The sequence below is a fragment of the Sulfitobacter sediminivivens genome (assembly GCF_042611115.2).
In the GTDB taxonomy this organism is placed as follows: domain Bacteria; phylum Pseudomonadota; class Alphaproteobacteria; order Rhodobacterales; family Rhodobacteraceae; genus Sulfitobacter; species Sulfitobacter sediminivivens.
The window spans coordinates 1-56978 of sequence record NZ_JBHGAR020000001.1 but is presented as its reverse complement, the minus strand read 5'-3'; the positions used below and the strand labels follow the sequence as shown (position 1 = coordinate 56978).

Here is a 56978-nt window from a genome sequence, read left to right as displayed (position 1 = left end):
GCATGTTCCGGGCGCGTAAGCTGCATTCAGTTGTCCTTGGTGTATCTTCGTTTTCTGGTGAAATAGGCGCTGTGCCTCTGGGGTCAATTGGGCAGTTTTGTCTCATCCGTGTGCAAGGCATCTGCAAGCCGCTGTTTGGCGGACCCGGGGCGCAATGGTTTGGGCTGGCTGTCGTCGGGCCCCCAACCGGTCAGGAATATCAGATCGAAGGTTGCAACGATGCGCCCGTCGCCTGTTCCGAAATGGCTGTGGTAAAGATCTGCTGCATGTTCCAGTACTGTTCTCGCCGTTGGGCGGCGCAATCGGGCGTGCAAGGCATTGGTTTCGCCCATTGACTGTAAATCACGCATCAGATGCCACATGTCATCATATTCGACACGTAAAGGCATGGTGTCAGCGACCGGCAACGCAAACCCCGCCCGTTGCAGCAGCGCCCCAAGGTCGCGAAGCTCAGCCATAGGTGCCACGCGAGGGGACATCCCCCCGGTTATCGCGGCCTCTGCCTGGCCCAGACACGCGCGCAATTCATGTAAGGTCTGGCCCCCGAAACACACAGACAGAAACAGCCCATCGGCTTGCAGGGCGCGCCTGCATTGGATCAGTTGCCCCACCGGATCATTGGACCAATGCAACGCCATCGCGTGGACCACCAGATCATGCGCGCCTTGATCGAGGGTCAGCACCTCATCCGCAGGCCCGGCCAGTGCAGCTGGCAATTGCGGTGCCCAAAAATTGGGAAAACCAGTCACAATGGCAGGTGCCTTAAACGATTTGTTAATCAATTCCAGCCGATCCTGAATTTCATCTGCGGCAGATTGGTGCAGGAACATGCCTGCCGAGGTCGCGCGTGCGCGGTTGCGGGCAAGTTTTGCAAGATCGGTCATGATGGGCTGTGCAGTCATTAAGGATCAATATGACGTTGTTGCAGGGATTTCAAACTGCGTTGAACTTTGTCTATCCGGCGCGGTGTCTGACCTGTGGTGCGATGGTGGACAGCGATTTTGGCCTATGTGGGCCATGCTGGCGCGATACGGCATTTGTCGGCGGGGCCGCCTGTGACCGTTGCGGTGTGCCCTTGCCGGGTGTTGATGTCAGTGGCTCACTACAATGTGATGGCTGCCTTGCGGTCCCCCGGCCATGGGTTCAGGGGCGTGCGGCCTTGGTGTATCGCGATACGGGCCGTAAACTGGTGCTTGCCCTGAAACACGGTGACCGACAGGAAATCGCCCGCCCTGCATCATTATGGATGGCCAATGTGGTGCAAAGCATCGCACCTGAAAATGCGCTGATTGCGCCAGTTCCGCTGCATTGGCTCAGACTGATGAAGCGGCGTTACAACCAATCCGCATTGCTTGCCAAAGCTTTATCAACGCGGCTGGAGAAAGAATGGTGCCCGGATCTTCTGCAAAGGGTTCAGCGCACCAGCTCCTTGGATGGGTTGGGTGGCCAGGAACGGTTCCAAATGTTGGAAAACTCGATCCGTGTTCACCCAAAACGGCGACACAGATTGGCTGGCCGTTCGATCCTATTGGTGGATGATGTAATGACCTCTGGTGCGACGTTGACCGCCGCCACACAGGCATGCCTTGACGCGGGTTCTGGGACAGTGCGCGTGGTAACACTGGCGCGCGTCGCAAAAGATACCTAAATCTGGTGCCAACATCGCGTTCAAAGAGGCCCAGCCATGAAACCTGTCGAAATCTATACCTCGCCGCTGTGCGGCTATTGCCACGCTGCCAAACGATTGCTGACCCAAAAAGGCGTCAGTTTTTCTGAAGTCAACGTGTTGGCGGAACCGGGGCGGAAGGCCGAAATGATGCAACGTGCAAATGGTGGGCGTACCGTGCCACAGATTTTTATCGGTGATACGCATGTGGGCGGTTCTGACGAGCTGCATGCGCTAGAACGCGCGGGCAAGCTGGACGCTTTGTTGGCCGCATAATGAAAGCGGCGCTTTTACAGCTGAATGTTTCGGATGATCCGGTGGCAAACCTGCCAGTGACCGTCCAGTTGGTTCGGGATGCAGCGGCGCAGGGCGCGCAGTTCATCCTGACCCCCGAGGTCACAAATTGCGTCTCGACAAGCAGAGAACATCAAAAAAGCGTATTGCAGCTTGAGGCGGACGACATCACATTGGCCGCTCTGCGGCAGGTCGCGTCGGACACCGATATCTGGCTGTTGATTGGATCGCTGGCACTAAAGACCGTGGACGCTGACGGGCGGTTTGCGAACCGATCCTTCCTGATTGCGCCTGATGGGTCGATTGCCGCGCGATATGACAAGATCCATATGTTTGATGTTCAGATCAACGAAACAGAGACTTATCGCGAATCAGCAGGCTACCGTCCCGGTACGCAGGCGGTGATGGCCCAAACGCCTTTTGCAAATATCGGATTGAGCATTTGCTATGACATGCGGTTTCCGCTGCTCTATCAGGCGCTGGCAAGCGCCGGGGCGCAAATCCTGACCGCGCCAGCGGCCTTTTCGCCGGTGACCGGTGCCGCGCATTGGCATGCCCTGCTGCGGGCGCGGGCGATTGAGACGGGTTGTTTTGTCTTGGCACCTGCACAGACCGGGACCCATGCCAGCACAAACCATAAAACCCGCGATACCTATGGCCATTCCCTGGTCGTTGATCCCTGGGGAGAAGTGATTTTGGACGCCAAAACAGACACTGGCGTTTACATCTTTGATCTGAATATGGAAAAAGGGGTGGCAGCACGCCAAAAGGTGCCAAGCCTTGCCAATAGGCGCAGGTTCTCAGACCCCTGATCGGGCCCAGACATGACAGATGAAAAGAACACTCTTGCGATTCTGCTGTTCAGCGAACTGCTGGCAGCGGATCAATCTGTGCGAAGCCGGCTGACACGGGTCTTGCCGAAGGGCATGGAAATCTCGCATTTTTCGGTTCTCAATAATCTGGCGTGGCACGGCAGCGAACGGTCCCCTGCCAAACTTGCAGAGACATTCAACGTCACGCGCGGTGCGATGACCAACACGCTGAACAAACTGGAATGGGCAGGATACATTCACATCCGGCCCGATTGGGATGATGCCCGCCGCAAGATGGTCGGGATCAGCCCGGCAGGTCGATTGGCGCATGTGAATGCGATCTCTGCGATTACCCCGATGATCAACAAAGTTGTTGATGAGTTGGGCGAAGATCAGGCGCGTGCCGCCCTGCCGATTTTGCGAGAAATCCGCCGTCAGCTTGGCTGATCAGGTTTCGTGCTGGCGGTGACGTAATTCACGCTGAGGTCCCGATCTGACAACCGCCACGACCACGCGATCGGGTTAAACACAAACCCCTTGCGGTCGACCGGATCAAGGCCCGCCTGCCGCAGCAGATCAAACAATTCATCGGGCGTGATAAATTTTGCCCATTCATGCGTTCCCTTGGGCAACCAGCGCATCACATGTTCCGCGCCCACAATCGCCATCATGAAGGATTTTGGATTGCGGTTAATCGTCGAGCAAATATGCAGGCCACCCGGTTTCAGCAATTGTCGGCACGCGGTCAGATAGTCGATGGGGGACGCGACATGTTCGACGACTTCCATGTTGAGGACTGCGTCAAATTGCTCGCCTGCGGCGGCCATCGCTTCGGCCGTGGTGTGACGATAATCAATCTCCAGCCCGGATTGCCGGGCATGCACCTGCGCCACCGGGATATTACGTTCTGCCGCATCGGCACCGACGACGTCAGCACCAAGACGGGCCATCGGTTCGGACAGCAAGCCACCACCGCATCCAATATCAAGGATGCGTAGACCTTTGAATGGTTCAGGTGACTTCAGATCACGATCAAACTCACCCGCGATCTGAGTGGTGATATAGTCCAGCCTGCACGGGTTCAGCATGTGCAATGGCTTGAATTTACCGTTCAAATCCCACCACTCAGCGGCCATCGCCTCAAACTTTGCAATCTCGGCGGGGTCTACGGTTGTTTGATGCGCTTGCATTCTGCGCTCCCTATGCTCTTTAGTCCTGACAGACTATATAGGGCTTCGATGGACAAATTTCCCGATCAAAAACGCGCGGTACAGTATCTTTATCCGCCGATCGACCCTTTCAACCAACGAATGTTGGCTGTTGGGCAGGGTCATAGCATCTATGTTGAACAATGCGGTAACCCTGATGGCATCCCTGTTGTGGTGCTGCATGGCGGGCCGGGCGGCGGGTGCAGCCCGTCGATGCGACGCTATTTTGATCCGGATAAATATCGGGTGATTTTGTTTGATCAGCGGGGATGTGGGCGGTCCCGGCCGCATGCGTCTGTGACGGACAATACAACCTGGCATCTGGTTGCGGATATTGAGCTGATTCGCACAACGCTTGGGATTGACGGCTGGATTGTCTTTGGCGGGTCCTGGGGGGCCACCCTTGCCCTGATATATGCGCAAAGCCATCCGGAAGTTGTGCGTCACCTGGTGTTGCGCGGTGTCTTTTTGATGACGCAGGCCGAACTTGACTGGTTCTACGGCGGCGGTGCCGGCAAATTCTGGCCCGAGGTTTGGGCCCGGTTTGCGGCGTTGATCCCGGAAAAGGAACGCGGCGACATGATCTCGGCGTATCATCAGCGCCTGTTTTCAGGCGATCTGCCAACGGAACAGAAATACGGCAAGGCATGGGCCGCGTGGGAAAATGCGCTGGCGTCCATACATTCGTCAGGCACCGCGCACGAAGGGCCGGCAGACTATGCACGGGCTTTTGCGCGACTTGAGAACCACTATTTCACCAATGCGGGCTTTCTGGAATTTGATGGGCAGATCCTGGCCCATATGAAGCGTATCGCCCACATACCGGGTGTGATCGTACAGGGGCGTTATGACATGATCTGTCCTCCGACAAACGCATTTGCATTGTCAGAGCGCTGGGCGAAGAGCGAACTCAAAATGGTTCGCAATGCCGGGCATGCATTGTCTGAGCCGGGGATCAGCGCGGAGTTGGTGCGCGCGATGGATCGGATCGCGGCGGAATGACAAGGCGCAATTCCCTTTTGGATCGTCGCGCACTTTTTGCTTCTGGTGCTGCTGCCGCCTTGCTGGCGGCGTCGGGTGTGTCTGCGGCCGGGATACCACGCGCCGGGGGACGTCTGCGGATGGCGCTGTCAGATGCCGCGCGCGATGATACATGGGCCAATGGCGAAGGCCTTTTTATGCAAATTGCCCGACAGGGGTTGGTGTTTGACACATTGACCGAAGTTGCCGCAGACGGAACGTTGCGGGCTGAACTGGCGACCGGATGGCACACGTCTGACGCTGGGCGCACGTGGCGGTTCGATCTGCGACCAGCAGTGAGGTTTCACGATGACACGCCTCTCACTGCAAAAGATGTTGCCAGGAGTCTTGCTGCCGTCTTTGGCTTGGGGGCCACATGTATCGCTGATGGGAAATATGCGGTCACTATCGCATTGAACGCGCCAAATCCCGGGCTGCCGTTGCTTTTGGCGCAGCCGGAATTTGTCATCCGTCCAGCGCATGCACCGCAGTCTGGCATTGGGACGGGCCTTTACCGCGCCAAACATTTTGCGCCGGGTCAGCAGCTTGTAACCGAGCGGGTTTCCGCCCACTACAAAGATGGGGAGGCTGGATGGTTTGATGAGGTTGAGTTGGTGTCGATCCCATCTGAGGAAGTGCGCATTCAGGCGCTGGCGGAAATTCTGGTGGATGCGGTCAACGTGACAGATGCGGACGGGGTCACGGACTTGCCCGACATTGCGTTGCTGCCCCATCGCCGCATGCCTTCTGCTGCGGTTTCGCGCGACATAGCACATCCGGCGCAGATCAGCCCATTACGCCCGCTCGACAATCTGCGTGCAGCAGAGCGCTGGTGGTTTGGATAGGCCGCGCTTCAGACTCCGCTTGCAGTTATCGCCTATCCACCCTATATCCCTTTTTAACAGCGGCGCGTTCGGGTCCAAACCAAATGCACCACCGATCTTGAACACGGGCCGCGCGCCCGTTTTTTTGTGCCCAAGGACAACATGAACAACGACCTGATTGCCAAAGCTGCCATTGACCGCCGCATGGCCGAGATCATCACACCGGTGATTGAGGATATGGGGTTCGAATTGGTGCGCGTGCGGTTGATGTCGGGCAAGACCACGATTTTGCAGATCATGGCGGATCGGCCAGAGGCGGGCATCGAAGTGGATGAGCTTGCCCTGATCTCACAGGCAATTGGTGCGACACTGGATGTCGAGGATCCGATTATCGAAGAATATACCCTTGAGGTGTCCAGCCCCGGTATTGACCGTCCGCTGACCCGGCTCAAGGATTTCGACATGTTCGAAGGCTATGAGGCCAAGATTGAAACCGAAGAGCTGATTGACGGCCGCCGCCGTTTCAAGGGCGAGCTGGCGGGTGTTGAAGGTGACGAAGTCCTGATCAACGTCGAAGAGGGCACGATTGGGTTGAAGTTCGACTGGCTGTCGGATGCCAAATTGGTGCTGACCGATGAGTTGATCAAAGAAATGCTGCGCCAGCGCAAAGCGTCGGGCGCAATTGACGAAACCAAGTTTGATGAGATCCAGACTGAAGAGTCTGATGAGGGAGACACCTAATGGCCATTACATCTGCAAACCAGCTTGAGTTGTTGCAAACCGCCGAGGCGGTTGCGCGCGAAAAGATGATCGATCCCGGTCTGGTCATTGAGGCGATGGAAGAATCGCTCGCCCGTGCAGCGAAGTCGCGGTATGGCGCAGAAATGGACATTCGCGTGGCAATCGACCGTAAGACAGGTCGTGCGACATTCACCCGTGTCCGTACTGTTGTGGCAGACGACGAGCTTGAGAATTATCAGGCGGAATTCACGGTCGAACAGGCCAAACAATATATGGAAAACCCGGAGATTGGTCAGACCTTTGTTGAGGAAGTGCCGCCCGTTGAAATGGGCCGTATCGCCGCACAATCCGCCAAGCAGGTGATCTTGCAAAAAGTCCGCGAAGCTGAACGTGACCGTCAGTACGAAGAATTCAAAGACCGCGCCGGAACAATCATCAACGGTCTGGTCAAGCGCGAAGAATATGGCAACGTCATCGTTGATGTGGGCGCGGGCGAAGCAATTTTGCGCCGCAACGAGAAAATTGGCCGCGAATCTTATCGCCCCAATGACCGCATCCGCGTCTACATCAAAGAAGTTCGTCGCGAACAACGTGGCCCACAGATATTCTTGAGCCGTACAGCGCCAGAATTCATGGCTGAGTTGTTCAAAATGGAAGTGCCAGAGATCTACGATGGCATTATCGAGATCAAGGCCGTTGCCCGCGACCCCGGATCGCGCGCAAAGATAGCCGTGATAAGCTATGACAATTCTATCGACCCAGTGGGTGCCTGCGTTGGTATGCGCGGTAGCCGCGTTCAGGCCGTTGTGAACGAGCTTCAGGGCGAAAAGATCGACATCATTCCATGGAATGAAGATCAGCCAACCTTCCTTGTGAACGCATTGCAGCCCGCGGAAGTCAGCAAAGTTGTTCTGGATGAAGAAGCCGGCAAGATCGAAGTTGTCGTGCCGGAAGAACAGTTGTCGCTTGCCATTGGCCGTCGCGGTCAAAACGTGCGTCTGGCGTCACAGCTGACCGGTCTTGATATCGACATCATGACAGAAGAGCAGGAAAGCCAGCGCCGTCAGGCCGAATTTGAGCTGCGCACCAAGCTGTTCATGGACAACCTGGATCTGGACGAATTCTTTGCTCAGCTGCTGGTGTCCGAAGGGTTCACGAACCTTGAGGAAGTTGCTTACGTTGAAGTTGAAGAATTGCTGGTCATCGACGGTGTTGACGAAGACACCGCTGGCGAATTGCAGGCCCGTGCCCGCGATGTGCTGGAGGCTAAAAACAAAGCAGCGATGGATGCCGCCCGTGCCTTGGGTGTTGAGGACAGCCTGGTTGAATTTGAGGGTCTGACACCCCAGATGCTAGAGGCGCTGGGCAAAGACGAAGTGAAAACGCTGGAGGACTTTGCAACCTGCGCGGATTGGGAATTGGCGGGTGGCTGGACCACGGTTGATGGCGAACGTGTCAAAGACGACGGGGTCCTTGAGCCCTTTGATGTTTCTTTGGAAGACGCTCAGGCCATGATCATGACCGCGCGCATCATGCTGGGCTGGGTAGATCCTGCCGATCTGGAGCCGGATGCGACGGAAGAAGACGAAGAGTTGACTGAGGAGGCCGAGGCCTGATCGCAGGCCTCGGAAGAACCTGATGGGTCGCGGTGGCGTTCCAAAAGACCGAGAAGACGGTCCTGATCGCAAGTGCATTGCCACGGGTGACGTGCAACCAAAACATGGGTTGGTGCGTTTTGTTCTGGGTCCTGACGATCAGGTTGTACCTGACATACTTGGTAAGCTACCTGGGCGGGGCATTTACGTTGCGGCGGACCGAGCGACGATTGAGTTGGCTGTTCAGAAAAATCTGTTCTCACGGGCTGCTAAACGGCCGGTCAAAGTCCCGGAGGGTTTGGCGGACGAGGTTGAAAAGCAACTTGCGCGCCGTGTGGTCGACCTGATCTCGCTGCAGCGCAAGGCGGGAAAAGCGGTTGCCGGCTATGAGAAGGTCAAAGGCTGGCTGCAAATGGAAGAGGCCGAGGTTCTGGTGCAGGCCGTTGATGGATCTGGACGCGGCAAATCGAAACTAAGTACGCCGCATTATGGCCATTACATTGGTTGGCTGACGGCGGATGAATTGGGTTTGGCATTCGGTCGCCAAACTGTGATACATGGGGCGCTCGCCTCTGGTGGACTCACGCAACGTGTTGTAGAGGAAGCCGGAAGACTTAAAGGCGTGCGCGTAATCGAGGCTGGCAAGGGCCAGTCGAAAGGATAGACAATCGTAATGAGCGATAGTGACGGTAGAAAAACATTGGGTCTGGGCGGTTCGCGTCCAAGCAACGTAAAGCAAAGCTTTAGCCATGGCCGGACCAAGAACGTTGTGGTCGAAACCAAGCGCAAGCGCGTTGTGGTGCCAAAACCGGGTGGGCAAAAGCCATCTGGCCCTGGTGCCGGACCTGTCAGCGATCCTACTAAACGCCCGGCAGGCATTACTGATGCCGAAATGGACCGTCGCCTGAAGGCAGTTCAGGCCGCGAAGGCACGCGAGACTGAAGAAGCAGCCGCACGTGAGGCTGACGAAAAGGCGCGCGCAGAAGACCGCGAACGCCGCCGTGCCGAGATTGAGGCCAAAGAGGCCGAAGATCGCGAGCGCGAAGAGAGCCTCAAGGCGAAGGCAGACGAAGAAGAGCGCGCAAAGCGTGAAGCAGCGGCCGTGGCCCAAGCTGCTGCGGCACCATCTGAGCCCGCAGCCGCCCGGCCAGCCCCAAACAAACCTGCCCCCGGCCCCACTGCCCGCAAGACGGATCGTGACCGCGAGGAAACCGACAAACGGAATAAGCAGGGCGAAGATAACCGTCGCTCTGGCAAGCTGACGTTGAATCAGGCGCTTTCTGGTGGCGAGGGTAGTCGCCATCGTTCGATGGCACAGATGAAACGCAAGCAGGAACGTGCGCGTCAGAAAGCCATGGGTGGCAATGTTGAACGCGAAAAGATCGTGCGCAACGTGAACTTGCCCCCTGCCATTGTTGTGTCAGAGCTGGCTTCTCGCATGGCCGAGAAAACCGGTGCAGTCGTCAAGGCGTTGATGAACAACGGTATGATGGTGACGCAGAATGAAACGATTGATGCGGATACCGCCGAACTGATTATCGAGGAATTTGGACACAAAGTTGTCCGCGTTTCAGATGCCGACGTCGAAGACGTGATCAAACTGGCGGAAGATGATCCCAAAGACCTTGTGGATCGTCCACCGGTCATCACGATTATGGGCCACGTCGACCACGGCAAAACATCTTTGCTCGATGCCATTCGCAATGCCAAGGTTGTGGCGGGTGAGGCTGGCGGGATCACCCAGCATATTGGTGCCTATCAGGTCACAACCGATAGCGGCCAAGTGCTGTCGTTCCTTGATACACCGGGTCACGCGGCGTTTACGTCGATGCGGTCACGCGGTGCTCAGGTCACGGATATTGTCGTATTGGTTGTTGCTGCAGATGATGCCGTCATGCCGCAAACCATTGAGGCGATTGCACACGCAAAAGCGGCTAAGGTGCCGATGATTGTTGCAATCAACAAGATCGACAAGCCAGCAGCCAACCCTGACAAAGTGCGCACTGATCTTTTGCAGCACGAGGTCATCGTCGAAAAGATGTCCGGTGAAGTCCAGGACGTGGAGGTTTCGGCAACCACCGGGCAAGGCCTGGACGAGTTGCTTGAAGCCATCGCATTGCAGTCTGAAATCCTTGAGTTGAAGGCTAACCCAAATCGCGCCGCTGTCGGTGCCGTGATTGAGGCTCAGCTTGACGTGGGCCGCGGCCCTGTCGCGACTGTTCTGATCCAGAATGGCACGCTGCGCCAAGGCGACATTTTCGTTGTCGGCGAACAGTACGGTAAAGTTCGTGCCCTGATCAACGACCAGGGTGAGCGCGTCAAAGAGGCCGGACCATCAGTCCCTGTTGAGGTTCTTGGCCTGAACGGCACACCCGAAGCGGGTGATGTGCTGAACGTGACAGAAACCGAAGCGCAGGCGCGTGAGATTGCCACCTATCGCGAGAAAGCTGCAAAAGACAAACGCGCTGCGGCTGGTGCGGCGACGACGCTGGAACAGTTGATGGCGAACGCCAAAGCCGACGAAGACGTCAGCGAACTGCCGATTTTGGTGAAAGCCGATGTGCAGGGTTCAGCCGAAGCGATCGTTCAGGCGATGGAAAAGATCGGCAATGACGAAGTGCGCGTGCGCGTGCTGCATTCCGGTGTCGGTGCGATTACGGAAACCGATGTCGGCCTGGCTGAAGCATCAGGCGCGCCTATCATGGGCTTTAACGTTCGTGCCAATGCATCTGCGCGCAACACCGCCAACCAAAAAGGCGTCGAGATCCGATATTATTCGGTGATCTATGATCTTGTGGACGATGTGAAATCGGCGGCGTCCGGCTTGCTCAGCAACGAGATCAAAGAGAACTTTATCGGATATGCGAATATCAAAGAGGTCTTTAAGGTCACGGGTGTTGGCAAGGTCGCGGGCTGTCTCGTCACCGAAGGTATCGCACGCCGGTCGGCTGGTGTGCGCCTGTTGCGCGACAACGTTGTGATCCATGAAGGTACGCTCAAGACACTCAAGCGCTTTAAAGACGAAGTGCCGGAAGTACAGTCAGGTCAGGAATGTGGCATGGCGTTTGAGAATTACGATGATGTCCGCCCAGGCGATGTCATCGAGATTTTTGAGCGCGAGGAAGTGACCCGTACGTTGAGCTAAGTTAGGCGAGACAAGGTATTCGAAAAGGGGCTGCGGTAACGCGGCCCTTTTTTCGTTTCACGATTTGTTGAGAACCGGCATTCCGGAAAAAATAGTGTCGTCAACCTTCACCGCAATCCGTCCATCAGGCATATCTTTGACAAAAATGCCCTGAACGTAAACGCAGCTTCCGATTATTATTGTACGTAGCATCCGACTTCCCCCCCAGAAAGTTAAACCTATTCTAGACAACAATGATGTAATTACTACAAGATTGTTTCAAAAGTGCGGATAATGCGAGCGAAATGTTGCCCGAATTGCCCAAAATGGCATCATAGCCAGTCTCTGAGAATGGGGATAAGGGGTAAATCGGCTGCGGGCATGGGGTAATTCCGCATGTCGTTGACCCGCACCCATTTGAGCGCCTGCGCCTCGCGAGGGGTCGGCGTCCCTTCCCATTTGCGGCAGGCGAACAACGGCATCAGCAGATGAAACTCATCATACGAGTGGCTGGCAAACGTCAGCGGGGCCAAACAGGAGGCCCAGGTGTTGATGCCCAGCTCTTCTTCCAGTTCCCGGATTAACGCGAGTTCCGGGGTCTCGCCCTGCTCTACTTTGCCGCCGGGGAATTCCCATAGACCCGCCATCGACTTGCCTGCAGGGCGCTGCGCCAAGAGCACTCGGCCGTCGACGTCGATCAGAGCGACGGCGGATACCAGCACAACTTTCATCCCAACAGGACCTGCATCACGACCGGTAATCGGCGTTGATCTCAATGTAGCCATGGGTCAAATCGCAGGTCCAGACCGTTGCGGCACCTGTTCCCAATCCAAGGCTGACGCCAATCACGATGTTCTGACCCTTCATATGTTCCGCTGCGGCCTCTTCCGAATAATACGGGCTGCGCCAGCCGTCCTTGGCGACTTCAACATCGCCGAACCGAATTGACAGAAGATCCCGATCTGCCGCGGCACCCGATTTACCGATGGCCATCACCACCCTGCCCCAGTTCGGATCCTGACCCGCGATCGCCGTCTTGATCAACGGCGAATTGGCAATCGCCAATGCATGGGTCTTGGCATCGGCATCACTTGCTGCGCCGGTCACAGAAACCTCTACAAACTTTGTTGCTCCCTCACCGTCCTGAACAACCTGATGCGCAAGGTCGAGCATCAGATCAAAGAGCGCGGTTTTGAATACATCGCTGTTTGTGGCATCAACACCAGACGCGCCCGTGGCGGCCATGATCAAGCTGTCCGAGGTGGACGTATCACTATCAACTGTAATGCAGTTAAATGTCTTGTCGGTATGGTCCGACACCATGGCTTGCAGCGCCGATTGATCGACCAATGCGTCGGTAAAAATATAGACCAGCATCGTCGCCATATCCGGCGCGATCATCCCGGATCCCTTGGCAATACCCGCGATTTTGACGGGTTTGTCGTTGATAATGACCTCGGCAGTCGCCCCTTTGGGAAAGGTATCAGTTGTCATGATGGCCTTGGCAGCTGCCGCTATGCCACCAGCGTCAAGCTGTTTGGTCAGTTCACCCAAGACCGAGGTAATGCGATCATGGGGCAAGGGCTCACCGATCACCCCGGTTGATGAGGTAAAGACCCGCGATTGCGGGACGCCACAGGCGGCCGCTACCGCCGTTGTAATCGCCTCGACCGCAGCTACGCCACCACGCCCGGTAAAGGCATTCGCGTTGCCTGAGTTGACCAAAATCGCCGCACCCTGATCAGATGCGCCACCGATTTTCGCCTGGCAGTCCAAAACAGGTGCCGCGCGTGTTGTGGAACGAGTAAATGTCCCAGCAATTGCTGTTCCGGGGGCCAGTTGGGCCAACATCACGTCAGTTCGACCCTGATACCGTACGCCTGCAGCACAGGTGGCAAATTTCACACCGTCAATAATCGGGAGGTCTGGGAATTGAGCCGGGGCCAGTGGCGATACAGCCGTAATCTTACCCATGATCTATTCAAGCCACTCAACGTTCTTGGTGACTGCGGGATCAATCGTTGCGGCCGCGTCTTTGTTGACGTCTGCCGCGGCTGTCACCTTTTCGATCTCAGCCTGAACAAGGGTCTGCCGGACTTGCAAATCCAGTTCCTCGCGCACGGAGTCCAACGAGGGTGCCTCGGTGATCCGTTTTTCGTTCAGCTTGATTACGTGCCAGCCAAATTGTGTTTTCACCGGGTCTGAAACACTGCCCGCTTCCATACCAGCAACCGCCGTTTCAAATGCCGGAACCATCATACCGGCACCAAACCATCCCAATGATCCGCCGCTGGGGCCTGATGGACCGGTTGATTTTTCCTTTGCCAGTTCGGCAAAGTCTGCCCCACCGCTCAACTCTTCAACTATGGCTTTCGCCTCTTCTTGTGTTTCGACCAGAATATGTGACGCATTGAATTCCTCGCCCAGATCAGCATCGGCGTATTGTTCGTCATAGGCCGCTTGAATTGCTTCCTCTGTTATCGGCTGAGACATCACACTTTCGATCACTTCGGCTGCGGTGACCGACCGGGTTTCATTTTCAAGTGACAGTCTGGCACGGGCAGGCAATTCACCGCTAAAGGTGTCGGCCAGCGCCGTTTGCTGGATCAATTGGTCGAGGATGCCGGAAAACAAGACCTCATCCGGTAGCTGCTGATACTGCTCAGGCAGAGTGGCGCGCGCCACGATCATATGACCAACGGTGATATTCTTGCCGTTTACGGTGGCAACAACAGTGTCAAACGATGTCTCGTCCTGTGCTGTTGCAGGAAGGGCAAAAACGGCTGCCATTACCACAGATGCCAGAAAAGTGCGGGTTTTATGCATGGAATGTCCTATCGTTTCCCGGTGAAGGGGGCTGCTACATTGACAGTGTTTGGTGCGGCCCTTACATCGCCCTATGGGCGCCGCTCGGGTGCTTTATTCACCCGACTATCTATGGGTTGATGAAGGTCTGAGCAAGCAGATCGGCGCAAACATCACAACTTCGGCTGGAGATTACATGCTGGGTATCGGAACAATCGCCAAAAAGGTCTTTGGCACACCCAATGACCGCAAAATCAAGGCGACGCGCCCGCTGGTTGAAAAGATCAACGCGCTTGAACCAGAGTTTGAAAAGCTGAGCGATGAAGGTCTGATAGAAAAGACTGAGGAATTCCGCAAGCGTGCATTGGATGGCGAGAGCCTTGACGACCTTTTGCCTGAAGCCTTTGCCAATTGCCGCGAGGCTGCCCGCCGCACATTGGGCTTGCGTGCGTTTGATACGCAGATGCTTGCTGCGATTTTTCTGCATCAGGGCAATATCTCAGAGCAGAAGACTGGTGAGGGCAAGACCCTGACGGCGTCACTTGCCGCGTATCTGAACGCGCTGACAGGCAAAGGTGTACATATCGTCACGGTTAACGAATATCTGGTGAAGCGTGACGCAGATTGGATGGGCAAGGTATTTGGCGCACTTGGCCTGACCACGGGTGCCGCTGTGTCGAACATGCCAGAGGATGAAAAACGTGCGGCCTATGCATGTGACGTCACTTACGCCACCAACAACGAACTCGGCTTTGATTATCTGCGCGATAATATGAAATCGAACTTGGCCGACATTTTTCAAAAAGAGCATCATTATGCGATCGTCGATGAGGTGGATAGTATCCTGATCGACGAGGCGCGGACACCGCTTATCATTTCCGGTCCATCGCAGGACCGTTCAGAGATGTACCAGGTTGTCGACAAGTTGATTCCGTCCTTGGAGGACGCGCATTTCGAACTGGATGAAAAAACCCGCAACGTAACATTTACCGATGACGGGAATGAGTTTCTTGAGGCGCAGCTTCGTGCTCATGGTTTGCTCGAAGAAGATGCAACTTTATATGACCCTGAAAGCACCACAGTGGTGCATCACGTCAACCAGGGCCTGCGCGCGCATAAACTGTTTCAGCGCGACAAAGATTACATCGTGCGCGACGGCGAGGTGATGCTGATTGATGAATTCACCGGGCGGATGATGCAGGGTCGTCGTTTGTCTGACGGTTTACATCAGGCGATCGAAGCCAAGGAAGGCGTCGATATAAAACCTGAAAACGTGACGTTGGCTTCCGTGACGTTCCAGAATTACTTCCGGCTTTATGAAAAACTGGCTGGCATGACCGGCACAGCCCTGACCGAAGCTGATGAATTTGCCGAGATTTACGGGTTGGGCGTGGTCGAAGTGCCGACAAACCTGCCGGTTGCCCGTGTGGACGAAGACGATGCGGTTTACCGCACAGCCCGCGAAAAATATGAGGCGATGATTGAAAAGGTCAAAGTGGCGAATGCCAAAGGGCAACCTTGTCTTGTCGGGACGACTTCGATCGAAAAATCTGAACAATTGAGCACGATGCTGACAGCCGCAGGGATTGAGCACAATGTTCTGAACGCGCGGCAGCACGAGCAGGAAGCCCAGATCATCGCCGATGCCGGTAAGTATTCTGCGGTAACCATTGCCACGAACATGGCCGGTCGCGGCACCGATATTCAGTTGGGCGGTAACGTCGAGCTGAAGGTTCTTGAAGCGCTTGATGCGGATCCGGATGCCGATCCGGTCGCCGTGCGCAGCAGGATCGAAGCCGAACATGCCGACGAAAAGAAGAAGGTGATAGAGGCTGGTGGTCTTTATGTTCTCGCGTCAGAACGCCACGAAAGCCGCCGCATCGACAACCAGTTGCGGGGCCGCTCTGGCCGTCAGGGTGATCCGGGGCGCACCTCGTTCTTTCTGTCGCTTGAAGATGATCTGATGCGCATCTTTGGTTCTGAACGTCTGGAAAAAGTGTTGACCACGCTTGGCCTGAAAGAGGGCGAAGCGATCATTCACCCATGGGTCAACAAATCGCTTGAGCGCGCACAGGCAAAAGTCGAAGGCCGCAACTTTGACATTCGCAAACAGCTGTTGAAATTCGATGACGTGATGAATGAACAGCGAAAAGTCATCTTTGGTCAGCGCCGCGATATTATGGAAGCGCAGGACCTGAACGAGATTGTTACGGACATGCGTCATCAGGTCATTGATGACCTGATAGACACCTATATGCCGCCCAAAACTTACGCTGATCAATGGGACACCCAAGGGTTCTATGCGGCGGTGATTGAGCAGTTGAACATGGACCTTCCGGTTATTGCATGGTGCGAAGAAGAAGGCGTGGATGATGAGGTTATCCGCGAACGCCTGATTGATGCGACCGACAAGATGATGGCGGACAAAACCAAGGCGTTTGGCGACGAAAACATGCGCAACATCGAAAAACAGTTGTTGCTGCAATCCATCGATGGCAAATGGCGTGATCACTTGATGACGCTGGAACATCTGCGATCTGTTGTTGGGTTCCGTGGGTACGCACAGCGTGATCCGCTGAACGAGTATAAGAACGAGTCCTTTCAGCTGTTTGAAAGCATGCTCGACAGCTTGCGGCAGGATGTGACGCAAAAATTAGGACAGGTCCAACCGATGTCCCCGGAAGAGCAGCGCGCAATGATTGAGGAAATGATGGCGCGTCAATCGGCGATGCAGGCTGATGCAAAAATAGCCGCACCTGATCAGGTAGCTGTTGAACCGCTGGTCGAAGGATTTGACGAAGGTGACCCCGCAACATGGGGTAATCCGGGCCGGAATGATGCCTGCCCCTGCGGGTCCGGAAAGAAATTTAAGCACTGCCACGGGCGGCTTGCCTAAGGTCTGAAAGTGGCTTTTGCCTTCTTTTTGCCTCAAACTCCCCTTTTCAGGGCCATAACCCGGCCCTGATTTTGCGCGATACCTTTACACGAACGATTCCGTGGAGGGGATGGGCAAATGCGGCATATTAAAGAAATGCTGACCGTCGTAGGGACGCTGGGATGTGCTATTGGCATTGGCTTTGTCATGCAAAGTTCGGATGCCGCGCAAAGTCGTTACGGGAACGGTGAGAAGGCAATTGAAGGTTTGACCCCGGCGGTTGCAGAGGTTGATCGTAATGACGCACTTCTAGATGTCCAAGAGATCGAATTGACCTCAGCTGAGTTTGAAACAAACGTGATCGTGCCGGCGGCAGACAGTCAAGTAACAACAGGTTCCGCGCCCAAACTGGCAGAACCCAATGTGCCAGAACCATCTGTTAGCACTGCCTGCGCTGTCACAGCGCAAGCGCGCGCAGTTGCAGCAGCTATGGTGAATTTGAACCTGAACGCATCTTGCCTGCCAGGTGAACGCATGACGGTTCATCACAACGGAATGATTTTTACGGAAACAACTTCTGACACCGGCACATTGAACATCACAGTGCCTGCGCTGGCAAAAGAGGCTGTTTTCATTATCGCCTTTTCAAATGGAGAGGGCGCTGTCGCACAAACCAAAGTCGAAGAACTTGAGGATTTTGACCGGGTTGTGCTGCAGTGGCGGGGCCAAACTGGTTTTCAGATACATGCCCGTGAATTTGGCGCTGATTACGGCTCAAACGGACATATTTGGGCAGACGCACCTGGTGACTTGGCCGATGCGGTGACCGGAAGAAGCGGTATGATCATTGAACTGGGCAATAGCGACGTGCCGGACGCCCTTTTTGCCGAGGTTTACAGCTTTCCCAAAGTAGCGGCATCACAGAGCGGCGAGATCGTGCTGAGTGTCGAGACAGAGGTCAATGCAGTGAATTGCGGCCAGGAAATTGAGGCGCAGTCGTTGGAAGTAAGTGCCGGTGGGCGGATGAAAACGCAGAACTTGTCACTGTCCGTTCCTGATTGCGATGCGATTGGCAACTTTCTGGTGTTGAATAATCTGCTCCAAGACCTGAAAGTCGCGCGTAACTAACGCAACACTCGAGGTCCTATGATCATCGTAAAACGTGCGGCGGTATTCGCTGCACTTTTTCTATTTGTCGGCCTGCCGCTTTTTGCGCAAGACGTCTCGCTGACTTCGCGCGACGGCAAGGTGGAATTGAGCGGGACCTTGTTGGGTTTTGATGGTGAATTTTACAGGCTGTCGACAGATTATGGTGAGTTAACGGTTGATGGATCCGGTGTGTCCTGTGCGGGACCTGGTTGTCCCAACCTTCAGGACTTTGTCGCGGAAATCCAGATGTCTGGTTCTGCCAGCATGGGTGCGGTCCTCATGCCGGCCCTTATTGACGCTTTTGCCCAGCGCAATGAGTACAGTGTGAGTCGAGAAGAGGCTGACCATACGCGGTTTGCCTATCTGCTGACCCGGCTTGACACCGGCAAGCTTGCCGCCCGGTTCGGTTTTCGCGCCACAAATACGGATGAGGGTTTCGCAGATTTGTTGGCGGATGAGGCGGACATCGTCATGGCCTTACGTGAGATACGCAAAGAAGAACGAATTAATGCCCGTGAGGCGGGAATGGGAGATCTGACGGGCGCGAACCGCAGTCGCGTTCTGTCTTTGGACGCTGTTGTGCCGATCGTATCCCTTTCCAATCCGGTCAAGCGCATTTCGCCCTTCGATCTGGCTCAGGTATTTGCCGGAAAGATCACGAATTGGCAGGCGTTCGGCGGCCCGGATGCGCCGATTGATCTGCACCTGCCAAGCGATGCAAGCGGGCTTAACCAGGCAATTGTTGATCAGGTCATGACTCCCGCAAAATTGGATTTGACCGACGCAATCATCCGTCATGCTTTGCCATCTGAGTTGGCCGAAGCTGTCGCCAAGGATACCTTTGCCCTTGGAATCACCAGCTATGCTGAACGGAGCAATACCCAGGTGCTGACGCTCGGCGGGACCTGCGGTTTTGCGCTTGATGCGTCGCGTCGGACGATCAAGACCGAGGATTATCCACTGACCGCGCCGATGTTCCTGTACTTTCCGGCCCGGCGGCTACCGCTGATCGCGCGTGAGTTTCTTGCTTTCACCCGAAGCCCTGACGCGCAGAATGTGATCCGTCGGGCCGGTTTTGTTGATCAAACTCCAGAAGAGATTGCCATTGAAGATCAAGGCAACCGATTTGCCAATGCGATTGCCGTTGCCGGTCCTGAAACGTCATTGGAGGAACTGCAACGCATGACCGCGACGCTTAGCCCGATGGCGCGGTTGACGACCTCGTTCAGATTTGAGGCGGGGTCCATCCGGCTGGATGCGCAATCGCGGTCAAATGTGCAGCAGTTGGCCCGCGCGCTGGAGCAAGGTACCTATGATGCCCGGCAGCTTTTGTTCGTGGGTTTCAGTGACGGGGATGGTGCCGCAAAGTCGAACCGGGACATCGCCCTGCGCCGGGCCGAAGCGGTGTTGCGGGCGGTCAGTGCAGCGGCGGTGACGGCGAACCTGGACCGGGTCAATCTGGGTGTGGATGCCTTTGGTGAGGCGATGCCGATGGCTTGTGATGACAGCGATTGGGGTCGCCAGGTGAACCGCCGGGTCGAGGTTTGGGTGCGCTGAAAAGCGCGTCGGTATCACGTCGGTATTTTGTCGGTGTCGCGTCTGTGCCTTTGGGCTAGAGATATCCTTCGGCCCGAAAGCTGAGTTCGCGCGATGTGCCGATGATCAGATGATCATGCAGTTCCAGCCCCAACGCGTCACAGGCGGCCGCAACCTGCTTGGTCATTTCAATGTCAGATGCCGACGGTGTGGGGTCACCCGAGGGGTGATTGTGCACCAGAATGAGCGCGCTGGCGTTGAGCTCAAGCGCGCGTTTGGCGACCTCGCGCGGATAGACGGGAACATGATCGACGGTGCCTTTTGCCTGTTCCTCATCCCCGATCAGTACATTTTTGCGGTCAAGATACAGCACCCGAAATTGTTCCGTTTCGCGGTGCGCCATGGTGGTGTGACAATAATCAAGCAGTGCATCCCAACTGGAGACGACATGCTGCTGGAGGACCCGGGACCGGGCCATGCGGTGGGCCGATGCCTCAACGACCTTGAATTCGATGATCACGGCGTCACCCACGCCGGAGATGTCGCGCAGACGTGCCTCCGGCGCGGTGATCACCCGGTTGAAGTCACCGAACCGGGCCATCAGGGCGTGGGCGAGCGGTTTGACATCACGCCGGGGGATCGCACGGAACAGCACCAGTTCGAGCAATTCATAATCCGGCATGGCCGCTGGCCCGCCCTGTATGAACCGCGTGCGCAGGCGTTGGCGGTGGTCGATCAGGTAGGAGGGCTGTTTGCCAGAAGGGAGTGAGGCGACAGGTGCGTCGTCCAGCAGAAAGGGCAGCGGTTTTTCGGCGAATGACGAGGTGCTTTTGTCCATATCCATGAGACTGCTTACGGATGGTTAGGATATGGTTAAAAACCGAACAGCGTAGGCTGAAATGGTTTTGCAGGGTGATTTGGGTTGAGCCAGCGCGGGCCGTTCACTTTGGTGGATCATCTAGCGGTTATTGAGGCGACTTGCATATCAGCTTAACCTAATCTGCAAAGCCGCCGCCATACCCATAAGTCTGGAAAGGAAAACGCCGCATGATTGCCTACGTTACCGTCGGTGCTGATGACATCGCGCGCGCGAAGCGGTTTTATTCTGCGTTTCTGCCAGCGCTTGAATACGGACTAAAGGAAGGTCCTGAGGGTCTAAGTTATGCGCTGCCCGTCCCGCCGGGCCAGTCGCCCATTTTGCCGGATTTCTACGTGAAACCAACCTTCGATGGGCGCGCTGCGTCGGCTGGGAACGGTTCTATGGTCGCATTCGAGGCGCACAATCAGAGCCAGGTTCGTGAACTTCACGCCGCAGCACTTGCCGCAGGCGGATCTGACGAAGGCCCGCCGGGCTTTCGCGCGTCATATGGACCTCATTTTTATGTTGGCTACCTTCGCGACCCTCAGGGCAACAAGATCGCCTTGTTTTGCAGCAATCCGAATGAGCCCGGTCGAGACGGATAATAGGGGTATCGTTGATCAGCCCTTCATCGAATCCCAGAACGTTTTGACGCTTGAGAAGAAGCTGCTGCTTTCGGGGTTGTTGTTTTGGGCTTCGCCCTCGAATTCTTTCAGCAACTCTTTCTGACGGCTGGTCAGGTTTACCGGCGTTTCGACGGCGAGTTCGATGATCATGTCGCCGGTGCCGCCGCCTCTGAGTGGTGGCATGCCTTTACCGCGCAGGCGCATCTGGCGGCCCGATTGGCTGCCTGCGGGGATTTGCACGCGGCCACGACCCCCGTCGATAGTTGGAACTTCAATATTGCCGCCAAGCGCTGCGGTGCTCATGGAGACAGGGACGCGGCAAAACAGGTTGGCCCCGTCGCGTTCAAAGAGTTCGTGATCGGCAACTTCGATAAAGATGTAGAGATCCCCGGATGGCCCACCGCGCATGCCCGCTTCACCTTCTCCGGCCAAGCGGATACGGGTCCCGGTTTCGACACCGGCGGGAATGTTCACGGACAGTGAGCGGTCTTTTTCAACCCGGCCTGCTCCCCGGCAGGTCTTGCAAGGGTTTTTGACGATCTGACCCATGCCCGAACAGGTTGGGCAGGTGCGTTCAACGGTGAAGAAACCCTGTTGTGCGCGGACTTTGCCCATGCCCGAACAGGTGGGGCATGTGCTGGGTTCTGCGCCGCCTTCGGCCCCAGAGCCATTGCAGCCATCACATTGGATCGCGGTTGGAACGTTGATGGATTTTTGCAGGCCAGCAAATGCATCTTCGAGCGATATCCGCAGGTTATAGCGCAGGTCCGCGCCACGGGCGGCACGGCGTCCGCCCCCCTGAGCGCCACCACGCCCACCCATGAAATCGCCAAACAGGTCATCGAATACGTCTGAGAATGCAGAGGAAAAATCACCTTGACCGCCGCCAAAGCCGCCACCGGGTCGGCCGCCGCCGCCCATGCCCCCTTCAAACGCCGCATGGCCATAGCGGTCGTAAGCGGCCTTTTTGTCGGCGCTTTTCAATACTTCATAGGCCTCGTTTGCTTCTTTGAACTGTGCCTCGGCTTTCGGATTGTCGCCATTGCGGTCCGGGTGCAGCTCTTTCGCTTTGGTGCGATAGCCCTTTTTGATTTCATCGGCAGAGGCCCCTTTGGCAACGCCAAGCACCTCGTAATAACACCGTTTTGCCATGGGATAAGCTCCTGCTTGTGGAACGAGATGGGCCGGCCCGCCTGACGGACCGGCCCAGTCAATAGGTTCCTAGAACACGCTTACGCGCGCTTGTCGTCGTCCAGATCTTCAAATTCGGCATCGACGATGTCGTCGTCGCCATGTGCGGCATCCGCAGCGGTGGCGACATCGTCGTCATCTTCCTGAGCGGCCTTGTAGATCGCTTCGCCCAGTTTCATTGCCGCTTCTGTTACGTTCTGGATGCCGGATTTGATCTTGTCGGCATTGTCGTTTTCCAGTTCGTCTTTCAGCGCGGCGATGGCCAGTTCGATCGCTTCAACGGTGGTCGGATCAACCTTGTCGGAATGCTCTTCCACAGATTTCTCTGTGGAGTGGATCAGGCTTTCTGCCTGGTTCCGTGCATCGACCAGCGTGCGGCGTTCTTTATCAGCTTCCGCATTCTCTTCGGCGTCCTTGACCATTTTTTCGATGTCCTCATCGGACAAACCGCCAGAGGCCTGGATCGTGATCTTTTGTTCCTTGCCTGTGCCCTTGTCCAAAGCACCCACGGACACGATGCCGTTGGCGTCGATGTCAAAGGTCACTTCGATCTGGGGCATGCCACGTGGGGCAGGCGGGATGTTTTCAAGGTTAAAGGCACCGAGGATCTTGTTGTCGGCGGCCATTTCGCGTTCACCCTGGAAACAGCGGATTGTCACAGCGTTCTGGTTGTCTTCGGCTGTGGAAAACACCTGAGACTTCTTGGTCGGGATCGTTGTGTTGCGGTCGATCAGGCGTGTGAACACGCCGCCAAGAGTTTCGATGCCCAAGGACAATGGTGTGACGTCGAGCAGAACAACGTCCTTGACGTCGCCTTGCAGAACACCAGCCTGAATTGCTGCACCGAGGGCCACAACTTCGTCCGGGTTCACACCTTTGTGTGGCTCTTTGCCAAAGAACTTGGTCACTTCTTCCACGACTTTCGGCATGCGGGTCATACCGCCCACAAGCACGACTTCGTCGATGTCCTTGGCGGTCAGACCAGCATCTTTCAACGCGGCTGCGCAAGGTTTCATCGAGGCTTTGATCAGGTCACCAACAAGGCTTTCCAGCTTGGCGCGGGTCAGCTTCATCACCATGTGCAGTGGTGAGCCGTCTTTGCCCATGGAAATAAATGGCTGGTTGATTTCAGTCTGTGAAGACGAGGAAAGTTCAATCTTGGCTTTCTCAGCCGCTTCTTTAAGACGCTGGAGCGCCATCTTGTCTTTGGTCAGGTCCACGCCGTTCGATTTCTTGAACTCATCCGCGAGGTAGTTGACGATGCGCATGTCAAAGTCTTCACCACCCAGGAAGGTATCGCCATTGGTGGATTTTACCTCGAACAGGCCGTCGTCAATCTCAAGGATGGTCACGTCGAATGTACCACCACCGAGGTCATAGACCGCGATTGTTTGGGTGTTTTCCTTGTCGAGGCCATAGGCAAGTGCGGCGGCTGTTGGTTCGTTGATGATCCGCAGCACTTCAAGGCCAGCAATTTTGCCGGCGTCTTTGGTGGCCTGACGCTGGGCGTCGTTGAAATAGGCAGGGACAGTGATCACGGCCTGTGTGACTTCTTCGCCAAGGTAGGATTCAGCGGTTTCTTTCATCTTACCGAGGATGAAGGCAGAGATTTGTGAAGGGGAGTATTTCTCACCCTTGGCTTCGACCCATGCGTCACCGTTGCCGCCGTCAATCACGTTGAAAGGCAGGTTTTTCTTGTCCTTGGCCAGGTTCGCATCGTCGTTGCGGCGGCCAATCAGGCGTTTGACGCCAAAAATCGTGTTGTCCGGGTTTGTGACGGCTTGCCGTTTGGCAGGCTGACCAACCAGACGCTCATCATCCGTAAAAGCGACGATTGAGGGGGTTGTGCGTGCGCCTTCCGCGTTTTCGATCACGCGAGGCTGGCTGCCGTCCATAATGGCGATGCAGCTGTTTGTCGTTCCGAGGTCAATACCAATTACTTTGGCCATATTTTCGATCCCTTTTTGAGTTCAAGGCGATGACACGAGACAAAGGCCCGTTGCGGCACCATTGTCCCGATCTGATGATGCTTTGGGCTTAGGCCCGCAGCGGTTCGGAGGGTATATAAGGAGCGGAATTGGACCCTGCAACCATTGCGAGGGCAAGGAAACCGGGAATCTGAGATGATTTTTGCGAAATTGTGACAGGAAGGGTAAATTTATGACGGTTTTGCGGGTCAGAGGCTTTGAAATCCACAAAGGATTCTTGGAGCAATCGGCCCAGTCACAGATGCTGTCAGCCATCCGCCGCGTCGTTCAGGCGGCCCCTCTGTTCCGGCCCGATACGCCTTATGGCAAGCAGATGTCGGTCAGGATGTCGGCGGCGGGTAAATACGGCTGGTTTTCGGACAGCACCGGGTATCGGTATGTGACCACGCATCCCAATGGCAAACCCTGGCCGCCGATCCCAAACGAAGTGATGCAGGTGTGGGATGCGTTAACCGGGTTGGATCGGCGACCGGAATGCTGTCTGATCAACTATTATGATGCAGATGCGCGGATGGGCTTGCATCAAGACAAGGATGAAGCAGATTTTCGATGGCCCGTGGTGTCGATCTCTTTGGGCGATGAGGGCCTGTTTCGCATGGGAAATGTGACGCGCGGCGGCAAGACGGAATCGATTTGGCTGCAGTCAGGGGATGTGGTTGTGATGGGCGGCGATGCGCGCCTGACCTATCATGGGGTGGACCGGATCAGGGCACAGTCATCGACATTCCTGCGCGACGGTGGGCGCATCAATCTGACGCTGCGCGTGGTTGAGTGAGGCAATTATTGAATGAGGTTGGGAGCTGTTTTTGCACTGTGCAGGCGTGCAACACGGATGGCAGCGCTGGCCGAGGGTCTGGACGGTATTTGAAAAAGGGTGAAACGGGCAAGCGCGATTGATCTCTATCGGCGCGCATTCCAGCTCATGGATGCATGTTTGCGGGTATAGAATTCGCCCATCAGCCCGATCATGAGCAACACCAACCCGACCCAAAGGGGGTATTCCCAGTTGCTGTAGCGTGGATTGTAATTAATGAAGGCAAAGCCGCGCGCCTGATCAATGGCGTGAAACAGTGGGTTCCAGTCAAACATCGCCAGCATGAAGCTTGGCAATGTATTGGCCAGGAACATTTTGCCAGACGCAATCATATTGGCGCGCTGGTAGATCGTCGAAAAGAGGCCGACGAATGTGGGGAACCAAGGCTTTAGCGCCAAAAGCACCATGCCGAGCGCGCATCCTGTAAACCAGGCGATCAATAGCATGCCGAATGCGGCAATGGGTTGTTCAATTTGGAGAGGCGCAAAAGCCACGTGATAGGCCGCGAGGATCACACATAGTGACAGCACCTGAATATAGAGCGCGCCCATGGCAGCCGAGGCGATGGCAATAACGGTGGTCATTGGCGCATGTTGCATCATCGGACTTGCGGGCCCTTCGGAACCGGCGACCGCACCAACGGCCTTGGAATGGGTCATGTAGAGAAAGATCCCGGACATGATATAGATCAGAAAGTCGCCCCGGACGGCAGAGCGTCTGAGGCCGAGCACAGAGAACATAATGTAAAAGGCACCGACAAACATGACCGCTTGCATCATGTTCATGAAGATGGCGACAAAAGCATTGTTGTGCTGTTTGCGCACATTGCGCACGACTGAGTGGTATATCAGCTCGGCCATCGCTGCAGCCGAGGCAAAACTGCCAGTGGGCTTTCGTCTGGATTGGAACATGTTCTGCTGCTTTCGTTGATGCCCTAGGCTTGCACGGAATTCTTGCTGTTCCGTTAGCTCGGCATCATAAGAGGAAACGATATACTAATCAACGAAAGCCGAAGGGGCCCGAGCAGATGGATTACGACAAGTTGGTAAGGGTGATGCGCAAGCTGTCGATTGAGGCGGGCGATAGGATTATGGAGATCTATGGTCAGGACGAATTCGATGTCAAAGCCAAGTCTGACGACAGTCCGGTAACCGCTGCCGACGAGGCCGCCGATGCGATCATTTCTGCAGGTCTGCGCGCGGCATTTCCCGATGTGATGCTGGTGACAGAAGAACAGGCAGCAACGCACACGGCGCAAGGCGATACATTTTTGATTGTCGATCCGCTTGATGGGACCAAGGAGTTTATTCACCGCCGGGGCGATTTTACCGTGAACATTGCGCTTGTGGAAGGCGGCGTTCCAACGCGGGGTGTTGTCTATGCACCGGCCAAATCACGCATGTTTTTTACGCAGGCAGATGGTCAATCGGTCGAAGAAACCGGGACCTTCTCAAAGGATGAAGTGGGCAGTGTCGCGCCAATAACAGTCTCTAATGCGGACAATAATGCGTTAATGGTGGTGGCGTCAAAATCCCACCGGGATCAGGCGACCGACGATTACATCGCAAAATATAACGTTCAGGACATGAAGAGTGCCGGATCGTCGCTGAAGTTCTGTTTGGTGGCAACGGGGGAGGCGGATCTCTATCCGCGTCTGGGCCGGACAATGGAATGGGATACCGCAGCTGGGCATGCTGTGCTGGCCGGTGCTGGTGGTGCCGTTGTGCGGTTCGACGATCTGACCCCACTGACTTACGGCAAGAGTGATTTTGCCAACCCTTTCTTTATCGCCCATGCCCCCGGCGTCGCATTGGAGCCCGCCTGATGTCTGTCCTGATTGTCATCCCCGCCCGCTTTGCATCAAGCCGGTATCCCGGCAAACCCTTGGCAACACTAAAGGGTGCCAGCGGCGTCTCGCGCAGCTTGATTGAACGATCATGGCGTGCGGCCCGCGAGGTGAAGGGTGTGGACAAGGTCGTGATTGCCACAGATGATGACCGGATCAAAGAAGCGGCAGAGGCATTCGGTGCCGATGTGGTCATGACCTCCGTCGCCTGTGGAAACGGGACAGAGCGCTGTGCAGAAGCGCATGCCGCACTGGGTGGTGGGTTTGAGATTGTCGTGAACCTGCAAGGTGACGCACCGCTGACGCCGCACTGGTTTGTTGAGGGCTTGGTTCAGGGGTTGCGGGACGCACCGCAGGCAGAGATCGCAACGCCGGTTCTGCGCTGTGACGGGGCAACGCTGAACAGTCTTTTGGCAGATCGCAAAGCGAATCGTGTGGGCGGGACAACTGCGGTTTTCGCCTCGGATCATCGTGCGATGTATTTTTCAAAAGAAGTCGTGCCATTCACCTCAAAGCCTTATGCAGACACTGATATGACGCCTGTTTTCCATCACGTTGGTGTTTATGCTTATCGGCCGGATGCACTGGCCGCCTATCCAACCTGGCCCGCAGGACCGCTGGAGCAGCTTGAGGGGTTGGAGCAATTGCGCTTTATGGAAAGTGGGCGTTCGGTGTTGTGCGTTGAAGTTGAGGCCAGAGGCCGGGCTTTTTGGGAGCTGAACAACCCCGAAGATGTGGCAAAAATAGAGTCTATGATGGCAAAAATGGGTATTGAATGACCCAATTGCCAGTCAGCGTTGTTATCGTCAGCCGGGGTCGGCCGGAGGAACTTCAGCGCTGCCTTTTGGGTGTCTCGCAGCTTCAGTATCCGATGTTTGAAGTGGTTGTTGTCGCGGACCCTGACGGGGTTCGGGCAGCACAGAATATGCCTTTTGCAGATGGTCTTAAGGTGCTGTCCTTTGATGAGCCAAATATTTCTGCGGCGCGCAATCTGGGTTTGGTCCATGCGGCCGGAGAAGTTGTTGCGTTTATTGACGATGACGCTGTGCCGGAACCACAATGGCTGCGCTATCTGGTAGCCCCCTGCGCGCAATCAGACGTCGCGGCGATGAGTGGCTTTGTCCGGGGGCGCAACGGGATATCGTACCAATGGAAGGCCCGCAGTCTGGACGCGCTGGGCGAGGCGCATGATCTGGATGTGAACATGCAGCAGGCCAGCATTCTAAAGCCCCCGAAGGGCCGCGCAATCAAGACAGAAGGCACGAATATGGCCTTTCGCCGGAGTGTCCTGATTGAGCTTGGTGGGTTCGACCCTGCGTTTCACTATTATTTGGATGAAACGGACCTCAACATGAGGTTGGCAAGCGCAGGTCATACAACGGCGATTGTGCCAATGGCCGAGGTTCATCATGGGTTTGCACCCAATCCGATGCGCACGAAAGCACGTGTGCCCTTTGATCTCTTTGATATCGGGGCAAGCTGGGCTGTCTTTCAGCGCAAGCACGTTGCCGAAAGTTTGCACAAGGATCAGTGGGGTCGGCTGCGCGCGCAAGAGCGGCATCGGTTGTTGCGGCATATGATAGGCGGTGGGTTGGAGCCGCGCGATGTGCCGCGCCTGATGCGCCGTCTCGCTCAGGGTTATCTTGACGGTCAGCAGCGGCGTTTTGGAAAAACCACGCTGCCCAATCATCCTGTCGCGCCGTTCGAGGCATTTCCGGCTGGTCGGCGGAAAAGTTCCTTTGTGCCGACACGTCCGATGCGCTTCAAGAAAGACTACGCTATGGCGGTGGAGCGGACGAAGAATGGTGAAATTGTTACTCTGCTGAACCTGTCGCGGACGGTGGTCTATCATAAGCTGAGGTTTGATCGTGGCGGCATCTGGATTCAAAGTGGTGGCATTTACGGGAAGGCAGACAGAAAAGATGATATGGTTTGCATCACGACAAGGGCGCGGCGCATCGCAAAGGAACGGGCGCGCGTTGCTTCTCAGCGTGGATTAAGCGAAGATTGAGAAGAATAGTATCATACTGTAACGGAAAAATGCGTTAGATATCGAAGAATGGCCTATATCTGAAGATGGTGCGATTGGATGATCACCGATAGCTGATGCAACCTAACAAGAGTTTGTAAGGATAGAGATGCGTAGGAAAGTAACGAAAGCAATTTTTCCCGTGGCAGGCATGGGAACCCGGTTTTTACCGGCAACCAAGTCGGTACCAAAAGAGATCATGACTTTGGTCGATCGTCCCCTCATTCAATATGCAATTGATGAGGCGCGGGCAGCCGGGATCAAGGAGTTCATCTTTGTGACATCTCGGGGAAAGGGTGCGCTTGAAGATTACTTTGACCATGCGCCGCAGTTGGAGCAGGAGCTGAAAAAGAAGAAAAAGACCGAGCTTCTTCAGATCCTGAAAAACACCAACATGGAAAGTGGTGCGATTGCCTATATCCGGCAGCACCGGGCGTTGGGTTTGGGGCATGCGGTCTGGTGTGCCCGGCGGCTGATCGCGAACGAACCTTTTGCGGTGATCCTGCCAGACGATGTGATCGCGGCGGAAAAACCGTGTTTGCAGCAGATGGTTGAGGCCTATGCGGAAACCGGCGGTAACATGGTTGCCGCGATGGAGGTGGAGCCGGAACGCTCGTCTTCCTATGGTATGCTGGATGTGGCCGAGGATCTGGGTCAGTTGGTTAAGGTCAAAGGCATGGTTGAAAAGCCAGCTGCCGATAAGGCCCCGTCAAATCTGGCCGTGATCGGGCGCTATATCCTGACACCAAATGTTTTGCAGAACCTGAACCAATTGAAATCGGGCTCAGGTGGTGAAATTCAACTGACCGACGCCATTGCGCGTGAGATTGAACAGAGCAGAAACGTCTATGGCTATCGGTTCCGGGGTCAGAGGTTTGATTGTGGCTCTAAATCAGGGTTTTTGCAGGCAACTGTTGCCTTTGGGCTGGCACGTGAAGAATTGCGCGACGACCTGAGCGCGTATCTGCGCAGCATCATGCAGATCGACAAAGCGGCTCAGTAATACAGGCAAGGACGCAACGATGAATAATATTCTTGTCACGGGCGGGGCGGGATATATCGGGTCACATGCGTGTAAGGCGTTAAAGGCCGCCGGATTTATACCAGTCACCTATGACAATCTAATTACGGGCTGGCAGGAATCGGTCAAATTTGGCCCGTTCGAGAGGGGCGATTTGCTGGATCGTGCGCGATTGGATCAGGTTTTCGCACAGTATCAACCCGTTGCCGTGATGCATTTTGCAGCACTCAGCCAAGTGCCCGAGAGCATGGCGGAGCCGGGAAAGTACTGGCGAAACAATGTCATGGGGTCGCTCACTTTGATTGAAGCTGCTGTTGCGGCAGGATGTTTGAACTTTGTTTTCTCATCAACCTGCGCGACATATGGCGACCAAGACAATGTCGTGCTGGACGAGAACAGCGCACAGTTTCCGATCAACGCTTATGGCGCTTCCAAACGTGCGATCGAAGAAATTCTGCGAGATTTTGAGACGTCAAATGACCTGCGCCATGTGATTTTTCGCTACTTTAACGTGGCAGGCGCAGATCCTGGTGGCGAGGTCGGCGAATTCCACCAGCCAGAAACTCATCTGGTGCCTCTCATGTTGGATGCGATTGACGGAAAACGCGATGCTTTGACGATCTTTGGGACAGATTACGACACGCCCGATGGCACCTGTATCAGAGACTATGTGCACGTCTGCGACTTGGTGGATGCGCATGTTCTGGGTCTGAAATGGCTCAAGGACGGCAAGGGAAGCCGGGTGTTCAACCTTGGCACTGGTTCGGGGTTTTCGGTGCGCGAGGTGATTGATCACAGCCGCGAAGTTACCAATCGCGCGGTGCCTTACAATGAGGGTCCAAGGCGCGCGGGGGACTGCGTCAAGCTGGTTTCCGGGTCGCAACGGGCGATTGATGAACTGGGGTGGAAACCAGAGCGTTCAACGCTTCGGCAGATGATCACGGATGCATGGAGATGGCACCAGACAGGCCATTACGACGCCTAGATGCCCGGCGCGCGGCTGATTGATCTGACACGCAGTTTGCGGCGGGCCGGGCGGATTGCGACAGGGGTGGATAGGGTCGAACATGCCTATTTAGAGCAGTTTTTGGCGGATGACGTTCCTCTTTTCGGGCTGGTGCGCACGCCCTTTGGTTACATTCTTCTGGATCGGAATGGCATGCGGGCTTTCCTGGACCGGATTGATGGAAGGGTCCCCTGGGGCGAGGTTGATTTGATTTCGCGATTGCCGCAACGGCGGAGCATCGCGCAACAACGCGCAGAAAGTGATGTTCGGCGGTTGGCAAGGGCGCGGGTGTTGCCAAGCAGATTGTCCAAATTACTGTCCGAGGTCTTGCCGGACGGATTTGTTTACTTCAACGTTGGGCATAGCAATTTGACGGACCGGGTTCTGGGTGCCATTCATAGAAGCGGCGGTCGCATTGCCGCGATGGTGCATGATGTGATCCCGTTGGAACACCCCGCGTTTCAGCGCGCAGAAACCATTGAACCCTTTCGTGACAAAATGCGCCGGATCAGCACCTGCGCCGATTGGGTGATATACAATTCGAATGATACGCGCGAACGTGCTGAAAAATTCATGCAAGGTTGGGGGCGTGTGCCACCCGCCATCGTGGCGCACCTGGGTTCTGAGGTGCCGCGTGCTGATGTCAGCCAGTTGCCAGAAGGGCTGACGCTTGATCGGCCCTATTTCGTCACTGTTGGTACGATTGAGCCTCGAAAGAACCACGCGTTCCTTTTGGATATTTGGGACGAACTGGGTGCTGCGGCCCCGCCGCTGTTTATCTGTGGAAGCCGGGGATGGAATAACGAGGTTGTGTTTGCGCGGCTGGACCAATCACCGGTTGAAAGCAACGTTCATGATTTGTCCGGCTTGAGCGATCAGGCACTCGCCGCACTTGTCCAAGGGAGTGCCGGAGCCCTGTTTCCCAGCCTTGCTGAGGGTTACGGATTTCCCCCAATCGAAGCTTTAGCCCTTGGATCGCGTGTTTTATGCAACGATTTACCGGTTTTCGGGGAAATTTTAGGCAATAGACCCGTTTACGCACCTGTATCGGACCGGTATTTGTGGATAAATACGATAAAGAATTGGGAAGAAAGCCCGCCACAGGCGCAAAATGTTGATCTTTTTGTCGGGCCAAGTTGGTCCGATCATTTCAAGACCGTGTTAAGGTTAAGATGATAGCGCATGGGTACGAGCGGTAGTTCCCTGAAGATAGAGGGCGGTTTTGGGATTAATCCAGTCATATCGGCTGAGGCTTCAACGGAAGCGGTGGCGCATTCGTGCGTTCCGAAAACGTCGGGAATTGAAACGTGTTGCGAACCGGACCGGGCAAATCCGGACGGACGATCTGCTGTTGTTTTGCACCCAGCGGAATGAACGGATCAGGCTGCCTTATTTTCTTGATTATTATCGCGAGATGGGTGTCGGCCATTTCTTTTTTGTCGACAATGACAGCACGGATGGATCGCTGGATTATCTGGCCGATCAGCCGGATGTGTCGGTTTGGCGGACAAAGGCGAGCTATAAAAGCGCGCGGTTTGGCGTTGACTGGCTGAACTGGCTGCAGATGAAGTATGCCCATGGACATTGGGCGCTTACCGTCGATCCTGACGAATTTCTGGTTTACCCCTTTTGTGACACGCGGCCATTGCGGGCCCTGACCGATTGGCTTGATGCGTCGTCGATCAAGTCATTCTCGGCGATGCTGTTGGACATGTATCCAAAGGGGCGGCTGGACGAACAGCCTTATCGAGAAGGGCAGAACCCGGTTGATATCGCGTCTTGGTTTGACAGCGGCAATTACACGATCTCGCGAAATCATCTGTTTACGAACCTTTGGATTCAGGGTGGGCCACGGGCACGGGTGTTTTTCCCTGATGAGCCTGCAAAAGCACCCGCCTTGAACAAGATCCCCCTGGTCAAGTGGGACAAGCGGTATACCTATGTCAGTTCAACACACATGCTGCTTCCGCGGGGTTTGAACCAGGTCTACGATGAATGGGGTGGCGAAAAAGCTTCAGGTGTCCTCCTACACACAAAATTCTTGGATACTTTTGGCACCAAGGCGACAGAAGAGCTGGAGCGCGGTCAGCACTACGCTAGTTCGGTTGAATATAAGGCCTATGCAGAGCGGCTAAAGGATGATCCGCAGCTTTGGTGCAAGTGGTCGGAACGATATATCAACTGGCGGCAGCTCGAGATTCTGGGTTTGATGTCCAAAGGAAACTGGGCATGAGCGTCGGTATCGTCATGCTTGTCCACACCGCGTTGGGGCGCGCCGAACAGGTCGCCCGACATTGGGCAGCGGCGGGTTGCCCGGTTGTGATCCACATCGACAAAAGCGTACCGCGCCGGACCCATGATGCATTTATATCGGCGTTGTCCGATTTGGACGCGATCGAATATTCAAAACGATACCGTTGTGAATGGGGGACATGGGGCATCGTTGCCGCATCCCAGGCGGCGTCAGAGATGATGCTCGCCAGCTTTCCACAGGTTCGGCATGTGTATCTGGCATCAGGGTCGTGTCTGCCGCTTCGGCCCGTCGAAGAACTGATTGATTATCTGGATCAACGCCCCCGCACTGACTTTATCGAAAGCGCCACCACATCCGACGTCCCTTGGACTGTTGGCGGGTTGGATGAGGAGAGGTTTACCTTAAGATTCCCGGTGTCATGGAAAAAGAACCGCTACTTTTTTGATCGGATTGTTGAGCTTCAGCGACGTCTGGGCCTGCGTCGCAAAATGCCAAACGGAATTGTGCCCCACATGGGGTCGCAATGGTGGTGTTTGTCCCGGCAGACACTTTCGGCGATCCTTCAAGATCCGGAACGATCAACCTACGATAAGTTTTTCAAGCAGGTCTGGATCCCCGATGAATCGTATTTTCAGACGTTGGCACGGCAGTATTCAACCAAAATCGAAAGCCGGTCTTTGACATTGTCCAAATTCGACTTTCAGGGCAAACCGCATATTTTCTACGATGATCACCTGCAGCTTTTGCGTCGGTCAGATTGCTTTGTCGCGCGCAAAATATGGCCCTATGCGGATCGTCTGTATGAGGCGTTTTTAACCGATGCTGCCGGTGCGATGAAGAAGACCGAACCGAACCCCGGCAAGATCGACCGAATTTTTGCCAAGGCGGTTGAACGTCGGACCCGGGGTCGGTCGGGTTTATATATGCAAAGCAGATTTCCAAATGAGGATTGGGAAAACGGCGTTACCGCGGCACCCTATTCCATGTTTCAGGGCTTTACCGATCTGTTTGAGGATTTTGAACCATGGCTGGCCAAGGCGACGGGTGCGCGGGTGCATGGACATTTATTTGCCAAGGACGCGGTATATTACGCTGACGGCCAGTCGGCGATTAACGGTGCGCTGGCAAGTTCTGCGACCTTGCGCGACTATAATAACAAGGGGTTTCTGACCAACCTGATCTGGAACACCCGTGGGGAACGGCAATGCTTTCAGTTTGGTCCGGCCGATAACCAGGACATCAACTGGCGTGTGGCCAAGGATCCAAACGCGCAGGTTTCGGTGATCACGGGTGCCTGGGCGGTGCCCTTGTTCCGGTCAAACCTTGATTTTGCTGAAATCAGAAGCACCGCGGCGAAACTGCAGAAGATCGAAAGCGAACATATGGATGTTTTGCGGTCGCCTTACACCAAGGCCCGTGTGCGCATCTGGACCATGGCAGAGTTTATCGAGGCCCCAATGGAGCCGTTGCAGGGTATCCTTGACGAGATTGGGCGCATGAAACTGCGACGGCTGTCAGAGGCCCCCAGAATGGCCGATCTCAACGGGTTTGGTCAGTTCCTGCAGAACCTCAAGAATCAGGGTATGCACCCGTATCTGATGGGCGACTTTCCTGCCGAACGCGGGATTGATTCGCCGCGAAAGACGACGCGCAAACCCTACATGGTGCAATAACGGATGAGCGCAAAATTTGATTCATTCGTGGTGTTTGCGGAAATGCGCACGGGGTCTAACTTTCTTGAGGCCAACCTGAACGCCTTTGCTGGCATCGCCTGTCATGGAGAGGCGTTTAACCCGCATTTTCTGGGATATCCGCACAATGAGCCGATCCTGGGCGTCGATCTGGCCAAACGGAATGCTGATCCGGGTGCTTTGTTAAGTGCAATTCGCGATGATCCCACAGCGCTTAGTGGGTTTCGATATTTCCATGATCATGATCCAAGGGTGTTCGATACATTTGTCGATGATCCGCGTTGTGCCAAGATCGTTCTGACCCGAAATCCCGTTGACAGCTATGTGAGTTGGAAGATTGCCCAGGCAACGGGGCAATGGAAATTGACGGATATGAAGGCGCATAAGTCGGCACAGGCAGTGTTTGACAGTGGCGAATTCGAAACCCACCTTGAGGCGCTTCAGGCGTTTCAGTTGCTTTTACTGAACAGATTGCAAACCACTGGCCAGACCGCGTTCTACGTGGCGTATGAAGATTTGCAGAGCGTCGAGGTCATGAACGGGTTGGCCAAGTATCTGGGTGTGGATGACACGTTGGAGTCGCTTGATAAGAACCTGAAAAAGCAAAATCCAAGTCCGGTTTCCGCCAAGGTCAGCAATTACGATAATATGGTGCAGGCGCTGTCGCGTCTGGATCGGTTCGACCTGACACGCACGCCGAACTTCGAACCACGGCGCGGGCCAAATGTGCCGTCCTATGTTGTCGCCGCTGAATCCTCTTTGGTCTATATGCCCCTGCGCAGTGGTCCGCAGGCCCAGGTGCTGGATTGGATGGCGGCACTGGACGGTGTTTCAAAGAGTGAGTTGCAGACCAAACTGTCGCAAAAGGATTTGCGACAGTGGAAACGCAAACACCCCGGACACCGCAGCTTTACCGTATTACGGCATCCGGTGCAGCGGGCGCATGATGCGTTTTGCCGTCATATTCTGACCACCGGCAGGGGCAGCTACCTGCAGCTGCGCAACACCTTGGTGCGGCGCTACAAGATGCCGTTGCCGGCGGGTGGGCCGGATGAGACCTATGACCTTGCGGCGCACGGCGCTGCTTTCGCGGCATTTCTGACCTTTCTGAAAGGGAATCTGTCAGGGCAAACCGCAATCCGGGTCGATCCGGCATGGTGCACGCAGGCGCAGGCGATCATGGGATTTGGCGAAGTATGCCTGCCAGACCGGATCATACGTGAGGCCGATATGGCGGGGGAATTGCAAGAGATCGCAAGGGCTGTGGGGCGCGCGGACGCGCCTGAACTGGGTGCGGGTCAACCGGACCAGCCATTTGAGTTGGCCATGATTTATGATGACGAGATAGAGAAACTGGCGGCTGAAGCGTACCAGCGCGACTATGTCATGTTTGGATTTGCCCGCTGGGCATGACAGGCGGCTATGCGGCCTGTACTGACTTGTCCTCAGTCAGAATCGTATAAAGCGTTCCGGCCTCTGGGTTCGCGCGCAGCTTGGTGCAGATTGCAGAATCTCGCAGAGTGCGCGCGACCAAAGCCAACGCTTTGAGGTGTTCAACACCAGCGTTTTCTGGCGCGAACAAGGCAAACGCGATATCAACGGGCTGACGGTCAACGGACGAAAAATCAATCGGCTTGTCGAGCAAAACAAACGCACCAATCACTTCTTCCAGACCTTCCAAACGGGCGTGTGGCAATGCAACGCCATGCCCGACACCGGTTGGCCCCAGAGATTCGCGGGCAATCAACGCCTCGACGACTTCGCTGGCATTCAAGCCATACGCGTTGGAAACAAGATCACCAATGTCATGCATCAGGCGCTTTTTACTGGAGGCAGACGTCAGTACCTTGACTGCCTCCGGCTTTAGGAGTTTCGCAAAATCCATTTCGCTCGCTCTGCTTTGCGGATGGGCTTGGCCCTTCCGGTTGGTTTATGACGGGTCAATCCAGCCGATATTCCCGTCTTCACGACGGTAGACGACGTTCAGGCCTTCTTTGTTCTCTTTTCGAAACACCAGCACAGGTGCGCCCGCCAATTCCATCTGCATAACTGCTTCGCCGACAGACAAGGTTGCAATCTTAGTCTGCATTTCCGCAATAATCATAGGTTGGAGGGTTTCCGGTTCCTGTGCGTCTGAATCGCTATCTGACGCGAGGATATAAGTGGACGCGCCAAGAAGTTCAACAGGTTCCGCCCGGTCCTTGTGATGATCTTTCAACCGTCGCTTGTAGCGGCGAAGTTGCTTTTCCATCTTTTCGTTACAATCATCAAATGCGCCATAGATATCAGTGTTGTGGGCCTTGGCAGACGCGGTCAGCCCAGTTGACAGATGTACGGTCGCCTCGCAGACAAATTCATGGGCCGACTTTGAAAATATGACCATCGCATCTGTTGGACGCTCTGAATACTTTTTGACTGAAACATCCAGCTCTTCTTTCACGTGGATTTGAAGGGCTTCGCCAATGTCGATCTGTTTGCCGGTGATTTGGTACCGCATATGTTCTCCTTGTTATTATGGGTCTGGGCATCAGCAAACAGTCCACGGGCGTGGTGTTTGATCAACTCAGATGCGGAAAAATGGCTTTTCGTTCGGATAATTTTTGCCCCTGCCTTGGCAGGTAGGCCGGTGCGGGGTCAAACAGGAACGAATTGTTACCATAGGTCTATGAGGCCAAGAATTGTGTGAAAAGTCAATGGCGAGCAGGCGCAACCTGAGCGGAATTATACTTGTGACGTTAACGGAATTTTAAGAAATACGGAAATTGTCACCAAGATAAACCCGACGGACGTTTTCATTCTGAACGACCTCGTTTGGCGTGCCGGACATCAGGACCTTGCCTTCGTGCAAAATATACGCGCGATCCACAATTTCGAGTGTTTCTCGTACGTTATGATCGGTAATCAGCACGCCGATACCTCGATTCTTGAGATCAGCAACCAAGTGGCGAATGTCGCCGACAGAAATCGGATCGACCCCGGCAAAAGGTTCATCGAGCAGCAGATATTTGGGGTCGGCCGCCAAACACCGCGCAATTTCAACGCGGCGACGCTCTCCACCCGACAAGGCCAGCGCGGGGGCGCGGCGCAGGTGTTCGATAGAAAATTCTGACAGCAATTCCTCAAGCCGTTCGCGTCGTTGGTGCCGAATGGGAACAGAGATATCCAGAATGGCGCTGATGTTGTCCTGAACGGACAGACCGCGAAAAATGCTCATTTCCTGGGGCAAATATCCGATGCCAAGCTGTGCCCGCCGGTACATAGGCAATGTTGTGACATCTTTGCCGTCCACGGTGACAGTGCCGCCCTCTGGCGTGACAAGGCCCGCGATGGCATAAAACGTTGTGGTCTTTCCAGACCCGTTGGGGCCCAGCAGTGCGACAACCTCTCCTCTGTCGAGATGCATCGAAAAGTCTCTGATCACGATCTTTTTGCGGTAAGATTTGCGTAGATGCTCAATCTTCAGGCCCAACGAGCCCTGTGCAATCTTAAGATCGGGCGGGGAAGGCATCAGTTTTTGCCGCCAGTCTGCAAAATGGTTTTTACGCGGCCAGACATCTGCGCTGTCCCGTCTGACAATCGCACAGACATCTTGTCAGCGCTTAACGCACTCGCCCCCTGGGCAAGCAGAACATTCCCGGACATCACGATCGTGCCATCATCAATGTCATAATCCGCGCGCTCTGATTCGGCGGCGTCAGGGCCAGAGACCAAAGTGACCCCGCCTGTCGCCTCCAGCCTTGCAATGCCTTTGTTGTCAGTCCGGTAAACGACCAGCACGCGGGCCGCAGACAGTCGCATTTCACCCTGACCAATCAGGACATTACCGGTAAATATCGCCGTGCCCGTTGATTGATCTACGGAAAGGTTGTCGGCGGTGACTTCTACCGGTTGGTTGGTGTCCTGCCGGATTGTGCCAAAGGCCACGCTCGCCCCTTGTGCGAAGACAGATACAGTTTGAACAGCCAGAAAAATCGGCAGCAGTAAAATTCGCAAATGTTTCACGGTGGTCACTCTTCTACCTGTTTTGGCGTGTATATCAGTTTCACCCCATTTGTGAAAATCAATTGGGCGGGTTTTCCCTCGTCTGACGATGTCATCACCATGCTGCCTGCGTTTAAGTCGCCGGCAGGGCCTGTTGCTTCGACCGGGCCGGGTGATTTCAGGTTCAGAACAGATAGCTGTGAGATCAATTTGTCGGAAATAATGCGAAACTGTGTTGAAGTTGTTATCACGACATCCCCGACCAGCTCAGCGATGTCTTTTGCAATGTCAAATTCAGCGATCTCAGCCGTCACCGTTACTTTGGACCCGTCCACGATACTGACGACAAGTTCGACATCCTCGGCCCGATTGGACGCCAATTGGCCATCTGGTGTCTTGAGCGTTTCAGCCGAAAATGAAATCAGATCGCCAGAGGCCGTTGTGCCGGAGAAAAACGGGCCTGTTACTTGTTGATTGCGCAGCCGGTCTTGGATTTCCTTGTCTGCGAAAGGGATTACCGTTTCAGGATCTATGGCGCGTGACAGCAGAAAGAGGGTCGACAACAAAGCCAATGCAGCCAGCGGCAGCAGAACCTTGAGCCAGGACACCCACCTTGAATAGCTGTCTGCGTGCATGGCAACGTTACCCCAGCCCAACACGCAAACAGTCGTGTATATGAAGAAGCCCAACAGGAATGCTGGGCTGATCCGGATCGACAACAAGGAGGCAGGTGATTTTGCGGTTGTTCATGATCCCAACCGCTTTTTCCGCAAGCGCGTTTGGATCAATGGTAACCGGGGACGCCGTCATCACGTCCTTGGCGGTTTTGGATGCCAGGCCGTCCATATGACGGCTGAGGTCACCATTGGTTATGATCCCTTGCATGTGGCCGTCATCGTCTGTCACACAGACAACCCCAAATCCCTTGCCACCAATTTCCCGCAAGACGTCGGCCATCGTCGCATCAACCGTCGTCAAAGGAATGCCGGAGCCCGTATGCATCAGGTCCCTTACCAGAGAAAGCCGCGCGCCAAGTTTACCACCGGGGTGAAAGTCGCGGAAATGTTCGGCCGTAAATTCACGGTTTTCCATCAATGCAACGGCCAAGGCGTCACCCATCGCCAAGGTCAAGGTGGTTGACGTGGTGGGCACGATGCCCGTCCCGCAGGCTTCGCCCAACTGTGGCAAGAGCAGTATCACATCACATTGCCTGCCCAGACTGCTGGTTTCACGGCTGGTGATGCCGATCAGCGGAATCGAGAATCGTCGTGAATAGGCAATCAGATTGCCAAGCTCAGGTGCCTCGCCGGAATTTGAGATGGCTAGAATCACATCTGCGGTGGTGATCATGCCCAGATCGCCATGACTGGCCTCTGCGGGATGCACAAATTGCGCCGGCGTGCCGGTGCTGGCAAAGGTAGCGGCGATCTTATTGGCGATGTGGCCCGACTTTCCGATACCGGTGACGATCACGCGGCCTTTGGTAGCCATGATCATGTCAATCGCATCGCGGAACCGGGCATCCAACCCTTCAGCTAAGGAGTTTAACGCCTTCGCCTCGGTGCGGATCACCCGCCGGGCGGTATCTAGGTATGGGGTGTTCATGCGTGTGCAAATATATCCGTTTCGGGCCAGCCTTCTAAGTCAAGGTGGGCACGCATGGGCAGAAAATCAAAGCAGGCCTGTGCGATTTCCATCCGGCCCTCGCGGACAAGGCGTTTGTTCAACTCGTCACGCAGTTCGTGCAGGTACAAAACATCGGATGCCGCATACTCGATCTGCGCTTCGGTCAGGGTTTCGGAGCCCCAATCGCTGGATTGCTGTTGCTTTGAGATGTCGACACCCAACAGTTCCTGCAACAGCTTGGCCAACCCATGCCGGTCGGTAAACGTCCGGATCAGTCGGCTGGCGATTTTGGTGCAATAGACAGGTGCCGTGACGGCCCCAAAGGCATTTTCCATCGCGGCGATGTCAAAGCGCCCAAAATGAAACAGCTTGAGCGTATTTGGATCGGTCAAAAGCGCGCAAAGGTTTGGTGCCTCAGTCTGACCTCTGGCAACCTGAACGAGATGCGCATTGCCGTCGCCCCCCGACAATTGCACAACACAAAGACGATCCCGGTGCGGGTGCAGCCCCATCGTCTCGCAATCAATGGCAACAACGGGACCCAGATCAAGGTCGTCGGGCAGGTCGTTCTGATACAGATAATTTGTCATGCATCACCCTATATCGCGCTTGTGCGTCATGGGAAAGCGCGCGTTTTGAGGTGGTTAAGCAACAGTTTGCTGCCGCATGATGTCGGTAAGCGCGGGTCGGGGAAATTGGGCCAACATATCGGCCACCAGCACGTGGCAGGCCAACCCCGGCCAATCGGGCGAAACCAAAGCCCTTGGTAAGCTGGGATGTTTCAGAACCAATCGACGCCAGTTGTGCACAATAAGGCACCGCAAGACCGCGGTTTCCAATGGCGATACATGGGCCGGGTCGGGCAAGGCGGCATTAAGATCAGTCAAGGTTTCCAGCAGGTCAGCGTAGTGGTCGCGCATCCCCTCTCGTTCGAGCTGTCTTGGCAACCATTTTGGAACATTCCCGCCTTTCAAGCCAAGGGCACCGTCAGGTGTTGGGGCATCCAAATGGCCCAGAAACACCCGATTGGTGAGGGAAATAAAACCCTTGGCCAGCATTTGGGCGTGCGTGTCGGCGTTGCTGTCTTCAAGCAGAACCAGTTGCCAGTTCTGATCGGAAGCACCGGGCAGAGCATAGATTTTTGGGCTGGCCGCGGCGCTTTCTGTCCGACCTTTTGGGGTCAAGCCATGCTGGCTGATCCGGCCGAATTTCTGCGACGAGATCCACCCATCGTTGCGCAGACGGTGCAATGCGACACGCGCTGCCTCGGGCCTGACCTGAAGCATGTTCATGATTGCGGTGAGGACAGGACCATCAATAACGTCATCCTTGCCCTGAGCCAGATCGCCAAAGAGGCTGATCATCAATGACCAGACCCGTTGCCCGCCCAGATCACGCAGGCCTGCGGTGAAACGTATGAAATCGTCAGACTGCATTCATCGTCAAAAGCTCATATTCGGCCACGGCCTCTTCTTTCTGATTGGTCAGAGTTACGTGCCACCGTACCTCGCCGTATTCATCATTACGAGGGGTTTTGTGTTTGACGCTTATCCGCACCTTGATGCTGTCGTCTGCCTCAACCGGTGCCATGAAACGCAGGTTATCAAGGCCGGTATTGGCCAAAACGGGGCCGGGGTCAGGTTGCACGAACAGCCCTGCCGCGAAACTGAGCAGGAGATATCCATGGGCGACCCGGCCTGGGAAAAACGGATTTGCGCGCGCCGCTTCGTCATCCATATGCGCATAGAACGTGTCACCCGTGAAGTGGGCAAAGGTTTCGATGTCATCCAGTGTCACCTGGCGGCTGTCGCTGTGGAAGGTCTCGCCAATCTCAAGCGCAGTAAAACTGCGGGTGAAAGGATGCGGCTTGTCTGTTTTCTCGGTCGCGCCGGGCACCCATTGTTGGCCAATCGCGGTCAAGATGTCGGGGCTGCCCTGAACCGCCGTGCGTTGCATATAATGCATGACGCCACGAATTCCGCCCAGTTCCTCGCCGCCGCCCGCGCGACCGGGGCCGCCATGGACCAAGTGGGGCAAGGGTGCGCCATGGCCTGTCGCCTCGGCCATCGATGATCGGTTGTTGAAATAGAGCCGGCCATGGAATGCGGCCGCCCCCAGCGTGATATCCCGCGCGACTTGGCCGTCATTGGTAAAAACCGACGCGACCAGCGACCCCTTGCCTTTGTTGAGCAGGGCAATGGCGTGATCGAGATCGCGATAGTGCATGATTGTTGAAACGGGGCCAAACGCTTCGGTGTCATGTACGCGCTGCGCGGTGTCCGGGTCTGTGCAGTGAAACAACATCGGCGGAACAAACGCACCCTTGTCCTTGTCGGCTCCTTCGACGGTGAAATCATCGGGGTTGCCGAAAACACGCTCCGCTTCTGCCCCGATCATTGCGGCTTTTTCCAAAACGTCATGTTTCTGACTGGCCGATACCAGCGCCCCCATGCCTGTCGCCTCATTGCGTGGGTCACCGATTGTGGTGTTGGAGAGACGGGCACTGATCGCTGCAATCACCGCATCAATCTGGGCTTCTGGCACGATGATGCGCCGGATCGCTGTGCATTTTTGACCTGCTTTGGCCGTCATCTCGCGGTGGACTTCTTTTACAAAAAGATCAAATTCTGCCGTATCAGGCTCTGCATCTTGGCCAAGGACAGACGCGTTCAGGCTGTCTTGTTCCGAGGCGAAGCGCACAGAGCGTTCCAGCAACACCGGATTGCGGCGCAGTTTGAGCGCGGTCTGTGCAGAGCCCGTAAAGGCTACCGCATCCTGACACTCGAGATGATCCAGCATATCGCCCAGTCCACCACTGACCAGTTGCAGCGCACCTTTGGGCAGAATGCCGGAGTTCAACATGATTCGCACGCAAGCCTCGGTGACGTAACAGGTCGCGGTGGCGGGTTTTACGATGGCAGGAACGCCAGCCAGGAGGGTCGGTGCAAGCTTTTCCAGCATCCCCCAAACGGGAAAGTTGAAAGCGTTGATATGGACGGCGACCCCCTGCAACGGCGTGCAGATATGCCGGCCCATGAATTGACCTGCGCGGCCCAATTGTTCTGGTGGGCCATCAAGATACACATGACCATCAGGCATTTCGCGGCGTCCTTTAGACGCAAACACCAACATTGTGCCAATGCCGCCGTCCACGTCGATCTTGTGGTCGCTTAGGGTCGCGCCGGTGTCATAGGACAGATCGTACAGCGTCTGCCGATGCTCGCGCAGATGCAAGGCCAGCGCTTTGAGCATGCGCGCACGGTCATGAAACGTCATTTTCCGCAATGCAGGCCCGCCAATATCACGGGCGAAACTCAGCATTGCCTGAACATCGAGGGCATCGTTGCCCGCCTGTGCAATGACGTCACCGGTAATCGCGCTGGCGATATTGCGGGCACCCGCGCCAGATGAAACCCATTGCCCTGCGGCAAAGCTTTGTACGTCCAACATCAAGATACTCCTAGTGCGTATCGTAGTCTATGATGAGCGTGTCACTGAGCGGATAGCTCTGACAGGTCAGCACATAACCGCGTTCAACCTCGTAATCCTCAAGGGCGTGATTGCTCAGCATTTCAACTTCGCCTTCAATGACCTTGCCCATGCAGGTCGAACAAACGCCCGCCTTGCAGGCAAAAGGCGCGTCCTGGCCGTTCGCCAGCGCAGCCTCCAGTACGGATTGTCCCTTGGTCATCTCAAACGTGCGCTGTGCCCCTTCGATGATTACTGTGACTTGCGTGCCTGTCTCACCTTCGCTGCGCTTCGCCATTTCCTGTTTCGCCAACTGTCCTTGCTGGCTTTCACTAAAGAGCTCAAATTTAATCTTATCAGGCTCTAACCCGTGCTTTTTTAGGGATTCTGAGATGGCCAGCATCATCGGCTCCGGCCCGCAGATGAACGCGGTATCCATATTCTTCACGTCAATCCAATGCTTGAACAGCATCGCGCATTTCTCTTGATCGACGCGGCCGGTAAACAGATCAATATCCTGCCCTGATTCCAGCATGTGAATGATGGTCAGGCGACCCATATAGCGGTTCTTCAGGTCCTCAAGTTCTTCGCGAAACATGACTGTGTTCACGGCGCGGTTTGCGTAGACCAATGTGAAAGTTGACTGGGGTTCGCGCTTCAACACTGTTTTAAGGATCGACAGGACAGGGGTGATCCCTGACCCCCCTGCAAAACCGAGATAATTTTTAGCCTTATCAGGCTCTAACTTAGTAAAAAACTTGCCCTGAGGGGGCATCGCATGAAGTGTGTCGCCAACCTTCAGACGGGTATTCGCAAAGGTCGAGAACGCGCCACCATCAACCCGTTTGATACCAATTTGCAAAACATTGTCATCAAGTCCGGCGCAAATCGAATAATTGCGGCGCAACTCGGTGCCGTCGAAATCCTGTTTGAAGGTCAGGTACTGGCCCTGGGTAAACGCAAACGCCGCAGGGTCCGCAGGCTCAAGCGTCAGGACAACTGCATCACGGATCGTATGGTGAATATCAGTCACGGTAAGGGGAAGAAACTGGTTCATTTCGGGGGCCTCAAATGCACTTGAAATAGTCGAAGGGTTCCAGACAGTCCTTACAACGCCATTGCGCTTTGCAGGGGGTCGAACCGAATTGGCTGATCTTTTCGACCTGACTGGATTTGCAATGCGGACAGGCCTTTGGACCGCCTGTCGGTTGGGGTGGGGCAATCCCATAGCGTTCCAGTTTCTCGCGGCCCGCGTCAGACAGCCAACCGGTGGTCCAGGCGGGCGATAATTGCCTTTTTAGAGACAGTTTTTCGATGCCCTTGGCCTTGAGGGCCGTTTCGATATCAAGATTGATGATGCTGGTCGCTGGACAGCCGGAATAGGTCGGCGTGACGGTGACTTCCAACGTATCACCATGCCACTGAACGTCGCGGATGATGCCCAGATCAGTCAGCGAAATCACCGGAATTTCCGGGTCGGGCACCTGCGCCAGCCAATCCCAAACAGTGTCTAACGAAGGCTTTTCGATCACCATGTCGCATCCGGATAGGCGCGTTGGAGCCATTGCATCTGCGTCAATATGTGCCCCAGATGTTCAGAATGCCGAACGCCGGATTTGCCGCCTTTGTGCGCAAAGTCGGTGGTCGGTCGGACCAAGGTAGCGGCGGTAAACACATCACTTAACAAGGCATCATACCCCTCGCGCAAAGATGCAGGGTCTGGCGCAATGCCGTCTTTGACCATTTGTTCATCAACGGCATCAGACACAAACATTTCCCCGACATAGGGCCACAATCGATCGAGCGCTTTTTGCATCCGATTGTGGCTTTCTTCGGTGCCATCCCCAAGGCCGATCACCGTGTCAGAGGATCGTTCAAGGTGATACGTCACTTCCTTGGTCGATTTTTCCGCAATTGCGGCAATCTCGGCATTGGATGACCCCATCAGGGCCTTCAATTGTGCCAGATGCCAGCCATCAAACAGGAACTGACGCATCATGGTGTGGCCAAAATCGCCATTTGGTTGTTCCACCAACAAAACGTTCCGAAAGTCCCAAACGTCACGGCGAAACGCCAGCGTATCTGCATCGCGCGAATTGCCTTCGACTTGGCCGGCCAGACCAAGCCAAAGCTGTGTCTGCCCGATCATATCGAGCGCCGTGTTGGCCAAAGCGATGTCTTCTTCAAGGACCGGGGCAACGCCACACCATTCAGAGACGCGGTGGCCCAAAACAAGGGTGTTGTCGCCCATGCGGCACAGAAATTCAAAGAGCGGTTGGGTCACATCGCCCCCACTTCGTCCGGGATATCAAAGAATGTAGGGTGGCGGTAAACCTTGTCATTGGCAGGCTCATAAAGCGCGCCCTTATCCTCGGGCGAGGAGGCCGCAATATCCATCGCCTGAACGGCCCAGATGCTGACCCCTTCGTTGCGGCGTGTGTAGACATCGCGGGCATTCTTGATGGCCATTGCCGCATCTGGGGCATGGAGCGAGCCGACATGTCTATGGCTAAGCCCGTGCTGGCCCCGGATGAAGATTTCCCACAACGGCCATTCGGTTGCGCGGGCTTTGCCATGTGGCACGGCCTCGGTGCCGTCATATTCGCTGGATTCAGGGCTGCTCATGATCTTACTCCGCTGCTAATGTGCTTGCGCGCTTCTTTTCGGCGTGGGCCAGCAATCCTTCACGCACCCAACGCCCGTCGTCCCACGCCTTGTTGCGCGCCTCCAGCCGTTCGGTGTTGCACGGGCCATTGCCGCGCAAAACGTCAAAGAATTCTTCCCAATCAGGTTCGCTGAACTCGTAATGCCCGGTTTCCTCGTTAAGCTTCAGCTTGTCGTCGGGAATAGTCAGGCCAAGGTATGCGGCCTGCGGGGCGGTTTGATCGACGAATTTCTGGCGCAGCTCATCATTGGTGTTCATCTTGATCTTCCACGCCATGCTTTGCGCGGAATGGACCGATTCAGCATCTGAGGGTCCGAACATCATCAAAGACGGATACCAGAACCTGTTCAACGCATCCTGAGCCATTTTTCGCTGTGCCTCGGTGCCGTTCGCCATCTTCATCATGATGTCGAACCCCTGGCGCTGGTGAAAGGATTCTTCTTTGCAGATGCGCACCATCGCTCGGGCATAGGGGCCGTATGATGTGCGTTGCAGCGGCACCTGATTCATGATTGCGGCACCATCGACCAACCAACCCACAGCACCCATATCCGCCCATGTTAGGGTCGGATAATTGAAGATCGAAGAGTATTTCATTTTGCCTGACAACAGGTCACGCGTCATCTGATCGCGGGTCACGCCGAGCGTTTCAGCAGCGCAATAAAGGTACAAACCATGCCCGGCCTCATCCTGGACCTTGGCCAGCAGGATCGCTTTGCGTTCGAGTGTCGGCGCGCGGGTCACCCAGTTGCCTTCGGGCAATTGGCCGACGATCTCGGAATGGGCGTGCTGGCCGATTTGCCGGATCAGGTTTTTGCGATAGCCATCAGGCATCCAATCCTTCGGCTCAATCTTGCCACCGGCGTTGATACGTTCCTGAAAGGCGCGTTCGTCCGGTTCCATCTCGTCCAGGGATTTGACGCCTTTGCCGGTAGACTGGATCATCTGTGCGTACATCGTTCAGGCCCTTTCTAGGATCATGGCAACACCTTGCCCAACACCCACACACATTGTGCAAAGGGCATAGCGGCCACCGGTGCGTTTGAGTTGCAAGGCGGCGGTCATTACCAGCCGTGCGCCAGACATGCCAAGCGGATGGCCAAGGGCAATGGCCCCGCCGTTGGCGTTCACATGGGGAGCATCATCTGCAACGCCCAAAGCGCGGAGGGTGGCAAGGCCTTGGGATGCGAAAGCCTCGTTTAGCTCGATCACATCCATCTGGCCGATGGTGAGGCCCGCGCGGGCGAAAACCTTTTGACAGGCCGGGATCGGGCCAATGCCCATGACACGCGGTTCCACCCCTGCGGCAGACATCGCCACGACGCGGGCAATTGGTGTCAGCTTGTGATCGTTCGCCGCCTGCGCCGATGCAATCAAAAGCGCCGCGGCACCGTCGTTCACGCCAGACGCATTGCCCGCCGTGACGGTCAGGTCAGCACCGTTGATGCCACGCAACTTTGCCAGTTTGTCGGCAGTTGTGTCTGGGCGCGGGTGTTCGTCGCTGTCCACGATGATGGGGTCGCCCTTGCGCTGTGGGATGGACACGGGCGTGACTTCTTCGGCAAAGATGCCAGCAGCATCCGCCGCAGCCCAGCGTTGCTGACTGCGCAGGGCAAAGGCATCCTGATCGGCGCGGGTCACAGTGTGGTCCTCAGCGACATTGTCGGCCGTTTCAGGCATTGAATCGACACCATATTGCGCCTTCATCAACGGATTGATGAACCGCCAGCCAATCGTCGTGTCATAGACGGCGTTCCCGCGAGAATAGGCTGTTTCGGCTTTGGGCATCACGAAGGGTGCGCGCGTCATGCTTTCGACGCCACCCGCGATAGCCAGATCCATATCGCCGGCGCGAATGGCGCGGGCGGCGGCACCAACGGCGTCCATGCCAGAGGCGCAGAGCCGATTGATGGTGGCCCCGGGCACATCCACTGGAAGCCCTGCTAAAAGGGCCGCCATACGGGCAACATTTCTGTTATCTTCGCCTGCCTGATTGGCGCACCCAAGGATGACATCATCGACCTGCGACCAATCCACGTTCGGGTTTCGCGCCATCAATGCGGCAATCGTAATGGCGGCAAGATCGTCGGGCCGCACACTTGCCAGAGCACCGCCGTAACGTCCAATTGGAGTGCGTATCGCATCACATATTAAGGCTTCCAAACGGATTTCCCCCTTTGCCGTGCCGAAAGCTAGCCGATCAGGGATAACAGAGCAAGATTAATGTTACCGATCTTCAGCGTATTTCAACATTCAGTAACATGTTGAGCGAACCTCTGTCCAATTTTACACGATTTTGGTGGAAAAGTCCCCTCTTAACGCGACCTCCAACAGTTCCAGATCCTCAGAACAATCCTTGTACTGCGCCATCATATGGGGCGGGATGACAAAGGCATCTCCGGGTTGCAAATCACGATCCGTTTGGCCCTCGGCAGAAAGGGTCATTGTGCCATCCATGACAAAGGTAAAATGGATGTCCGCATCGTGCGTGCAGGCTGGCGGGTTTCCCGTGTCAAATCGAGCGACCTGAATGCCCGCAACACCTTTGGTTCCTGCAGCGATACCCGTGTCGCGCATCGTGAACCCCGGAATCCGAAAAGGGGCCCAATCTGCCTTGTCCTTGATGTGATGGACAAAGGTCTGCCCATCCCATTCGCGACTGGGATCGCCCTTGCCATTGGGCAGGGTGAATTTATGATCAATGGTGGTGACATGTTCGGCGGGGACACCAATTTCGATGACCTCGATCTCGGCAGAGGCTTCGACCACCCGGTGACGGATGCCGGGGGGTTGGGTTACACAATCGCCCGCATGCAGGCGGATGGCGTCACCTTGATCCTCGTAAAGAACATCAACCCAGCCCTTGTAGCAGAAAATGAGCTGAAATCCGACCGTGTGATAGTGCACCATATCCGGGACTGGGCCGCCATCAGGGATGCGGATGTGACTGGCAATGATCGACCCACCAAGCCGGGTCGGGATCAGATCGCGGTAATGCATCCCGGCGCGGCCGATTACCCAAGGTGCCTCATCACGCAAGCGGCGTACGGCAAATTCATGCTTTGTTGCAGGCTGTTCAACGGTTGGTGACAGCGGCACAATTTCAATCTTGGTGCCATTGGGCGCGGTCAATGATAGCTTACCATCGGCAAAACCAGCAGGATCGTCGGTCAAAATTCGCAGATGGCCCGGCGGAACAGGAGCACCTTTTTCAATCCTGATCCGGATCCCATGACCCGAAAAACTGGCCACCGAGGGATCATCGGCCGGGAAAATATTCTCAAGCCGCATGCCCAGCGTCCTTGTAAAAAACGGCAGATCATTGCGCAACTCCTCGGTTGGTAAAAGGAATTCCGCTTTGATGTCAGATGAACTCATCCTGTGATCCTTGTTGGTTATTGGACGGCGACGAAAGGGCTGAAAAATGCAGATGGCCGCAGTATGCCGTTTTTGCTTTTGTGAACAAGTCAGGGCGCAATCCATCTGCCATTGCCAACTGTCGGGCAACGCGGATTGGTTGTGCCAGATGACCCCAGAAGATTCCTTACCCTCATAGGGCCCGCTTGGGTAACACAGCGGCCCCGTTACAAGTTTGCTGCGGAACATGTGGGAATGAAGGAGCATCTAATTATTCTGATGGGGTTGTGGGAATTTCCAACAGCTCAATTTCATATAATTAAAAGATACTCTTCCAAAGAATTGGTACAGGAGAGGACTCACATCCGCAGCTTAATCATTTGATTTCAAAATGTTAAGTCGTGTGTGGTTTTGCTCGATACCCCCACTGATACCCACAGATCGGGTAGCGTTTAGAGGTTCGGGTGCGGGACAAGGACTCAGCATATCAACATCTAACACCTTAGCTGGATATAGTAGAACCCAGTCTTCGGCTCAATCTCAAGATCGTCGCGGGCAACCAAAATCAGCGACTTGATCCACATCAGCAAGTGGTTAAACTGAAGCCTTCTCGGGAGATTTGTCTAAACCCGAGCATCGCGATGCTCTTCATTCAAGGAGAGATCGTGATGAGGTTACTTTCAAAACGCCAGGTTAAGGAGATGGTCCTGTATTCGCCGCAACACATAGCCAGGCTGGAAAAAGCAGGCCAATTCCCCCAGCGGGTACAGCTGGGCTCGAACCGGGTTGGCTGGGTTGAGCGCGAAGTGTTGGATTGGCTTGAAGTCAGACTTGCGCGGCGCGAACAGCCGAACTGACACTCCTGAAAAGGGGCGTGGGTGATCAGGTGTGCACTGTCTGGTCACCCACTTTCCTTAGGTCCAGTCTGAGTCTATCGATGAAGCTCACTCTTTCAACATACTTGCTAAGTCCCATTCGACTTATTCAACAGTAGGGTTTTGAGTTGGTGCTTGAAAAACTCAGTTTGGTTGGTTGCGCTGGCATGTTCTCGACTTCCGGCGCTGTAAAAATCTCTCCAATCACCCAATGCGGTGGCCATTCTGTTGAATGAAAGATCCGGTAAATTCTTATGTAAGTTGCTGCGCTACCGATGGAGATTGTGCGGTATGACCAAGGCCAAAAATATAGAATCAAAACATACGCAATCTGTTGCCAGCCCGACCGGATATCTTACCAGCCACCTCCGGGTGGATTTACGCGTTGTCGTTACAGCCGCGGAAGCACTGTGGGGGCAGTTTGCGCAGGTTCGTTTCTGTGGCAAGCGGGCAACAGGTGAATACAGGCGATTGGGGGCGGCGGCCACGAGTCGTCATTCGACAGGGCCAAGTTCAGAACGCATGCTATTCAACTCATCATCAATAGATCGAATTTTTTCAAAGTACCATTGTAGACGTCTATTTTCCAATTTACAGTTATAGAAATATTGAATTTCTCCTGCTGCCGCTTTTCGTAATTAGATGAGTTCTGCTATGAAAATAGATTTTTTCGCCATAACCAAATTTCGAAAATGGAACCGGACAAGAACTAGCAGGCGGCGGGCGGGACGTCAGGTTAGGACGCCTGCCAAGACCAATACATTGTGCGTTTTGGCCATAATGAAGAACGAGGCTCTTAATATAGAAGAGTGGATCTCGCATTATGAATGGCAGGGCGTCGGCTCCATTTACCTGATCGACAATGGCAGTACCGATGATAGCCTTGCCAAAGTGCAGCGCTGGATCGATAGCGGTTTTGTGCAGTGCATCAGTCTGGACCAACCCTACGCCCAGCTTGATCACTACTGGACGGCGTTCCAGAAATTTAAGGTTCAGCAAAGTTGCGAGTGGTTGTTGATCGCTGATTTGGACGAGTTTTGGTTCTGCAAGTCCGGAAATATGCTGCGCGATGAGATGAAACTTTTCACGGATGTGGATGTCATCTATGCAAACTGGACAATCTTCGGGAGCAGTGGCTACATAGAACATCCGAACAGCCTTCGCTCAGACCTTTTGATACGGCGGCCGGACTTGGAACATCATGGATTTCGTAAGTGGATCTGCCGGACAAGTGAAATCAAATCGAAATCCAATCTGCAGATTCACGCAATCAAGGGACTTTGTTCGTCACGGACAATATCCTCCAACAATATTTTTCAACTCAATCACTACGTTAATCAAAGCCAGTATTTCTGGAATAACATCAAAATGCGACGTGGAGATGTTTCTGATCCGCTCAATAATGATGTACGTTCCAACAAGATTTTCAATGAAATTGATATGGAATGTGTGGTCAAGGACACACAATTGGCCGATTTTCTGTCACAGCACAAAAATTTGCCCCGCCATTCGGAAGAGCAGTCGCTGTAGTGGTTCCATTTCGTCTTAGCGGTTGTCGGCAGCAGAACAGGCCCGTCAGATGTTAATCCCAGTTTGACCTGATCGACCAGCTCTTGCGTGGCGGTCTTACGTCTTTCTCCATGACTGACGAAGGCCTCCCGTTAGCTTCCGATTTCGTGGGGACTTGTGGGAAGAAGCTGTCGCAGCCAAGTGGCATCGCGTGTGTCCATTTTCCACCTAGGCAGGTTCTTGGCAAATCGGGTATTCGCCAGAATGATCTCAAACTCACATTGCTCCAAAACCTCAAAGACCGGGATCCAATAGAGCTCGGAGGTTTCCATAGTGACGCTGGTGACGCCGCAGTGCGCAAACCAGTCTGCAAGGACATGCAGATCCTGCGTTAAGTAATAGACGTAGGACAGGATTCATCCGTATGCACAGGGTTCACGGCGGCGATATGCATTATTGAGCCAATACCATTGGCAGCAGCTCAAAACTGAGCGACTTCAAGATTCTTGCGGCGACTTGTCTCTTTCGTAACAAATATTGCTCGAACGAGACCGGACCTAAACCGGGGTAAGTCCAGGTCTACCGGGCCGTGCCGCAAGGGAGAAGTGTTTTGAAGGGACCTTTACCGCGCAATCTCGTTACACTAAGTAAGTTCTTGAAAGGCTCGTGTGAAGTTATGATTATTAACTACTCCTAAGAGTCGTCGGAAGCTAGGAGAGCCTTTGAGATGAACGTTTTTATAAAAACGGCTAAGCGATTCGGTTGGAAAAAGCGCAAGAGTATTAATTATAGAGGTCTTACAGTCCCGCTCGGAGGAGATCATATCGATCGGCGAATCTTTGATCAATTGACTTGGTCTGGTTACGAAGTTCCAGAAATTGATGGATTGTTAGGCCTAGTTAGTCCCGGGGATCGCATTTTGGAGCTTGGTGTCGGCATTGGTATAGTATCGAGTCTGGCGGCAAAAAAATTCCCTGATGTGACGATCCGTTCCTATGAGGCAAACCCGGCGCTTATTGATCCCATACGAGATCTACATGGTAGAAATGGCGTGACTTCAATCGATTTACGCAACGCTGTTCTTGTAAATGGGGAAGTCAAGGACAGTCACCGTGATTTCTTCATCCATGAGTCATTCGCTGCGAGTTCGTTAGTAGAGCCAATCGGGGAAGTGAAGTCGGTAGTAAGTGTGCCGACCGTAAGTTTCCAATCTGTCTTATCAGAGTTTTCTCCTGACGTCTTGGTTCTCGATATCGAAGGTGGTGAGGAAGAACTGCTTTCCAATGTCGATCTTAAGGGTATTCGCGTACTGGTAATTGAGCTCCATCCCAAAGTAATTTTACGTCAAGGGATCAAAAAGATTTATGATTCCTGCGTCGCAGCCAACTTATACCCTCGCCATGATCTATCTACGGGGAACGTAGTCTCGTTTGAGAAGGTTACTTAATATGCCTCGAATTTGGTCAAAAACGCGCTGGCACAACGATGAAATGCGAAGATTTTATATGGAAAATCTTGCAGGTATGGTGGAGCAAATCTTAGCGTAACTACTCCAAATTCTACGAGTGAAGCTTTAGGCCCACCGGGCCTTGAAGTAGATCAATAACAATGACTTGGATTGTAATGGGCACTTCATCAATCTGAATAAAAATTTTTAAATTCCTTCAAGGGGATAAAGTATTGAAGTATGGTGCCAGCATGATTGTCCTGACTTACAATCAGGAGGCTTACGTGCGTCATGCAGTCGAAGCTGCTCTTGCGCAAACCGGAAAACCAATTGAAATACTTGTCTCTGACGATTGTTCAACAGACTTGACTTTTACAGTGATCAAAGAGGTTGTTAAGGGGTATAATGGTCCCCACAAGGTTGTCGTAAACCGGAATGATGTAAATATCGGGCTAATAGCGCACATAAATCAATCGGTTCTCCGGACCGAAGGTGAAATAATTATTCCCGCATATGGTGATGACGTATCATTCCCAGAACGGGCAACTTGTATACAAGCTGCATTTAGCAAAGACTCACCTCAATTAGTTCACTCGTACGCGGTGCCCATCGATGAAAGTGGTCAGGAACGCATTTCTGAATATAGGAATGCAGACCTTTTCAAGACACAAGACCCTCTGCTGTTAGCTCCGTCTTTATTTCATTACTTGGGAGCATCGGGAGGCTGGAGCCGAGAGCTATTCAGAAAGTACGGGCCACTAAACCGGGCCCAGGTGTTCGATGACCACATTCTAGGATTTCGCGCAGCACTTGAAGGTCGAATTAGCTTGATAGATAAACCGCTCCTATATTATCGCGAAGGTGTGGGGCTTTCCCACCTTAATTTCAAAGACCGACGTCTCAATGCAATCCGTGCGCGACGGATGAAAACTCTCATGATCAGCCAGGCTGTCTATGCTGACCGACTTGATGACGCACGAGTTTATGGCTTATTGGAAGAAGATCCTATCATTTTATTGCTTAAAAAAAGACACTTTATTAGCCGCGCACGGCTATCGTTCCATACAAATAAGTACGACGTTTTTCCGTTAGCTCTGAAGAATCCGAAACTGACTCTGAAAGCCTATGCGAGCGAGTTCTTTCACCTTTTAAAACGGCGCTGAAAATACTTTTTGAAACACAGATTGTATTTTTTCCGTCGGTAGGTTGATGCGTCAGAACAGTATGTCTGTCGTGCGAACCCGCAAACACAAGGTAACGACGGATAGCGATCACAAGTTCAACATTGCGCCAAACCCGCTGGATCGGAACATCACTGCTGACCAGCCATACAAAAGTGGGCGGGTGACATCAGTTATATCTGGATCCGAGAAGGCTGGCTAAATCTCGCCGTCATCCTGGACTTGCATTCCCGCCGTGTCATTGGTTGGGCGGTTAACCCAAATTGATGGCTCCTTATAGCAAGGAGCGACGCAACCGACCAACGTAATGCAACCAGTCCCCCCAACTCATATGCGCCGCGTATTTTCGACGGACATGGCGTAGTTCCTGACGCACACGCGCACGGCTGACGCTTTCGCTGACTTGACTAGCGTGCTGTCTGTTCACGACCAGAGGCTTGCGCAGTATTTTTGGTGGTCCGAAGCGTAGCGCACATTGTTTATAAAAATCGACATCCATCAGCCATATTAGCGCCTCATCAAAGCTGGGTGCTTTCTCGCGGCGCAAGGCCAGCACAGAAGGGCTGCTGATAGTGTTCTTGCCAAACTGGATACGGTCATGAAACTTTGGAACGAAGGGTCGGATTAAAGTATGGCCGTCGCGGGTGTGCTCAGATCCGGTTACGACCCACTTAACCTCAGGTTCCGCAAAGGCATGTGCGATTTGTGTGATCGCATCATCGCCGTTCAAGAAGTCATCTTGAAACAGGATTTTCACAATCTCGTTCTGTGCGGCATTGATCGCAGCGTTTGTATTTGCGGAACTTTGTCTTTTCAGATGCCTTGTATCCAAATGGCGGATAGTCATGTCAGCATAGCTCGAACAGAGGTCAGCAATGTGACTGTCGTCCGATTGGTCGGCGACAATCACTTCGAAATTACGAAAGGTCTGTTTCGCAAGGATATCCAGTGACACTCGTAAATATTTCGCACCCATCCCACCCATAGAATATGCTGGTATACAAACACTTAAACTCAATGAACTATCCATTTATACCACCGATATATTTTTGGGGCGAAGACACAAAGCGACTGGGAACCCACGTGCCAAGCAGCATTGAATAACTGATATTACGAAGTGCTTCCAATCCGACACTACCGGAGGTAGTGTCGCCCCAAGAATAGTTGTATTAGTTGCCTGTATGCGACAGTGAAGATCAAACTTTCAGCACTTTTTCAAAGAACATCGTTGTCGGCGATAGTAGAGATTAAAGCTTTGGACACTGGGAACTGCTTTTCGAAAATATTTGAAATCATGGTCTTATCATCATTTTCACAAAGCTCGGCAAACTGGTGCTCACGCGCTTTGCTGCCAAACACCCAAAACACCATCAAGTTACACTTCAGCCTATAGTGCCGATGATGCAATTTGTGATCCAAAACTTCTCTATATTGCTGCACGGAACGCTGCAAAGATTTCCGCGCCGCCCTAGAACGCACTGGTTCTGTCCCGCGATCAACTTCCAGGGCATACGCGCGATAACCGTCTTCGTACTTGATGGCGAAAAGCTGGTCAGGGATTACGGTGCCTTTGTCGAGCGGCATTCCAAGCGGCACATCCCTGATGTTCAGGATTCGTGAGGCAGGAATATACTCCAATCCAGCCCGCGTTGCACCAATCTCAATCGCACTCGAACTGTCTGACGTCAGCACCCTTGGGACAGATTTGAGGATTTGAATAAGGGAGGATTTCTGGTTCATCTTATCGATTAGGAGATCGAGATGACGAAGAAACCGCAGACATCGAAAGATGCTGCCGACAAGGTGGTTAAAAACATCCGCCGTAAGACCCGACAGACATATTCAGCTGAAGAGAAGATCCGTATTGTATTGGCATGCCTGCGCGGCGAGGAAAG

General features: G+C 54.5%; 56 protein-coding genes and 1 pseudogene (1 of these 57 running past the window's edge). 29 read left to right on the top strand and 28 right to left on the bottom strand.

Annotated elements, in window-relative coordinates:
• Positions 1-26 carry the start of a ferrochelatase gene (gene hemH / locus ACEWL3_RS00285; RefSeq protein ID WP_386177043.1) on the bottom strand. The gene continues 1021 nt to the left of window position 1, outside the view, so only the first 26 of its 1047 coding nucleotides appear in the window; it begins with the start codon at positions 24-26; its stop codon lies beyond the left edge, outside the window.
• 57 nt (positions 27-83) lie between these two features.
• A complete protein-coding gene (locus tag ACEWL3_RS00280; RefSeq protein WP_386177042.1) occupies positions 84-902 on the bottom strand; it encodes a methyltransferase domain-containing protein in 819 nt (272 codons plus the stop codon).
• 11 nt (positions 903-913) lie between these two features.
• Here ACEWL3_RS00280 and ACEWL3_RS00275 point away from each other — a divergent pair, with 11 nt between their 5' ends.
• The 4 genes from ACEWL3_RS00275 to ACEWL3_RS00260 are packed head-to-tail and all read left to right on the top strand — an operon-like array spanning position 914 to position 3219.
• A complete protein-coding gene (locus ACEWL3_RS00275; protein ID WP_386177041.1) occupies positions 914-1648 on the top strand; it encodes a ComF family protein in 735 nt (244 codons plus the stop codon).
• 36 nt (positions 1649-1684) lie between these two features.
• A complete protein-coding gene (gene grxC / locus ACEWL3_RS00270; protein ID WP_386177040.1) occupies positions 1685-1942 on the top strand; it encodes a glutaredoxin 3 in 258 nt (85 codons plus the stop codon).
• The gene (locus ACEWL3_RS00265; RefSeq protein WP_386177039.1) at positions 1942-2772 is read left to right on the top strand and encodes a carbon-nitrogen hydrolase family protein; all 831 of its coding nucleotides are present in this window, start codon (positions 1942-1944) and stop codon (positions 2770-2772) included. The genes grxC and ACEWL3_RS00265 overlap by 1 nt, the downstream gene beginning before the upstream one ends.
• Positions 2773-2784: 12 nt before the next feature.
• Positions 2785-3219 (top strand): MarR family winged helix-turn-helix transcriptional regulator, encoded by a 435-nt coding sequence (locus ACEWL3_RS00260; protein WP_114876700.1) that lies wholly within the window; start codon positions 2785-2787, stop codon positions 3217-3219.
• Here the strand turns inward: ACEWL3_RS00260 and ubiG are convergent.
• Entirely contained in the window at positions 3207-3962 is a 756-nt protein-coding gene (gene ubiG, locus ACEWL3_RS00255) for a bifunctional 2-polyprenyl-6-hydroxyphenol methylase/3-demethylubiquinol 3-O-methyltransferase UbiG (protein WP_114876701.1), read from the bottom strand. The genes ACEWL3_RS00260 and ubiG overlap by 13 nt on opposite strands.
• Positions 3963-4010: 48 nt before the next feature.
• Here ubiG and pip point away from each other — a divergent pair, with 48 nt between their 5' ends.
• The 6 genes from pip (at position 4011) to infB (ending at position 11305) form a co-directional block, all read left to right on the top strand.
• Positions 4011-4982 carry a prolyl aminopeptidase gene (gene pip / locus ACEWL3_RS00250; RefSeq protein ID WP_386177038.1) on the top strand — a complete coding sequence of 324 codons (972 nt, stop codon included), beginning with the start codon at positions 4011-4013 and terminating at the stop codon, positions 4980-4982.
• Positions 4979-5845 carry an ABC transporter substrate-binding protein gene (locus ACEWL3_RS00245; protein WP_386177037.1) on the top strand — a complete coding sequence of 289 codons (867 nt, stop codon included), beginning with the start codon at positions 4979-4981 and terminating at the stop codon, positions 5843-5845. Before pip ends, ACEWL3_RS00245 begins: the two co-directional genes overlap by 4 nt.
• Before the next feature lie 141 nt (positions 5846-5986).
• Positions 5987-6565, top strand: coding sequence for a ribosome maturation factor RimP (gene rimP, locus ACEWL3_RS00240; protein WP_386177036.1), 579 nt, complete (start codon positions 5987-5989; stop codon positions 6563-6565).
• Positions 6565-8181: a transcription termination factor NusA gene (nusA, locus tag ACEWL3_RS00235; RefSeq protein ID WP_386177035.1), complete on the top strand. Its 1617-nt coding sequence runs from the start codon at positions 6565-6567 to the stop codon at positions 8179-8181. The genes rimP and nusA overlap by 1 nt, the downstream gene beginning before the upstream one ends.
• 22 nt (positions 8182-8203) lie before the next feature.
• Positions 8204-8824 (top strand): RNA-binding protein, encoded by a 621-nt coding sequence (locus ACEWL3_RS00230; RefSeq protein WP_386177034.1) that lies wholly within the window; start codon positions 8204-8206, stop codon positions 8822-8824.
• A gap of 9 nt (positions 8825-8833) precedes the next feature.
• Complete coding sequence (gene infB, locus ACEWL3_RS00225) at positions 8834-11305, top strand: translation initiation factor IF-2 (RefSeq protein WP_386177033.1); 2472 nt, start codon at positions 8834-8836, stop codon at positions 11303-11305.
• Positions 11306-11616: 311 nt separating this feature from the next.
• On the opposite strand, the gene ACEWL3_RS00220 is transcribed toward infB, so the two are convergent.
• Genes ACEWL3_RS00220 through ACEWL3_RS00210 form a run of 3 tightly spaced genes read right to left on the bottom strand, consistent with a single transcriptional unit; the run spans position 11617 to position 14110 of the window.
• A complete protein-coding gene (locus ACEWL3_RS00220) occupies positions 11617-12015 on the bottom strand; it encodes a (deoxy)nucleoside triphosphate pyrophosphohydrolase (RefSeq protein ID WP_386177866.1) in 399 nt (132 codons plus the stop codon).
• A 16-nt stretch (positions 12016-12031) separates the two neighbouring features.
• A complete protein-coding gene (gene argJ, locus ACEWL3_RS00215) occupies positions 12032-13258 on the bottom strand; it encodes a bifunctional glutamate N-acetyltransferase/amino-acid acetyltransferase ArgJ (protein WP_386177032.1) in 1227 nt (408 codons plus the stop codon).
• A gap of 3 nt (positions 13259-13261) precedes the next feature.
• Positions 13262-14110 (bottom strand): peptidylprolyl isomerase, encoded by an 849-nt coding sequence (locus tag ACEWL3_RS00210; RefSeq protein ID WP_386177031.1) that lies wholly within the window; start codon positions 14108-14110, stop codon positions 13262-13264.
• A gap of 175 nt (positions 14111-14285) precedes the next feature.
• Here ACEWL3_RS00210 and secA point away from each other — a divergent pair, with 175 nt between their 5' ends.
• The 3 genes from secA (at position 14286) to ACEWL3_RS00195 (ending at position 19670) form a co-directional block, all read left to right on the top strand.
• Complete coding sequence (gene secA / locus ACEWL3_RS00205; protein WP_386177864.1) at positions 14286-16985, top strand: preprotein translocase subunit SecA; 2700 nt, start codon at positions 14286-14288, stop codon at positions 16983-16985.
• Positions 16986-17102: 117 nt separating this feature from the next.
• Positions 17103-18092: a hypothetical protein gene (locus ACEWL3_RS00200; protein ID WP_386177030.1), complete on the top strand. Its 990-nt coding sequence runs from the start codon at positions 17103-17105 to the stop codon at positions 18090-18092.
• Positions 18093-18110: 18 nt separating this feature from the next.
• Positions 18111-19670, top strand: coding sequence for a substrate-binding domain-containing protein (locus ACEWL3_RS00195; RefSeq protein WP_386177029.1), 1560 nt, complete (start codon positions 18111-18113; stop codon positions 19668-19670).
• 55 nt (positions 19671-19725) lie between these two features.
• Here ACEWL3_RS00195 and radC read toward each other — a convergent pair whose 3' ends face one another.
• Positions 19726-20487 (bottom strand): RadC family protein, encoded by a 762-nt coding sequence (gene radC / locus ACEWL3_RS00190; protein ID WP_386177862.1) that lies wholly within the window; start codon positions 20485-20487, stop codon positions 19726-19728.
• A 209-nt stretch (positions 20488-20696) separates the two neighbouring features.
• Here radC and ACEWL3_RS00185 point away from each other — a divergent pair, with 209 nt between their 5' ends.
• Positions 20697-21113, top strand: a complete 417-nt coding sequence (locus ACEWL3_RS00185) for a VOC family protein (protein WP_386177028.1) — start codon at positions 20697-20699, stop codon at positions 21111-21113.
• A gap of 15 nt (positions 21114-21128) precedes the next feature.
• Here ACEWL3_RS00185 and dnaJ read toward each other — a convergent pair whose 3' ends face one another.
• On the bottom strand, positions 21129-22286 hold the full coding sequence (gene dnaJ, locus ACEWL3_RS00180) for a molecular chaperone DnaJ (RefSeq protein ID WP_386177027.1): 1158 nt from the start codon (positions 22284-22286) through the stop codon (positions 21129-21131).
• 80 nt (positions 22287-22366) lie between these two features.
• The gene (gene dnaK / locus ACEWL3_RS00175) at positions 22367-24274 is read right to left on the bottom strand and encodes a molecular chaperone DnaK (protein WP_386177026.1); all 1908 of its coding nucleotides are present in this window, start codon (positions 24272-24274) and stop codon (positions 22367-22369) included.
• A 211-nt stretch (positions 24275-24485) separates the two neighbouring features.
• Here dnaK and ACEWL3_RS00170 point away from each other — a divergent pair, with 211 nt between their 5' ends.
• The gene (locus ACEWL3_RS00170; RefSeq protein ID WP_386177025.1) at positions 24486-25088 is read left to right on the top strand and encodes an alpha-ketoglutarate-dependent dioxygenase AlkB family protein; all 603 of its coding nucleotides are present in this window, start codon (positions 24486-24488) and stop codon (positions 25086-25088) included.
• A gap of 125 nt (positions 25089-25213) precedes the next feature.
• Here the strand turns inward: ACEWL3_RS00170 and ACEWL3_RS00165 are convergent, their stop codons facing one another.
• A complete protein-coding gene (locus ACEWL3_RS00165) occupies positions 25214-26038 on the bottom strand; it encodes an ABC transporter permease (RefSeq protein WP_386177024.1) in 825 nt (274 codons plus the stop codon).
• 116 nt (positions 26039-26154) lie between these two features.
• Between ACEWL3_RS00165 and cysQ the strand changes: the two genes are divergently transcribed.
• From cysQ to ACEWL3_RS00120, 9 genes are all read left to right on the top strand, one after another.
• Positions 26155-26952 (top strand): 3'(2'),5'-bisphosphate nucleotidase CysQ, encoded by a 798-nt coding sequence (cysQ, locus tag ACEWL3_RS00160; RefSeq protein WP_386177023.1) that lies wholly within the window; start codon positions 26155-26157, stop codon positions 26950-26952.
• On the top strand, positions 26952-27752 hold the full coding sequence (locus ACEWL3_RS00155; protein WP_386177022.1) for a 3-deoxy-manno-octulosonate cytidylyltransferase family protein: 801 nt from the start codon (positions 26952-26954) through the stop codon (positions 27750-27752). The genes cysQ and ACEWL3_RS00155 overlap by 1 nt, the downstream gene beginning before the upstream one ends.
• Positions 27749-28984 carry a glycosyltransferase family 2 protein gene (locus ACEWL3_RS00150; RefSeq protein WP_386177021.1) on the top strand — a complete coding sequence of 412 codons (1236 nt, stop codon included), beginning with the start codon at positions 27749-27751 and terminating at the stop codon, positions 28982-28984. The genes ACEWL3_RS00155 and ACEWL3_RS00150 overlap by 4 nt, the downstream gene beginning before the upstream one ends.
• A 127-nt stretch (positions 28985-29111) precedes the next feature.
• Positions 29112-30005, top strand: a complete 894-nt coding sequence (gene galU / locus ACEWL3_RS00145; protein ID WP_386177020.1) for a UTP--glucose-1-phosphate uridylyltransferase GalU — start codon at positions 29112-29114, stop codon at positions 30003-30005.
• A 19-nt stretch (positions 30006-30024) separates the two neighbouring features.
• The gene (gene galE, locus ACEWL3_RS00140; protein ID WP_386177019.1) at positions 30025-31008 is read left to right on the top strand and encodes a UDP-glucose 4-epimerase GalE; all 984 of its coding nucleotides are present in this window, start codon (positions 30025-30027) and stop codon (positions 31006-31008) included.
• A complete protein-coding gene (locus ACEWL3_RS00135) occupies positions 31009-32205 on the top strand; it encodes a glycosyltransferase (protein ID WP_386177018.1) in 1197 nt (398 codons plus the stop codon). It abuts the gene before it with no gap.
• A gap of 46 nt (positions 32206-32251) precedes the next feature.
• Entirely contained in the window at positions 32252-33262 is a 1011-nt protein-coding gene (locus ACEWL3_RS00130; protein WP_386177017.1) for a glycosyltransferase family 2 protein, read from the top strand.
• On the top strand, positions 33259-34956 hold the full coding sequence (locus ACEWL3_RS00125) for a DUF5927 domain-containing protein (RefSeq protein ID WP_386177016.1): 1698 nt from the start codon (positions 33259-33261) through the stop codon (positions 34954-34956). The genes ACEWL3_RS00130 and ACEWL3_RS00125 overlap by 4 nt, the downstream gene beginning before the upstream one ends.
• A 3-nt stretch (positions 34957-34959) precedes the next feature.
• Positions 34960-36387: a nodulation protein NodH gene (locus tag ACEWL3_RS00120; protein WP_386177015.1), complete on the top strand. Its 1428-nt coding sequence runs from the start codon at positions 34960-34962 to the stop codon at positions 36385-36387.
• A 7-nt stretch (positions 36388-36394) separates the two neighbouring features.
• On the opposite strand, the gene ACEWL3_RS00115 is transcribed toward ACEWL3_RS00120, so the two are convergent.
• The 16 genes from ACEWL3_RS00115 to ACEWL3_RS00040 all read right to left on the bottom strand — a co-directional run bounded on the left by ACEWL3_RS00115 (position 36395) and on the right by ACEWL3_RS00040 (position 50092).
• Positions 36395-36859, bottom strand: a complete 465-nt coding sequence (locus ACEWL3_RS00115; RefSeq protein ID WP_386177014.1) for a PTS sugar transporter subunit IIA — start codon at positions 36857-36859, stop codon at positions 36395-36397.
• Between the two features lie 45 nt (positions 36860-36904).
• Entirely contained in the window at positions 36905-37471 is a 567-nt protein-coding gene (hpf, locus tag ACEWL3_RS00110) for a ribosome hibernation-promoting factor, HPF/YfiA family (protein WP_386177013.1), read from the bottom strand.
• Positions 37472-37720: 249 nt separating this feature from the next.
• Positions 37721-38482 carry an LPS export ABC transporter ATP-binding protein gene (gene lptB, locus ACEWL3_RS00105; RefSeq protein WP_386177012.1) on the bottom strand — a complete coding sequence of 254 codons (762 nt, stop codon included), beginning with the start codon at positions 38480-38482 and terminating at the stop codon, positions 37721-37723.
• Positions 38482-38976: a lipopolysaccharide transport periplasmic protein LptA gene (gene lptA / locus ACEWL3_RS00100; protein WP_386177011.1), complete on the bottom strand. Its 495-nt coding sequence runs from the start codon at positions 38974-38976 to the stop codon at positions 38482-38484. Before lptA ends, lptB begins: the two co-directional genes overlap by 1 nt.
• Before the next feature lie 5 nt (positions 38977-38981).
• Complete coding sequence (locus ACEWL3_RS00095; RefSeq protein ID WP_386177010.1) at positions 38982-39590, bottom strand: hypothetical protein; 609 nt, start codon at positions 39588-39590, stop codon at positions 38982-38984.
• Between the two features lie 7 nt (positions 39591-39597).
• On the bottom strand, positions 39598-40560 hold the full coding sequence (locus ACEWL3_RS00090; protein WP_386177009.1) for a KpsF/GutQ family sugar-phosphate isomerase: 963 nt from the start codon (positions 40558-40560) through the stop codon (positions 39598-39600).
• Complete coding sequence (locus ACEWL3_RS00085) at positions 40557-41171, bottom strand: ribonuclease D (protein WP_386177008.1); 615 nt, start codon at positions 41169-41171, stop codon at positions 40557-40559. The genes ACEWL3_RS00090 and ACEWL3_RS00085 overlap by 4 nt, the downstream gene beginning before the upstream one ends.
• Positions 41172-41225: 54 nt before the next feature.
• Positions 41226-42017, bottom strand: a complete 792-nt coding sequence (locus ACEWL3_RS00080; protein ID WP_386177007.1) for a PaaX family transcriptional regulator C-terminal domain-containing protein — start codon at positions 42015-42017, stop codon at positions 41226-41228.
• A complete protein-coding gene (gene paaZ / locus ACEWL3_RS00075; RefSeq protein ID WP_386177006.1) occupies positions 42007-44031 on the bottom strand; it encodes a phenylacetic acid degradation bifunctional protein PaaZ in 2025 nt (674 codons plus the stop codon). The genes ACEWL3_RS00080 and paaZ overlap by 11 nt, the downstream gene beginning before the upstream one ends.
• 10 nt (positions 44032-44041) lie before the next feature.
• Positions 44042-45106, bottom strand: a complete 1065-nt coding sequence (locus tag ACEWL3_RS00070) for a 2Fe-2S iron-sulfur cluster-binding protein (protein WP_386177005.1) — start codon at positions 45104-45106, stop codon at positions 44042-44044.
• A gap of 10 nt (positions 45107-45116) precedes the next feature.
• Positions 45117-45614 (bottom strand): 1,2-phenylacetyl-CoA epoxidase subunit PaaD, encoded by a 498-nt coding sequence (gene paaD, locus ACEWL3_RS00065; protein WP_435000473.1) that lies wholly within the window; start codon positions 45612-45614, stop codon positions 45117-45119.
• Complete coding sequence (paaC, locus tag ACEWL3_RS00060; RefSeq protein ID WP_386177860.1) at positions 45578-46300, bottom strand: 1,2-phenylacetyl-CoA epoxidase subunit PaaC; 723 nt, start codon at positions 46298-46300, stop codon at positions 45578-45580. The genes paaD and paaC overlap by 37 nt, the downstream gene beginning before the upstream one ends.
• Before the next feature lie 29 nt (positions 46301-46329).
• The gene (paaB, locus tag ACEWL3_RS00055) at positions 46330-46674 is read right to left on the bottom strand and encodes a 1,2-phenylacetyl-CoA epoxidase subunit PaaB (RefSeq protein ID WP_386177003.1); all 345 of its coding nucleotides are present in this window, start codon (positions 46672-46674) and stop codon (positions 46330-46332) included.
• Between the two features lie 4 nt (positions 46675-46678).
• Positions 46679-47671, bottom strand: a complete 993-nt coding sequence (gene paaA, locus ACEWL3_RS00050) for a 1,2-phenylacetyl-CoA epoxidase subunit PaaA (RefSeq protein WP_386177002.1) — start codon at positions 47669-47671, stop codon at positions 46679-46681.
• Positions 47672-47674: 3 nt separating this feature from the next.
• Positions 47675-48877, bottom strand: coding sequence for a 3-oxoadipyl-CoA thiolase (gene pcaF, locus ACEWL3_RS00045; RefSeq protein ID WP_386177001.1), 1203 nt, complete (start codon positions 48875-48877; stop codon positions 47675-47677).
• A gap of 123 nt (positions 48878-49000) precedes the next feature.
• Positions 49001-50092 (bottom strand): cupin domain-containing protein, encoded by a 1092-nt coding sequence (locus ACEWL3_RS00040; RefSeq protein WP_386177000.1) that lies wholly within the window; start codon positions 50090-50092, stop codon positions 49001-49003.
• Between the two features lie 647 nt (positions 50093-50739).
• Between ACEWL3_RS00040 and ACEWL3_RS00035 the strand changes: the two genes are divergently transcribed.
• The 5 genes and pseudogenes from ACEWL3_RS00035 to ACEWL3_RS00015 all read left to right on the top strand — a co-directional run.
• Positions 50740-50928: a helix-turn-helix transcriptional regulator gene (locus tag ACEWL3_RS00035; RefSeq protein WP_386176998.1), complete on the top strand. Its 189-nt coding sequence runs from the start codon at positions 50740-50742 to the stop codon at positions 50926-50928.
• 660 nt (positions 50929-51588) lie between these two features.
• Positions 51589-52476 (top strand): glycosyltransferase family 2 protein, encoded by an 888-nt coding sequence (locus ACEWL3_RS00030; protein WP_435000472.1) that lies wholly within the window; start codon positions 51589-51591, stop codon positions 52474-52476.
• 706 nt (positions 52477-53182) lie between these two features.
• Positions 53183-53902 carry an FkbM family methyltransferase gene (locus ACEWL3_RS00025; protein WP_386176995.1) on the top strand — a complete coding sequence of 240 codons (720 nt, stop codon included), beginning with the start codon at positions 53183-53185 and terminating at the stop codon, positions 53900-53902.
• 233 nt (positions 53903-54135) lie between these two features.
• Complete coding sequence (locus tag ACEWL3_RS00020) at positions 54136-55065, top strand: glycosyltransferase (protein WP_386176993.1); 930 nt, start codon at positions 54136-54138, stop codon at positions 55063-55065.
• 34 nt (positions 55066-55099) lie between these two features.
• Positions 55100-55341 (top strand): annotated as a pseudogene (locus ACEWL3_RS00015) (IS3 family transposase); the annotation flags it as partial.
• 16 nt (positions 55342-55357) lie between these two features.
• Here ACEWL3_RS00015 and ACEWL3_RS00010 read toward each other — a convergent pair.
• Positions 55358-56113: a glycosyltransferase gene (locus ACEWL3_RS00010; protein WP_386176992.1), complete on the bottom strand. Its 756-nt coding sequence runs from the start codon at positions 56111-56113 to the stop codon at positions 55358-55360.
• A gap of 185 nt (positions 56114-56298) precedes the next feature.
• Positions 56299-56823, bottom strand: coding sequence for a replication-relaxation family protein (locus ACEWL3_RS00005; RefSeq protein ID WP_435000471.1), 525 nt, complete (start codon positions 56821-56823; stop codon positions 56299-56301).
• Positions 56824-56978 lie beyond the last annotated feature (155 nt).

Bases quoted from the DNA above. Each gene is read 5' to 3' on its own strand.
- ACEWL3_RS00280 (WP_386177042.1), bottom strand. From the start codon at position 902: ATGACTGCACAGCCCATCATGACCGATCTTGCAAAACTTGCCCGCAAC.
- ACEWL3_RS00275 (WP_386177041.1), top strand. From the start codon at position 914: ATGACGTTGTTGCAGGGATTTCAAACTGCGTTGAACTTTGTCTATCCG.
- grxC (WP_386177040.1), top strand. From the start codon at position 1,685: ATGAAACCTGTCGAAATCTATACCTCGCCGCTGTGCGGCTATTGCCAC.
- ACEWL3_RS00265 (WP_386177039.1), top strand. From the start codon at position 1,942: ATGAAAGCGGCGCTTTTACAGCTGAATGTTTCGGATGATCCGGTGGCA.
- ACEWL3_RS00260 (WP_114876700.1), top strand. From the start codon at position 2,785: ATGACAGATGAAAAGAACACTCTTGCGATTCTGCTGTTCAGCGAACTG.
- ubiG (WP_114876701.1), bottom strand. From the start codon at position 3,962: ATGCAAGCGCATCAAACAACCGTAGACCCCGCCGAGATTGCAAAGTTT.
- pip (WP_386177038.1), top strand. From the start codon at position 4,011: ATGGACAAATTTCCCGATCAAAAACGCGCGGTACAGTATCTTTATCCG.
- ACEWL3_RS00245 (WP_386177037.1), top strand. From the start codon at position 4,979: ATGACAAGGCGCAATTCCCTTTTGGATCGTCGCGCACTTTTTGCTTCT.
- rimP (WP_386177036.1), top strand. From the start codon at position 5,987: ATGAACAACGACCTGATTGCCAAAGCTGCCATTGACCGCCGCATGGCC.
- nusA (WP_386177035.1), top strand. From the start codon at position 6,565: ATGGCCATTACATCTGCAAACCAGCTTGAGTTGTTGCAAACCGCCGAG.
- ACEWL3_RS00230 (WP_386177034.1), top strand. From the start codon at position 8,204: ATGGGTCGCGGTGGCGTTCCAAAAGACCGAGAAGACGGTCCTGATCGC.
- infB (WP_386177033.1), top strand. From the start codon at position 8,834: ATGAGCGATAGTGACGGTAGAAAAACATTGGGTCTGGGCGGTTCGCGT.
- ACEWL3_RS00220 (WP_386177866.1), bottom strand. From the start codon at position 12,015: ATGAAAGTTGTGCTGGTATCCGCCGTCGCTCTGATCGACGTCGACGGC.
- argJ (WP_386177032.1), bottom strand. From the start codon at position 13,258: ATGGGTAAGATTACGGCTGTATCGCCACTGGCCCCGGCTCAATTCCCA.
- ACEWL3_RS00210 (WP_386177031.1), bottom strand. From the start codon at position 14,110: ATGCATAAAACCCGCACTTTTCTGGCATCTGTGGTAATGGCAGCCGTT.
- secA (WP_386177864.1), top strand. From the start codon at position 14,286: ATGCTGGGTATCGGAACAATCGCCAAAAAGGTCTTTGGCACACCCAAT.
- ACEWL3_RS00200 (WP_386177030.1), top strand. From the start codon at position 17,103: ATGCGGCATATTAAAGAAATGCTGACCGTCGTAGGGACGCTGGGATGT.
- ACEWL3_RS00195 (WP_386177029.1), top strand. From the start codon at position 18,111: ATGATCATCGTAAAACGTGCGGCGGTATTCGCTGCACTTTTTCTATTT.
- radC (WP_386177862.1), bottom strand. From the start codon at position 20,487: ATGGACAAAAGCACCTCGTCATTCGCCGAAAAACCGCTGCCCTTTCTG.
- ACEWL3_RS00185 (WP_386177028.1), top strand. From the start codon at position 20,697: ATGATTGCCTACGTTACCGTCGGTGCTGATGACATCGCGCGCGCGAAG.
- dnaJ (WP_386177027.1), bottom strand. From the start codon at position 22,286: ATGGCAAAACGGTGTTATTACGAGGTGCTTGGCGTTGCCAAAGGGGCC.
- dnaK (WP_386177026.1), bottom strand. From the start codon at position 24,274: ATGGCCAAAGTAATTGGTATTGACCTCGGAACGACAAACAGCTGCATC.
- ACEWL3_RS00170 (WP_386177025.1), top strand. From the start codon at position 24,486: ATGACGGTTTTGCGGGTCAGAGGCTTTGAAATCCACAAAGGATTCTTG.
- ACEWL3_RS00165 (WP_386177024.1), bottom strand. From the start codon at position 26,038: ATGTTCCAATCCAGACGAAAGCCCACTGGCAGTTTTGCCTCGGCTGCA.
- cysQ (WP_386177023.1), top strand. From the start codon at position 26,155: ATGGATTACGACAAGTTGGTAAGGGTGATGCGCAAGCTGTCGATTGAG.
- ACEWL3_RS00155 (WP_386177022.1), top strand. From the start codon at position 26,952: ATGTCTGTCCTGATTGTCATCCCCGCCCGCTTTGCATCAAGCCGGTAT.
- ACEWL3_RS00150 (WP_386177021.1), top strand. From the start codon at position 27,749: ATGACCCAATTGCCAGTCAGCGTTGTTATCGTCAGCCGGGGTCGGCCG.
- galU (WP_386177020.1), top strand. From the start codon at position 29,112: ATGCGTAGGAAAGTAACGAAAGCAATTTTTCCCGTGGCAGGCATGGGA.
- galE (WP_386177019.1), top strand. From the start codon at position 30,025: ATGAATAATATTCTTGTCACGGGCGGGGCGGGATATATCGGGTCACAT.
- ACEWL3_RS00135 (WP_386177018.1), top strand. From the start codon at position 31,009: ATGCCCGGCGCGCGGCTGATTGATCTGACACGCAGTTTGCGGCGGGCC.
- ACEWL3_RS00125 (WP_386177016.1), top strand. From the start codon at position 33,259: ATGAGCGTCGGTATCGTCATGCTTGTCCACACCGCGTTGGGGCGCGCC.
- ACEWL3_RS00120 (WP_386177015.1), top strand. From the start codon at position 34,960: ATGAGCGCAAAATTTGATTCATTCGTGGTGTTTGCGGAAATGCGCACG.
- ACEWL3_RS00115 (WP_386177014.1), bottom strand. From the start codon at position 36,859: ATGGATTTTGCGAAACTCCTAAAGCCGGAGGCAGTCAAGGTACTGACG.
- hpf (WP_386177013.1), bottom strand. From the start codon at position 37,471: ATGCGGTACCAAATCACCGGCAAACAGATCGACATTGGCGAAGCCCTT.
- lptB (WP_386177012.1), bottom strand. From the start codon at position 38,482: ATGCCTTCCCCGCCCGATCTTAAGATTGCACAGGGCTCGTTGGGCCTG.
- ACEWL3_RS00095 (WP_386177010.1), bottom strand. From the start codon at position 39,590: ATGCACGCAGACAGCTATTCAAGGTGGGTGTCCTGGCTCAAGGTTCTG.
- ACEWL3_RS00090 (WP_386177009.1), bottom strand. From the start codon at position 40,560: ATGAACACCCCATACCTAGATACCGCCCGGCGGGTGATCCGCACCGAG.
- ACEWL3_RS00085 (WP_386177008.1), bottom strand. From the start codon at position 41,171: ATGACAAATTATCTGTATCAGAACGACCTGCCCGACGACCTTGATCTG.
- ACEWL3_RS00080 (WP_386177007.1), bottom strand. From the start codon at position 42,017: ATGCAGTCTGACGATTTCATACGTTTCACCGCAGGCCTGCGTGATCTG.
- paaZ (WP_386177006.1), bottom strand. From the start codon at position 44,031: ATGTTGGACGTACAAAGCTTTGCCGCAGGGCAATGGGTTTCATCTGGC.
- ACEWL3_RS00070 (WP_386177005.1), bottom strand. From the start codon at position 45,106: ATGAACCAGTTTCTTCCCCTTACCGTGACTGATATTCACCATACGATC.
- paaD (WP_435000473.1), bottom strand. From the start codon at position 45,614: ATGGCTCCAACGCGCCTATCCGGATGCGACATGGTGATCGAAAAGCCT.
- paaC (WP_386177860.1), bottom strand. From the start codon at position 46,300: ATGGGCGACAACACCCTTGTTTTGGGCCACCGCGTCTCTGAATGGTGT.
- paaB (WP_386177003.1), bottom strand. From the start codon at position 46,674: ATGAGCAGCCCTGAATCCAGCGAATATGACGGCACCGAGGCCGTGCCA.
- paaA (WP_386177002.1), bottom strand. From the start codon at position 47,671: ATGTACGCACAGATGATCCAGTCTACCGGCAAAGGCGTCAAATCCCTG.
- ACEWL3_RS00040 (WP_386177000.1), bottom strand. From the start codon at position 50,092: ATGAGTTCATCTGACATCAAAGCGGAATTCCTTTTACCAACCGAGGAG.
- ACEWL3_RS00035 (WP_386176998.1), top strand. From the start codon at position 50,740: ATGAGGTTACTTTCAAAACGCCAGGTTAAGGAGATGGTCCTGTATTCG.
- ACEWL3_RS00030 (WP_435000472.1), top strand. From the start codon at position 51,589: ATGAGTTCTGCTATGAAAATAGATTTTTTCGCCATAACCAAATTTCGA.
- ACEWL3_RS00025 (WP_386176995.1), top strand. From the start codon at position 53,183: ATGAACGTTTTTATAAAAACGGCTAAGCGATTCGGTTGGAAAAAGCGC.
- ACEWL3_RS00010 (WP_386176992.1), bottom strand. From the start codon at position 56,113: ATGGATAGTTCATTGAGTTTAAGTGTTTGTATACCAGCATATTCTATG.
- ACEWL3_RS00005 (WP_435000471.1), bottom strand. From the start codon at position 56,823: ATGAACCAGAAATCCTCCCTTATTCAAATCCTCAAATCTGTCCCAAGG.